Origin of the sequence: Xanthomonas rydalmerensis (genome assembly GCF_033170385.1) — a bacterium.
Taxonomy (GTDB): domain Bacteria; phylum Pseudomonadota; class Gammaproteobacteria; order Xanthomonadales; family Xanthomonadaceae; genus Xanthomonas_A; species Xanthomonas_A rydalmerensis.
The window spans coordinates 2,704,930-2,762,259 of record NZ_CP126170.1; the positions used below are offsets into that span (position 1 = coordinate 2,704,930).

At 70.1% G+C, this 57,330-nt stretch carries 47 protein-coding genes and 2 tRNA genes (2 of these 49 cut by a window edge); 18 read left to right on the forward strand and 31 right to left on the reverse strand.

Annotated features, from left to right (window positions below; genetic code table 11):
- The 9 genes in view from hisIE to QN245_RS11345 are tightly spaced (at most 28 nt apart) and all read right to left on the reverse strand, a layout consistent with a single transcriptional unit that may run on beyond the window.
- Positions 1-317, reverse strand: the 5' portion of a protein-coding gene (hisIE, locus tag QN245_RS11305) for a bifunctional phosphoribosyl-AMP cyclohydrolase/phosphoribosyl-ATP diphosphatase HisIE (protein ID WP_184647157.1). 307 nt of this gene lie to the left of the window's left edge; the window shows 317 of its 624 coding nt (coding positions 1-317); it begins with the start codon at positions 315-317; its stop codon lies off the left edge, out of view.
- A complete protein-coding gene (gene hisF, locus QN245_RS11310; RefSeq protein WP_184448029.1) occupies positions 307-1,083 on the reverse strand; it encodes an imidazole glycerol phosphate synthase subunit HisF in 777 nt (258 codons plus the stop codon). The genes hisIE and hisF overlap by 11 nt, the downstream gene beginning before the upstream one ends.
- On the reverse strand, positions 1,077-1,811 hold the full coding sequence (gene hisA / locus QN245_RS11315) for a 1-(5-phosphoribosyl)-5-[(5-phosphoribosylamino)methylideneamino]imidazole-4-carboxamide isomerase (protein ID WP_317843206.1): 735 nt from the start codon (positions 1,809-1,811) through the stop codon (positions 1,077-1,079). The genes hisF and hisA overlap by 7 nt, the downstream gene beginning before the upstream one ends.
- The gene (gene hisH, locus QN245_RS11320) at positions 1,808-2,410 is read right to left on the reverse strand and encodes an imidazole glycerol phosphate synthase subunit HisH (protein WP_160969015.1); all 603 of its coding nucleotides are present in this window, start codon (positions 2,408-2,410) and stop codon (positions 1,808-1,810) included. Before hisH ends, hisA begins: the two co-directional genes overlap by 4 nt.
- Before the next feature lie 28 nt (positions 2,411-2,438).
- Complete coding sequence (hisB, locus tag QN245_RS11325; protein ID WP_184647159.1) at positions 2,439-3,512, reverse strand: bifunctional histidinol-phosphatase/imidazoleglycerol-phosphate dehydratase HisB; 1,074 nt, start codon at positions 3,510-3,512, stop codon at positions 2,439-2,441.
- Entirely contained in the window at positions 3,509-4,609 is a 1,101-nt protein-coding gene (gene hisC, locus QN245_RS11330) for a histidinol-phosphate transaminase (protein WP_317843207.1), read from the reverse strand. The genes hisB and hisC overlap by 4 nt, the downstream gene beginning before the upstream one ends.
- Complete coding sequence (hisD, locus tag QN245_RS11335) at positions 4,606-5,901, reverse strand: histidinol dehydrogenase (protein ID WP_160969009.1); 1,296 nt, start codon at positions 5,899-5,901, stop codon at positions 4,606-4,608. The genes hisC and hisD overlap by 4 nt, the downstream gene beginning before the upstream one ends.
- The gene (hisG, locus tag QN245_RS11340) at positions 5,898-6,812 is read right to left on the reverse strand and encodes an ATP phosphoribosyltransferase (RefSeq protein WP_160969007.1); all 915 of its coding nucleotides are present in this window, start codon (positions 6,810-6,812) and stop codon (positions 5,898-5,900) included. Before hisG ends, hisD begins: the two co-directional genes overlap by 4 nt.
- Positions 6,813-6,821: 9 nt before the next feature.
- Positions 6,822-7,148 carry a YerC/YecD family TrpR-related protein gene (locus QN245_RS11345; protein ID WP_017908286.1) on the reverse strand — a complete coding sequence of 109 codons (327 nt, stop codon included), beginning with the start codon at positions 7,146-7,148 and terminating at the stop codon, positions 6,822-6,824.
- Positions 7,149-7,420: 272 nt separating this feature from the next.
- Between QN245_RS11345 and QN245_RS11350 the strand changes: the two genes are divergently transcribed.
- Positions 7,421-8,647, forward strand: coding sequence for a hypothetical protein (locus tag QN245_RS11350; RefSeq protein WP_317843208.1), 1,227 nt, complete (start codon positions 7,421-7,423; stop codon positions 8,645-8,647).
- 106 nt (positions 8,648-8,753) lie between these two features.
- Here the strand turns inward: QN245_RS11350 and hisS are convergent, their stop codons facing one another.
- On the reverse strand, positions 8,754-10,154 hold the full coding sequence (hisS, locus tag QN245_RS11355) for a histidine--tRNA ligase (protein WP_317843209.1): 1,401 nt from the start codon (positions 10,152-10,154) through the stop codon (positions 8,754-8,756).
- A gap of 111 nt (positions 10,155-10,265) precedes the next feature.
- On the opposite strand from hisS, the gene QN245_RS11360 reads away from it, so the two are divergent.
- A complete protein-coding gene (locus tag QN245_RS11360; RefSeq protein ID WP_184647163.1) occupies positions 10,266-11,021 on the forward strand; it encodes a Crp/Fnr family transcriptional regulator in 756 nt (251 codons plus the stop codon).
- Between the two features lie 302 nt (positions 11,022-11,323).
- Complete coding sequence (locus QN245_RS11365; protein WP_160969001.1) at positions 11,324-11,638, forward strand: hypothetical protein; 315 nt, start codon at positions 11,324-11,326, stop codon at positions 11,636-11,638.
- 37 nt (positions 11,639-11,675) lie between these two features.
- On the opposite strand, the gene thrC is transcribed toward QN245_RS11365, so the two are convergent.
- Positions 11,676-12,977 (reverse strand): threonine synthase, encoded by a 1,302-nt coding sequence (thrC, locus tag QN245_RS11370; protein WP_317843210.1) that lies wholly within the window; start codon positions 12,975-12,977, stop codon positions 11,676-11,678.
- Between thrC and QN245_RS11375 the strand changes: the two genes are divergently transcribed.
- On the forward strand, positions 12,967-13,575 hold the full coding sequence (locus tag QN245_RS11375; RefSeq protein ID WP_317843211.1) for a hypothetical protein: 609 nt from the start codon (positions 12,967-12,969) through the stop codon (positions 13,573-13,575). The genes thrC and QN245_RS11375 overlap by 11 nt on opposite strands.
- A 297-nt stretch (positions 13,576-13,872) precedes the next feature.
- On the opposite strand, the gene QN245_RS11380 is transcribed toward QN245_RS11375, so the two are convergent.
- The 3 genes from QN245_RS11380 to QN245_RS11390 form a co-directional block, all read right to left on the reverse strand.
- The gene (locus tag QN245_RS11380) at positions 13,873-14,808 is read right to left on the reverse strand and encodes a homoserine kinase (protein ID WP_317843212.1); all 936 of its coding nucleotides are present in this window, start codon (positions 14,806-14,808) and stop codon (positions 13,873-13,875) included.
- 29 nt (positions 14,809-14,837) lie between these two features.
- Positions 14,838-17,360, reverse strand: coding sequence for a bifunctional aspartate kinase/homoserine dehydrogenase I (thrA, locus tag QN245_RS11385; protein ID WP_425612853.1), 2,523 nt, complete (start codon positions 17,358-17,360; stop codon positions 14,838-14,840).
- A gap of 463 nt (positions 17,361-17,823) precedes the next feature.
- Positions 17,824-18,162, reverse strand: a complete 339-nt coding sequence (locus QN245_RS11390) for a hypothetical protein (protein WP_317843213.1) — start codon at positions 18,160-18,162, stop codon at positions 17,824-17,826.
- Between the two features lie 352 nt (positions 18,163-18,514).
- Between QN245_RS11390 and QN245_RS11395 the strand changes: the two genes are divergently transcribed.
- The 9 genes from QN245_RS11395 to QN245_RS11435 all read left to right on the forward strand — a co-directional run bounded on the left by QN245_RS11395 (position 18,515) and on the right by QN245_RS11435 (position 26,487).
- A tRNA-Arg gene (locus QN245_RS11395) sits at positions 18,515-18,591 on the forward strand.
- Between the two features lie 231 nt (positions 18,592-18,822).
- Entirely contained in the window at positions 18,823-20,355 is a 1,533-nt protein-coding gene (gene amaB / locus QN245_RS11400) for an L-piperidine-6-carboxylate dehydrogenase (RefSeq protein WP_317843214.1), read from the forward strand.
- A 66-nt stretch (positions 20,356-20,421) separates the two neighbouring features.
- Entirely contained in the window at positions 20,422-20,703 is a 282-nt protein-coding gene (locus QN245_RS11405; protein WP_184448040.1) for a DUF4190 domain-containing protein, read from the forward strand.
- Complete coding sequence (locus QN245_RS11410) at positions 20,700-21,473, forward strand: class I SAM-dependent methyltransferase (RefSeq protein ID WP_317843215.1); 774 nt, start codon at positions 20,700-20,702, stop codon at positions 21,471-21,473. Before QN245_RS11405 ends, QN245_RS11410 begins: the two co-directional genes overlap by 4 nt.
- An 8-nt stretch (positions 21,474-21,481) precedes the next feature.
- The gene (locus tag QN245_RS11415) at positions 21,482-22,537 is read left to right on the forward strand and encodes a quinone-dependent dihydroorotate dehydrogenase (protein WP_317843216.1); all 1,056 of its coding nucleotides are present in this window, start codon (positions 21,482-21,484) and stop codon (positions 22,535-22,537) included.
- Positions 22,534-23,577, forward strand: a complete 1,044-nt coding sequence (murB, locus tag QN245_RS11420) for a UDP-N-acetylmuramate dehydrogenase (protein WP_317843217.1) — start codon at positions 22,534-22,536, stop codon at positions 23,575-23,577. The genes QN245_RS11415 and murB overlap by 4 nt, the downstream gene beginning before the upstream one ends.
- A 32-nt stretch (positions 23,578-23,609) precedes the next feature.
- Complete coding sequence (locus QN245_RS11425) at positions 23,610-24,479, forward strand: DMT family transporter (RefSeq protein WP_160969041.1); 870 nt, start codon at positions 23,610-23,612, stop codon at positions 24,477-24,479.
- Positions 24,480-24,562: 83 nt separating this feature from the next.
- Positions 24,563-25,300 carry an aspartate/glutamate racemase family protein gene (locus QN245_RS11430; RefSeq protein WP_425612857.1) on the forward strand — a complete coding sequence of 246 codons (738 nt, stop codon included), beginning with the start codon at positions 24,563-24,565 and terminating at the stop codon, positions 25,298-25,300.
- 2 nt (positions 25,301-25,302) lie between these two features.
- Positions 25,303-26,487 carry a TPM domain-containing protein gene (locus QN245_RS11435; RefSeq protein ID WP_317843218.1) on the forward strand — a complete coding sequence of 395 codons (1,185 nt, stop codon included), beginning with the start codon at positions 25,303-25,305 and terminating at the stop codon, positions 26,485-26,487.
- 26 nt (positions 26,488-26,513) lie between these two features.
- Here the strand turns inward: QN245_RS11435 and QN245_RS11440 are convergent, their stop codons facing one another.
- Together QN245_RS11440 and ispG are read right to left on the reverse strand one after the other, a co-directional pair.
- A complete protein-coding gene (locus QN245_RS11440) occupies positions 26,514-27,239 on the reverse strand; it encodes a phosphatase PAP2 family protein (protein WP_048489048.1) in 726 nt (241 codons plus the stop codon).
- Positions 27,220-28,485, reverse strand: a complete 1,266-nt coding sequence (gene ispG, locus QN245_RS11445) for a flavodoxin-dependent (E)-4-hydroxy-3-methylbut-2-enyl-diphosphate synthase (protein ID WP_017913396.1) — start codon at positions 28,483-28,485, stop codon at positions 27,220-27,222. The genes QN245_RS11440 and ispG overlap by 20 nt, the downstream gene beginning before the upstream one ends.
- Before the next feature lie 125 nt (positions 28,486-28,610).
- On the opposite strand from ispG, the gene QN245_RS11450 reads away from it, so the two are divergent.
- The 3 genes from QN245_RS11450 to QN245_RS11460 all read left to right on the forward strand — a co-directional run bounded on the left by QN245_RS11450 (position 28,611) and on the right by QN245_RS11460 (position 32,260).
- Positions 28,611-29,834, forward strand: a complete 1,224-nt coding sequence (locus QN245_RS11450; RefSeq protein WP_167087634.1) for an ATP-binding protein — start codon at positions 28,611-28,613, stop codon at positions 29,832-29,834.
- Positions 29,831-30,397, forward strand: a complete 567-nt coding sequence (locus QN245_RS11455; protein WP_160968977.1) for a response regulator transcription factor — start codon at positions 29,831-29,833, stop codon at positions 30,395-30,397. Before QN245_RS11450 ends, QN245_RS11455 begins: the two co-directional genes overlap by 4 nt.
- Before the next feature lie 69 nt (positions 30,398-30,466).
- Positions 30,467-32,260 (forward strand): putative bifunctional diguanylate cyclase/phosphodiesterase, encoded by a 1,794-nt coding sequence (locus QN245_RS11460; RefSeq protein WP_317843219.1) that lies wholly within the window; start codon positions 30,467-30,469, stop codon positions 32,258-32,260.
- 28 nt (positions 32,261-32,288) lie between these two features.
- Here the strand turns inward: QN245_RS11460 and QN245_RS11465 are convergent, their stop codons facing one another.
- Entirely contained in the window at positions 32,289-33,851 is a 1,563-nt protein-coding gene (locus QN245_RS11465; RefSeq protein WP_160968975.1) for a sodium/sugar symporter, read from the reverse strand.
- A gap of 112 nt (positions 33,852-33,963) precedes the next feature.
- On the reverse strand, positions 33,964-36,555 hold the full coding sequence (locus QN245_RS11470; protein WP_425612860.1) for a glycoside hydrolase family 3 protein: 2,592 nt from the start codon (positions 36,553-36,555) through the stop codon (positions 33,964-33,966).
- Positions 36,556-36,973: 418 nt separating this feature from the next.
- Between QN245_RS11470 and QN245_RS11475 the strand changes: the two genes are divergently transcribed.
- Positions 36,974-38,938, forward strand: coding sequence for a PhoX family protein (locus tag QN245_RS11475; protein ID WP_317843221.1), 1,965 nt, complete (start codon positions 36,974-36,976; stop codon positions 38,936-38,938).
- Positions 38,939-39,002: 64 nt separating this feature from the next.
- Here QN245_RS11475 and pgi read toward each other — a convergent pair whose 3' ends face one another.
- The 6 genes from pgi to pcnB form a co-directional block, all read right to left on the reverse strand.
- Entirely contained in the window at positions 39,003-40,517 is a 1,515-nt protein-coding gene (pgi, locus tag QN245_RS11480) for a glucose-6-phosphate isomerase (protein WP_317843222.1), read from the reverse strand.
- Entirely contained in the window at positions 40,514-40,894 is a 381-nt protein-coding gene (panD, locus tag QN245_RS11485; RefSeq protein ID WP_160968957.1) for an aspartate 1-decarboxylase, read from the reverse strand. The genes pgi and panD overlap by 4 nt, the downstream gene beginning before the upstream one ends.
- 174 nt (positions 40,895-41,068) lie before the next feature.
- Entirely contained in the window at positions 41,069-41,908 is an 840-nt protein-coding gene (gene panC, locus QN245_RS11490) for a pantoate--beta-alanine ligase (RefSeq protein ID WP_160968955.1), read from the reverse strand.
- Positions 41,905-42,723: a 3-methyl-2-oxobutanoate hydroxymethyltransferase gene (gene panB, locus QN245_RS11495; protein ID WP_317843223.1), complete on the reverse strand. Its 819-nt coding sequence runs from the start codon at positions 42,721-42,723 to the stop codon at positions 41,905-41,907. The genes panC and panB overlap by 4 nt, the downstream gene beginning before the upstream one ends.
- A gap of 31 nt (positions 42,724-42,754) precedes the next feature.
- Positions 42,755-43,264, reverse strand: coding sequence for a 2-amino-4-hydroxy-6-hydroxymethyldihydropteridine diphosphokinase (folK, locus tag QN245_RS11500; protein ID WP_425612863.1), 510 nt, complete (start codon positions 43,262-43,264; stop codon positions 42,755-42,757).
- Positions 43,261-44,679 carry a polynucleotide adenylyltransferase PcnB gene (pcnB, locus tag QN245_RS11505; protein ID WP_317845356.1) on the reverse strand — a complete coding sequence of 473 codons (1,419 nt, stop codon included), beginning with the start codon at positions 44,677-44,679 and terminating at the stop codon, positions 43,261-43,263. Before pcnB ends, folK begins: the two co-directional genes overlap by 4 nt.
- Positions 44,680-44,709: 30 nt before the next feature.
- Here pcnB and QN245_RS11510 point away from each other — a divergent pair.
- Positions 44,710-44,784: transfer RNA gene (locus QN245_RS11510), tRNA-Glu, on the forward strand.
- 262 nt (positions 44,785-45,046) lie between these two features.
- Here the strand turns inward: QN245_RS11510 and folE2 are convergent.
- From folE2 to QN245_RS11545, 7 genes are all read right to left on the reverse strand, one after another.
- Positions 45,047-45,994: a GTP cyclohydrolase FolE2 gene (folE2, locus tag QN245_RS11515; RefSeq protein ID WP_184448050.1), complete on the reverse strand. Its 948-nt coding sequence runs from the start codon at positions 45,992-45,994 to the stop codon at positions 45,047-45,049.
- Positions 45,995-46,408: 414 nt separating this feature from the next.
- Positions 46,409-47,836 (reverse strand): sugar porter family MFS transporter, encoded by a 1,428-nt coding sequence (locus QN245_RS11520; protein WP_317843224.1) that lies wholly within the window; start codon positions 47,834-47,836, stop codon positions 46,409-46,411.
- Between the two features lie 90 nt (positions 47,837-47,926).
- Positions 47,927-49,276 (reverse strand): xylose isomerase, encoded by a 1,350-nt coding sequence (gene xylA, locus QN245_RS11525; protein WP_317843225.1) that lies wholly within the window; start codon positions 49,274-49,276, stop codon positions 47,927-47,929.
- Between the two features lie 34 nt (positions 49,277-49,310).
- Complete coding sequence (xylB, locus tag QN245_RS11530; RefSeq protein ID WP_317843226.1) at positions 49,311-50,804, reverse strand: xylulokinase; 1,494 nt, start codon at positions 50,802-50,804, stop codon at positions 49,311-49,313.
- 739 nt (positions 50,805-51,543) lie between these two features.
- Positions 51,544-54,426, reverse strand: a complete 2,883-nt coding sequence (locus QN245_RS11535; protein WP_317843227.1) for a TIM-barrel domain-containing protein — start codon at positions 54,424-54,426, stop codon at positions 51,544-51,546.
- Positions 54,427-54,479: 53 nt separating this feature from the next.
- A complete protein-coding gene (locus QN245_RS11540) occupies positions 54,480-56,171 on the reverse strand; it encodes a DUF5597 domain-containing protein (protein ID WP_317843228.1) in 1,692 nt (563 codons plus the stop codon).
- A gap of 17 nt (positions 56,172-56,188) precedes the next feature.
- On the reverse strand, positions 56,189-57,330 hold the 3' portion of the coding sequence (locus QN245_RS11545) for a sialate O-acetylesterase (RefSeq protein WP_317843229.1). 796 nt of this gene lie beyond the right edge of the window; only the last 1,142 of its 1,938 coding nucleotides appear in the window; its start codon lies beyond the right edge, outside the window; its stop codon occupies positions 56,189-56,191.

A 57,330-nucleotide genomic window follows, 5' to 3' on the forward strand; every position in this document is an offset into this window, starting at 1 on the left:
CCCAGGTGGCAGGTCGGACCGTGCGGATGCGCCAGGACCAGCAAGGTATCGCCATCGCAATCGGTGTCGATCGCCACTACCTCCAGGACGTGCCCGGAGCTTTCGCCCTTGGTCCACAGCCGCTGCTTGCTGCGGCTGTAGAAGGTGACCTGGCCGCTGCGTCGCGTCTGCGCCAGCGCCTCCTGGTTCATGTAGCCCAGCATCAGCACGCGCAGAGTGGCGGCGTCCTGCACCACCACCGGCAGCAGGCCGTCGCCCTTGCCCCAGTCCAGTGCCGCATCGGCGGCATCCGCGTCGTGGGAGTGTTCATGCGCCATCGCGCACCTCGATCTGTTGTTGGCGCAGGAAGCGCTTGAGTTCGGGAATGGCGATGGCGCCGCTGTGGAACACGCTGGCGGCCAGCGCGCCATCGACGTCGGCGCGCTCGAACACGTCGGCGAAGTGCTGCATCTCGCCGGCGCCGCCGGACGCCACCAGCGGTACCTTGCACAGGGCGCGCACCTCATGCAGTTGGGCGATGTCGTAGCCGCGGCGCACGCCGTCGCTGTCCATGCAGTTGAGCACGATCTCGCCGGCGCCCAGGCGCTGCGCCTCCACCACCCAGTCCAGGGTGCGCATGCGCAGCGCCTGGGTCTTGCTGGGGTCGCCGGTGAAGCGGCGCACGCGCCACTGGCCGTCGTCCTCGCGGATCGAATCGATGCCGACCACCACGCACTGCACGCCGAACGCCTCGGCCAGCTCGGCGATCAGCGCCGGCCGCTCCAGCGCCGGCGAATTGATCGAGATCTTGTCGGCGCCGGCGTGCAGCACCGCGCGCGCGGTGGCGACGTCGCGGATGCCGCCGGCCACGCAGAACGGGATGTCCAGCAGCCGCGCCACCTTCTCGACCCAGGCGTAGTCCACCGAGCGCCCTTCCGGGCTGGCGCCGATGTCGTAGAACACCAGTTCGTCGGCGCCCTGGTCGCGGTAGCGCAGCGCCAGTTCGGCGATGTCGCCCATGTCCACGTGGTCGCGGAACTTGACGCCCTTGACCACGCGCCCCTCGCGCACGTCCAGGCACGGAATGATGCGCCGGCTCAGCATGCCAGCGCCTCGTCCAGGCGCAACCGCCCTTCCAGCAGCGCCTTGCCGAGGACCGCGCCGGCGCAGCCGGCCTCGCGCGCGCCGCGCACGTCGGCGGCGTCGCGGATGCCGCCGGAGGCCTGCACGGCCAGCGCCGGCACGAGTTGCCGCAGGTGCGTGTACAGCGCCAGATTCGGCCCGGACAGCATGCCGTCGCGGGCAATGTCGGTGCACAGCAGATGGATCAGGCCGGCCGCGGCGTACTCGCCGGCCAGCGCATCCAGGCTCAGCGACGAGGTCTCGGTCCAGCCGTGCACCGGCAAGCGCCACACGCCGTGCGCGTCCTGGCGGCTGTCCAGCGCCACGGTGATGCGGTCGGGGCCGAACTCGGCCAGCCACTCCAGCACCGACTCGCGGTCGCGCACCGCCAGCGAACCGATCACCACGCGGCTGGCGCCCGCATCGAGCAGGCGTTGCACATCGGCGCGCGAGCGCACGCCGCCGCCGGTCTGCACCTGCAGCCCGGTCTCGCTGCGGATCCGCTGCAGCAGCGGCGCCAGGGTGTAGCCGCCGGCGCGGGCCGCATCCAGGTCGACCAGGTGCATCCACTGCGCACCGGCATCGGCGAAGGCCTGCGCGCGGCGCAGCGGATCGTCGCCATAGTGGGTCTCGCGGGCGTAGTCGCCCTGCGCCAGCCGCACCACGCGGCCGTCGCGGATGTCCAGCGCGGGATAGACGACGAAGCTCATGGGAAATCGGTCTCGAGGAAGTTGCGCAGGATGCGCGCGCCGGTATCGGCCGAGCGCTCGGGATGGAATTGCGCGCCGCAACGGCGGCCATGCTGCACCACCGCGGTGAACAGGCCGCCATGGTCGCAGGCGGCAACGGTGTCGGCGGTGACCGGCGCGGCATAGCCATGCACGAAATAGGCGCTGGCGCCGTCCGGCACGCCCGCCAGCAGCGACGACGGCTGCAACGGCAGCAGCCGGTTCCAGCCCATGTGTGGCACGCGAATGCCCAGCGCCGGCGGCATGCGCCGGACCACGCCGGTCAGCAGGCCCAGGCAGTCGACATCGCCCTCCTCCGAGCGTTCGAACAGCAACTGCATGCCCAGGCAGATGCCGATCAGTGGCACTTGCAACGCACGGAGTGGCTCGATCAGGCCTTGCTCGCGCAGCCGCGCCATCGCATGCGGCGCGGCGCCGACGCCGGGCAGGATCACCCGGTCCGCACCCTGCAGGCCGGCCGCATCGCGGACCAGACGTGCTTCCACGCCGAGGCGTTCGAGCGCGTAGCGCACCGAGCCCAGGTTGGCGCCGCCGGCATCGATCAGCGCGACATCGGTCATCGCAGGCTCCTTGCAGCAGTCGCGCGCATCACAGCACGCCCTTGGTGGAGGGCAAGGCCGCACCTTCGCGGCGCAACGCCTGGCGCAGGGCGCGCGCCAGCGCCTTGAAGCAGGCTTCGACCTTGTGGTGGTCGTTGTCGCCGCGCACGCTCAGGTGCAGGTTCAGCCCGGCCGCATCGCACAGCGAGCGGAAGAAGTGCGGCACCAGCTCGGTCGGCATGTCGCCGACCCGCTCGCGCTTGAACTCGCCTTCGAACACGAAGTACGGCCGCCCGCTGAAATCCAGCGCGGCGCTGGCCAGGGTCTCGTCCATCGGCAGGGTGAAGCCGTAGCGGCCGATGCCGCGCTTGTCGCCCAGCGCCTGGCGCAGCGCCTGCCCCAGCGCCAGGCCGGTGTCCTCGATGGTGTGGTGTTCGTCGATGTGCAGGTCGCCCTCGGCGCGCACGTCCAGGGCGAAACCGCCGTGCTTGCCGATCTGCTCGAGCATGTGGTCGAAGAACGGCAGGCCGGTGGCGCAGTGCGGATCGCGCGCCAGGTCCAGGTCGATCTCGACCGCGATGCGGGTTTCCTTGGTATCGCGCTGCACCCGTGCGCGGCGCGGCGCATCGGCCAGTTCATGGGCGATGCCGGCCCAGTCCCACTCGCCGCCGAACTGCGCGGTGCGCAACTGGAAACCGCGGATGCGCAGGTTCTCGGCGAACTGGATGTCGGTGGCGCGGTCGCCGACCATGGCCGAGCGCGCCCAGTCGATGCTGCGGTCCTGCAGGTACGGCAGCATCAGGCCGATGCCGGGCTTGCGCGTGGGCGCATTGTCGGCCGGCCAGCTGCGGTCGACCAGCACCTCGCGGAACACGATGCCCTGGCTGGCGAAGATCTGCAGCATCAGGTCGTTGGGGCCGTCGAAGGCGGCCTGCGGATAGGCCTCGCTGCCGAGGCCATCCTGGTTGGTGACGATGACGAACTGGTAGCCGGCATCGCGCAGCTTGAGCATCGCCGGGATCACGCCCTGCACGAAGCGCAGCTTCTCGTAGGCGTCGATCTGGAAATCGGCCGGCTCCTCGATCAAGGTGCCGTCGCGGTCCACGAACAGGATCGGGGTCATGCCGCCGCCCTCCACGCCTGCAAGGCGCCGAGCACGCGCTGGTTCTGCGCCGGCGTGCCCAGAGTGATGCGCAGCGCATCGCCCAGGCCCGGCGCGGCGCGCTGGTCGCGCACCACCACCCCGGCCGCCAGCAGCGCCTGGAACGCGCCCTCGGCGTCGTCGAAGCGCAGCAGCAGGAAATTGCCCTGCGACGGATACACCTGGCGCACACCCGGTAACACCGCCAGCGCCGCCTGCATGCGCGTGCGTTCGGCGCGTACTTCCTGCACCCGTGCGGCGGTCTGCCGCAACGGTTCGGGCTGCAACGCAGCCAGCGCCAGCTGCGTGCACGGCGCCGGAATCGGATACGGCGCCTGGCAGCGCCGCAGCACCGCGATCAGCGCCGGATCGGCGATCACGCAGCCGATCCGCGCCGCCGCCAGCGCGTGCGCCTTGGACAGCGTGCGCAATACCGCCAGATTGGGGTGGCGCGCCAGCAGGCCGGTCGCCGAGGCTTCGTCGGAAAACTCGCCATAGGCTTCGTCCACCACCAGCACCGCCCGCCCGTGCAGGCGCTCGGCGGCACGGGCGATGTCGGCCACGGCGATCGCCGCGCCGCCGGGGTTGCCCGGCGAGCACAGGAACACCAGCTTGGCCATCTGGCTCAATGCGGCGTCCACCACCGCGTCCACGTCGGTGAGCAGACCGTCGGCCGTGTCGCGCAGCGGCACCTCGACCACGCGTGCGTTCTGCAGCCGCGCGCACACCGCGTACATGCCGAACACCGGTGGGGTGATGACGATGGCATCGCGTCCCGGCTCGCACAGGGCGCGCAGCAGCAGGTCGATGGCCTCGTCGCTGCCGCGGCCGAGCAGCAGTCGTTCCGGGGCGCAGGCGTACAGCGCAGCCAGCGCCGCGCGCAGCGCCGGCGGTTGCGGATCCGGATAACGGCGATTGCCGGCGTCGCCATCGGCGGCGTTGGCCCAGGCCGATTCGTTGGCATTGAGCCAGACCTCGCCCTGCAGCGCGCTGCTGCGTGCGGAGGAGTAGCCGGCGAAATCGCGCAGGTCCGGGCGTACCAGCGCCAGCACGGCGCGCGTGTCGGAGGTCGCGCTCATGCCGCCGTCTCCATGCGCAACGCCACCGCGTTGGCATGCGCGTCCAGGCCTTCGGCACGGGCCATCAACACCGCGCAGCCGCCGATCGTGGCGATGCCGTCGGCGCTGGCGCTCTGCACGCTGACGAAATTCTGGAAGCTGGCCACGCTCACGCCGCTGTAGGCGCGCGCGGCGCCGCTGGTCGGCAGCACGTGGTTGGTGCCGCTGCAGTAATCGCCCAGCGCCTCCGGGGTGTAGTCGCCTAGGAACACCGAGCCGGCGGCCTCGACCCGCTGCAGCCAGTCGCGCGGCGCGCGCAGCGCCAGGATCAGGTGTTCCGGCGCATAGCGGTTGCTGATGGCGAACGCGTCGTCCAGCGTGTCGACACGGATCAGCCGCGACGCGGCCAGCGCCTGCCGGGCAATCGCCGCACGCGGCAGCGTCGCCAGCTGCCGCTCCAGTTCGTTCTCGACCGCCTCGATCAATGCGACGCTGTCGGACAGCAACAGCACCTGCGAATCCGGGCCGTGCTCGGCCTGCGACAACAGGTCGGCGGCGACGAAGGCGGCATTGGCGCCAGCGTCGGCGATCACCAGCACCTCGGACGGACCAGCCGGCATGTCGATCGCCGCCGCGCCGGCCTGGGCGACCTGCTGTTTGGCCTCGGTGACGTAGCTGTTGCCGGGGCCGAACAACTTGTCGCAGGACGGCACGGTCTCGGTGCCGAAGCCCATGGCCGCGATCGCCTGGGCGCCGCCGAGCTTGAACACCCGGTCCACCCCGCACAGCGTCGCCGCGACCAGCACCGCCGGATCGGCCGAGCCGTCGGCACGCGGCGGCGTGCACAGCACCACTTCGCGACAGCCGGCCAGCGCCGCCGGCACGCACAGCATCAGCGCGGTGGACGGCAGCGGTGCGCTGCCGGCCGGCACGTACAGACCCACCCGGCCGATCGCCCGCACCACGCGCTCGCAGACCACGCCCGGCGCGGTCTCGACCGCATACGGCTGCGCCATGCCGGCGCGGTGGAAGGTGTCGATCCGCGCCGCCGCCTCAGCCATCGCCGCGCGCAGCGGTGCCGGCACCGCCGCCTCGGCGGCGGCGAACTCGCTGGCGCTGACCTCGAAGGTCTCCAGCACCACGCCATCGAAACGCGCGGTGAGCTCGCGCAGCGCCACGTCACCGCGGCTGCGCACGGCATCCAGCACCTGCGTCACCGCGCTGCGGGTCTGCTCGGCCACGCGCTGCACCGGCCGGGTCAGCGCCAGCGTCTGCTCCTGCGCGTCGAGCGCGCTCCATTCCAATCGATTCATGCCAGCGACCGCTCCACCGTCAACACCATCAACCCCTGCGCGCCTGCGCGCTCCAGTTCCTCCATGCGCTGCCAGGTGATCGCGCCGTGGCACATGGTCTGCAACTGCAGCGGGCCATCGGCGTCGCCAGGCAGTTGCACCAGCGGTTCGGCATCGGGCAGCAGCCGCGCCAGGTCGGCGACGCGCTCGCGCGCGGCGCGGAACATCAGCAGTTTGCTGTCGCGCAGCTTGAGCACGCCGTCGAGCCGGCGCAGCAGCATCGCCGCCAGGCCGGCGCGAGCGTCGGCCGGTTCGCGCACCGGCCCGGCCAGCACCGCCTCGCTCTCCAGCAGCGTCTCCACCGGCTTGAGCTGATTGGCGGCCAGGGTGGCGCCGCTGGAAACCAGATCGCAGATCAGGTCGGCGGTGCCCAGGCGCGGCGCGATCTCCACCGAGCCCGACAGTTCCACCACCTGCGCGGCAATGCCACGCGCGTCCAGCCAGTCGGCCAGCACCGCCGGATAGCTGGTGGCGATGCGCAGCCCCTGCACCTGCTGCGGCCCGCTCCATTCCCAGTTCTCGGGCACCGCCAGCATCAGCCGGCACTGCCCGAAGTTGAGTCCGCGCAGGGCGCGGTAGGCCTCGGGCAGGCCGTTGCGGCGGCGCTCGCCGGCCTGCTCTTCCAGTTCGTTGCGGCCGACGATGCCGAAGTCGCACACGCCATCGGCGATCAGGCCGGGAATGTCGTCATCGCGCACCAGCAGCAGGTCCACCGGCAACGATTCGCCGTAGCAGAACAGCTTGTCGCGGCTCTCGCGCCAGCTCAACCCGCAGGCCGCCAGCACCGCACGGGCCGGCTCGGCCAGGCGGCCACTCTTCTGGATCGCGATACGCAGCCGGTCGCGGGCCGGTGCTGCCAGGGAAGCACTCATCAGGACATCTCAGTGGGAATCGGAGGGGCGCGCCGTCTGCCGGCGCAGCGCCGCGGCATAGCCGCCGGCGCCGTATTCCAGGGTCCGTGCGACACGGCCGATGGTGGTGACGCTGACCTGGGTCAGGTCGTGGATCTCGCGGTACGGCACGCCCTTGAGCAGCAGCGGCACCACCCGCCAGCGGTCCGCCATCGCCTCCAGCTCGGCCGGCGTGCACAGGTCCTGCAGGAACGCCGCCACTTCCTGCGGCTTGCCGAGCTGGGCCAGGGTGCGCGCCAACGCCTTGAACGAGGCATCGCTGTCGCGGTCTTCTGCGGGGACGGGACGTTGTTTCATTGCGCTAATGTAATAGCACGCTATTACAAGGTCAAGTTTTCGCGGGTCGCGCCGGCCTGCCGTTCAGCCGTGACCATCCGCAGCGACTACACCCATCGCGCCGGTGCCGGCATCACCAGCAACGGCGATTTCGGCGTGCCCGCTGGATGCTTGGATGCCCTGCCCAGACGCGCTCAGCCCCTAAGCACTGTGGAAGATGGCGCCTTCCGCATGTGGAAGGACCGACCGGCGGCCGCTAGGATCGGCAACGACCACCGCCCCAGGAGCGCCGCATGCGCTACGCATGTCTTGCCAGTCTTACGCTGTGCCTGGCGACGCAGGCACTGGCGCAGCCGCCGCCTCCGGCACCACCCGCCCAAGTGGCGGCAAGCGGCGACACCGCGGTTGCCATAGCGGGACCGCCGATCCGCTCCAGCGCCCAGCTCGAGACCTACCTGCGCGCCCACGCCGGCCAGCGCACGCCACTGGATGCGCTCACGCCCGGCGCCCGCGAACGCTTCCTCGACGGCCTGGTGTTCGGCCGAAATGGCCTGGGTGGATTCGATACGCAGGACCTACCGCAACTGACCCGCGAACAGGGTCGCGCATTGCTGGCGCTGTTCGGCGTCGAGCGTTACGCCGAAACCTTGCCGCATTGGGCGACGCAGCCGCGCGTCAGCGATCCCGCTGCCCGGATCGGCGACCTGGAGCGCCGTTACAACCGCTACCACCGGAACCTGGACGGCCTGCGCCACAGCGAGCGTGATCCGTGGCCCGCGTTGCGCAGCGCCCTGCCCGAGATCTTCGATCGCGCCGCCATCGCACAGCTGGACGATACCGCGCTGGACCTGCTGTACCGGGCCGTCGTCGCCACCTACGCGCTGCGTCCCACCGCGGCAGGGCTGGACGCGCAACTGCAGGTGCTGGCGCAGTTGCGGCGCCGCGGCCAGGCCAGTGCGACGCAGGTGGATGCCGCCGGCAACGCGCTGCTGCTGGCGCATCGCGCGGAGGACGCGCGACGTGTGCTGGCCGATGGCGGCAGCGCCGACTGGCCGCGCTGGCTGCGCTTCGACGACCGCCTGGGCGCGGCGGCGCAGGGCCCGACGCTGTGGTCGCTGGACGCCGATGGCCGCACCCTGCGCCGGCAGCGGATCGATCTGCGGCCAACCCGGATCCTGGTCAGCGCCGGCTGCCATTTCGCGGCCGACGCCGCACGCGCCATCGCCGCCGATCCCGAGCTGGGGCCGGTGTTCCGCGACCACGCGCTGTGGCTGTCACTACCGCCCGGCAGCGAGGACATGGACGCGTTGCGCGCCTGGAACCGCGCGCAGCCGCAGACGCCGCTGCACCCGCTCTACGACGTCGAGGAATGGCGGCTGCTGCCGCGCGAATGGCGCATGCCGACGTTCTTCCTGGTGCGCGACGGCAAGGTCGTCGCGCAATTGCAGGGGTGGCCGGCGGAGGATGGCGCGCAGCGCAGAGCACTGAAGGCGATGCTGCAGGATGCGGGCCTGCTGTAGGAGCGGCTTCAGCCGCGACAGGCGTTCCCGGTGATGCGTCGCGGCTGAAGCCGCTCCTACGAAATCCTTTACGGCGCGGCGGCCGTCTCCGGCCGCCGCGACCGGCTCAGGCCATGACCTTGGCCTGCTCCAGTTCCACCAACAGCGTACTGGCCAGTTCGTCGCGGGCGATCTCGAACTGCTGCTCGCGCAGCAGGTCCTTGACCGCGACCACACCGCGCGCCAGCTCGTCGTCGCCGGCCAGCACCACGAAGCGGATGCCGGCACGGGCCGCGTACTGGAACTGCTTGCCGATCTTCTTCGGCTCCATCTGCACTTCGGTGTTGATGCCGCCGACGCGCAGCCGCCGCGCGATGTCCAGCGCGTCGTCCAGCTTGGTCTCGTCCATCAGCGCCACCATCGCCTGCACGCTGCTGGAGGCGATGCCATCGATCAGGCCCGCCTCGCGCAGTTGCCAGAACAGCCGGGTCAGGCCGATGGAGATCCCCACGCCGGGCAGCTTGGACTTGCTGTAGTGGCTGGCCAGGTCCTCGTAGCGGCCGCCCGAGCAGATCGAGCCGATCTGCGGGTAGTCGGTCAGCAGCGTCTCGTAGACGGTGCCGGTGTAGTAGTCCAGGCCGCGGGCGATGGAGAAATTCAGGCAGTACGCGGTTTCCGGCACGCCAAGCGCCTTGACCAGGGCCAGCACCTCGCGCAGCTCGGCCACGCCCTCGCGCAGGATCGTGCTGGACGCCGCATCGGCCTCCAGTGCCTGCAGCCGTGCCAGCGCATCGTCATGTCCGCTGGAGCGCACCGCGACGAAGTCGAGGATGCGCTGCACCTGCTCGGCGGGAATGCCGAAGCCCTCGCCGGTCAGCGTCTCGCGCACGTAGTCGGCGCCGCGCTTGTCCAGCTTGTCGACCTCGCGCAGCACCGCGAGCTGGCGCTCTCCCTCAGCCACGCCCAGGCTCTCGAAGAAGCCGCGCATCAGCTTGCGGTTGTTCAACTGCACGGCGAAATCGCCGATGCCCAGTTCGGCGAACACCGCGTGGATCACCGCCAGCACCTCGGCGTCGTAGCGGATGCTCAGCGCGTCCTTGCCGATCACGTCGATGTCGCACTGGTAGAACTCGCGGAAGCGGCCGCGCTGAGCGCGTTCGCCGCGGTACACGCGCTGCATCTGGTAGCGACGGAACGGGAAGCTCAACTCGTGCTCGTGCTCGGCCACGTAGCGGGCCAGCGGCACGGTCAGGTCGAAGCGCAACGCCAGCTCAGGCAGCCCGCCCTCGCCGCCCTCGGCCGCGGCATTGGCCAGCGCACCGGTGGACTGCACGAAGTACACCTGGCGCTCGGTCTCGCCGCCGGACTTGGTCAGCAGCACGTCGGACAGTTCGAACACCGGCGTCTCCACCGGCAGGAACCCGAACCGCTCGTAATTGCGGCGGATGACGTCCAGCATGCGCTGAAACGCGATCTGCTCGCGTGGCAGCAATTCCATGATGCCGGGCGGCGTACGGGGCTTGATCACGTGCGGAACTCCTGCGATTCGGGGGCGAGCGGGACAGCAATTCTAGCCGCACCGGCCACGCCCGGCCGCATCGGCGTATCATTCCCTGGTGACGACGCCGCTGCCACGCCCATGAACCGGCCTCCTTCCGGATTCGCCCTGCCCTACGCCGAACCGGCCGCCGCGCGTGCGCCGCACGGCAACGAATGCCTGCATTGCGCGGTCCGCCACCTGGCGATCTGCTCGGCGCTGGCCTGCGACGAGGTGCAGGCGCTGGAACGGGTCACCACGTCGCTGACCTATCCCACCGGCACTACCATCGCGCGCACCGGCGAGGCGCGGCAGGCCGTCTATACCGTCACCGCCGGCGCGCTGCGCCTGGTCCGCACCCTCGCCGACGGGCGCCGCCAGGTCGCCGGTTTCGTCCTACCGGGCGACTACGTCGGCCTGAGCGAATCGGCCAGGCACCGCCACGACATCGAAGCGATCGCCGACAGCCGGGTATGCCGGGTGTCGGTGGCGCAGATGCAGCAGTTGCGTACCCAGTTCCCGCACCTGGAGCGCAAGCTGCTGCAGCGCGCCTGTCTGGAACTGGACGCGGCGCAGGACGCGGCGCTGTCGCTGGCGCGGCTGCAGCCGGCCGAGAAGCTGGCCGACTTCCTGCTCAAGCTGGCCGCGCGCGCGGCGCGCCAGGGCGATGCCGGCAACAAGGTGGTGCTGCCGATGGGCCGCGGCGACATCGCCGACCATCTCGGCCTGACCATGGAAACGGTCAGCCGTACCTTCACCAAGCTGCGTCAGCAGGGCCTGATCGCGCTGCCGCAACTGCACGTGGTGGAGATCCGCGACTTCGCCGCGCTGCACCGGCTGGCCTCGGACGAAGCCTGAGCCGGATCGCCGCGGCGATTTTTTCGCCACGTCGCGCCAGGCGCTGACGCCACGCGGCGCCCGGCCACTTATCCACAGGATTTCAGGGCAACGTTCCACACTGCGTGTGGACAACCTCATCCGCGCCGGCTGGCCGGTAACGGATGGCCTGTGTGCCGTGGCGGGCAACCCCAGCGCCACGCCACCCCTGAACGCTTCAGATGGTCTTCGCCGCGTCGCGGCCCGCCCGGCATAGACTGCGCGCGCAACACACCTGCGGCGTCGCCGCGGTGCCGGTGGGGGGGACCACTCGGAGGGCCAACATGGCCGTCGCCATCGAGATGCAACACGCCTCGCGCGCCTGCGTGATGCTGGACCGCGAGCGCGAACTGGCGTTCTGGAAGATGCACTTCGTGCACAGCACCTTCCATCAGCCCGGTTACACGTTCCATGACTACGAGCCGGCACTGAAGCTGGCCTACGACGCCTACCTCAAGTACCACGGCCAGCGCGTGGAGGACGTGGTCGCGCAACTGCGCGACGTGTTCTTGCGCGACCACCCGCGCTCGCGCCTGGACTGGCTGCAGGTGCGCGGCATTGTCCTGGCCGCCTGGCAGCGGCTGCAGCCGTCCGACTGAGCCGCCAGGCGCGCGGGCGCCACCGCCCGCGCAATGCTCAACCGGCGAGCAGGCGCGCGCGCAAGGCCGCGTAGTCCGGCGCGATCGGCTCGGCCTGTGCCGGCCGCTGCAGCAGCGCCGCCAATGCCGGCGGCACCGGCACCGGCTTCCCGATCAACGGCTCCACCACGCCTTCGAACTTGGCCGGATGCGCGGTGGCCGCCACCGCCCAGTCGCCCGCGTCGGCTTCCGCACCCTCGGCGCGCAGTTGCTGCAGCACGTGCAGCGCGGTGGCGGTATGCGGGCAATGCACCTCGCCGTAGCGGCGGAAACGCTCGCCGATGGTCTGGCGGATCTGCGCATCGTCCACCGAGTACGCCTGGAATTGGGTGCGCAGGGTGGCGTCGTCGCCCTGGTACAGCCAGCGCAGGCGCTCGACGTTGCTCGGTGCGCCCACGTCCATGGCATTGGCCACGGTCGCCACGCTGGGTTGCGGCGCGTAGTCGGCGCCGGCGAAGAAGTCCGGCAGCACGCGGTTGGCGTTGGTGGCCAGCACGATCCGGCCCAGCGGCACGCCGAGCGCACGCGCCAGGATCGCCGCCAGCGCATTGCCGAGATTGCCGGTGGGCACCACCAGGTTCAGCGGTTGCGCATGCGCGGCGTGGTGCTGCAGCGCTGCGTGCGCGTAGTAGCTCATCTGCGGCAGCAAGCGCCCCAGGCTGATGCTGTTGGCCGAACTCAACGGCGCCTGCGCCTGCAGGTCGGCGTCGTTCAGCGCCTGCTTGACCAGCGCCTGACAGTCATCGAAGGTGCCGGCCACGCGCAGCGCCTGGATGTTGTCGCCGAAGCAGCCGAGTTGGTGCGCCTGGCGCGGCGACACGCGCCCGTCCGGATACAGCACCACCACGCGCAGCCCGGGCTGGCGATGGAACGCCGCCGCGACCGCGGCACCGGTGTCGCCGGAGGTGGCGACGAGGATGGTCAGCGGCGTCGCAGCCCCCCGCCGCAACCGGGTCAGGCAGGCGGCCAGGAAGCGCGCGCCGAAATCCTTGAAGGCGGCGGTCGGGCCATGGAACAGCTCCAATGCATGGTCGCCGGGCGTGGCCAGCGGCTGCAGCGGCGCATCGAAGTCGAAGGCCTCGGCGCAGATGGCCGGCAGTTCCGTGGCCAGGGCGTCGCCGTCGAAGAACGGCGCCAGCAGGTCCGCGGCGGTCTCGGCGAGGCTGGCGCCGGCGCGCAGGTCGCGGGCGGCGGGCATGCGCTCGGGCACGTACAGGCCGCCATCGGGGGCGAGGCCGGCGGCGATGGCCTGGCTGAGTGAGACGGGGGGTGCGGCGTTACGGGTGGAGATGAAGTTCATGGTGGTTCCGGTGGCAGGGGAATTTCGGTCGCACTGTCGTTCTTTGCTGTTGCTGTTGCTGTTGCTGTTGCTGTTGCTGTTGCTTTGGCTGTTGCTTTGGCTGTTGCTCTGGCTTTGGCAGTTGCTGTTCTGCTTCACCCGGGGCCCCCTCGGCGCGGCAGCCACGGCGGGCGAATACCCGAAGGGCGACGCGCAGGATGCGCGTCGTTTTTCGCCGGCACATGGATGTGCCGTCGAAAAATGCCTGCCGTGGCTGCGGACCCGGAGCGCGAAGCGCGGAGGGCGCGCTGCGGGGTGTGCTTTCTTTTGGTTACTTTTCTTTGCACAAGCAAAGAAAAGTGACTCGCCGCCAGGCGAAAGCTTTTGCTGTTGTTGTTGCTTTAAGACCCATGTAGGAGCGGTTTCAGCCGCGACAGGCGCTTCGCCCATCGCCCAGGTCGCGGCTGAAGCCGCTCCTACAAGCTCCGCTCGTCCGCCACACGCAAAAATCAAGCAACAGCAACAGCTTTCGCCCTTGCGGGCGAGTTACTTTTCTTTGCTCGCGCAAAGAAAAGGTAACCAAAAGAAAGCGCGCCCTGCCTCGCGCCCTCCGCGCTAACGCGCTCCGGGTCCGCGTCCATCACGGGGATTCGCGGAAGGGGCATCCTGCCCCTGCCGCGAACGGCGCACGTCCCTGTGCGCCGCCCTTCGGGTTTTTCCCCGCAATGGCCGCCGCTTCGGAAGGGAACCCGGTACGGCAACAGCAACAACAAGAGCAAGAGCAATAACCAGAGCAACAGCAACGGCTACTGCGACAGCAAAAGCAAAAGCAAAAGCAAAATCGGCAACAGCAACAATATCGGCAGCGGCAGTAGCGGCAGCAACAAAGGCGTCAACGCGCCGCGCCAACGCTCGGCTACAGCAACGTCGCGCCCGGACACTGCAGCGGCGACACCCAATGCTGGCTGCCGAAGCCGGCATCCGCGAAAGCAGCCTGGACCGCCGGCGCCGCGGCCTCGGCCTCGGCGCGGGTGGCGAACCAGGCGAAGACGCTCGGGCCGGCACCGGAAATGCCCGCGCCCATCGCCCCAGCCGCCAGCGCCGCCGCCTTGGCCGCGTCGAAACCGACGATCAACGGCGCGCGCCGTGGCTCGATCAGCACATCGCGCAAGCCGGCGCGTACCAGCGCCTCGTCGCCGGCATGACAACCCGCCAGCACCAAGGCCAGGTTCGCGCTCTGCGCCACGAACTCGCCGAGCCGGTACTCCCCGGCCAACGCCGCGCGCGCATGGCGCGTCTCCAGCGTCGCGTCCGGATGCACCAGCAAGCTGTGCCAGCCAGTCGGCACCGGTACCGGCACCAGCCGCTCCAGGGTCGACAGCACCAGCCCGCCGAGCAACATCGGACCGAGGTTGTCGCCATGGCGGCTGCCGCTGGCCACGGCCTCGCCGTCCAGCGCGTAGCGATACAGTTCGTCGCGCAACAGCGGCGCCTCGAGCAAGGCATTGGCCGCCACCAGTGCGGCCACGCACGACGCCGCCGAGCCGCCCATGCCGGAGCTGAGCGGAATGCCCTTGTCGATTTCCAGTTCGAAGCCGAACGGCAGCGCCAAGGCCTCGCGCAGCGACATCAGGGCGGCCCCGGCGGTGTTGCGTGCGGCCTCCAGCGGCAAGGCGACCGTGGTACCGCGGATCGCAGTGATGCGGACCTCGGGCGCATCGATGCGGCGCACCGTCACCGTGTCGCCGACGCCTTCCACCGCGTAGCCGAGCAAATCGAAGCCCACCGCCACGTTGGCCACCGAGGCCGGCGCGAACGCGCGCGCCTGCGCCGGCAGCGCGGCCGTACCCATGGCGCTTGTCGGCAGCGTCTGCATCCGGCTCACAGGCGCGCGCCCTCGCCCGCCGCCACCCGCAGCAGGTCGGCGAACACGCCGGCGGCGGTCACTTCCGGGCCGGCGCCCGGCCCCTGCACCACCAGCGGATTGGCGCAGTAGCGACGGGTGGTGAACTGCACCACGTTGTCGGTCAGGCGCAGGTTGGCGAAGGCATGGTCGGCCGGCAGCTCCACCAGGCCCACGCTGGGCGCATGGCCCGGCGCCAGCCGCGCCACGTAGCGCAGCACGCAGCCGCGCGCCTTGGCCGCCTGCAGGCGCTGGGCGAAGGCGTCGTCGACCTCGTGCAGGCGCGCCATGAAATCGTTCACGCTGGCTTGCCGCAGCGCTTCCGGCACCAGGCTTTCCACCGCCACGTCCTCCAGGCTCAGTTCGTGCCCGGCCTCGCGCGCCAGGATCACCAGTTTGCGCGCCACGTCGGTGCCGGACAGGTCGTCGCGCGGATCGGGTTCGGTGTAGCCCATGCCGCGCGCCTCGGCCACCAGTTGCGCGAACGGCACGCTGCCGTCGTATTTGTTGAACAGCCAGGCCAGGGTGCCGGAGAAGATGCCTTCGATGGCGGTGACGGCATCGCCGGTATCGACCAGGTCGCGCAAGGTGGTGATCACCGGCAGCCCGGCACCGACCGTGGCCTCGTAGCGGAAGCGCGCGCCGCTGGCGGCGGCCGCGGCGCGGATGGCGTGGAAGCGCGGCAGCGGACCGGCGCCGGCCTGTTTGTTCGGGGTCACCACGTGGATGCCGGCCGCCAGCCAGCCGGCGTAGCGGTCGGCGACGTCGGCACTGCCGCTGCAGTCGATGATCACCGCATGCGGCAGATGCGCCGACAGCAGGTGTGCGGTGAACGCGTCCAGATCCGTCGGCTGCTGACCGGCGGCCAACGCCTGCCGCCAGTCGCCGGCGAAGGCACGCGGCTCCAGCCGCATGGTGCTGCGCGAGGCGATGGCGCGCAGGCGCAGGTCGAGGTTGGCCTTGGCCAGCAGTTGCGGCTGCGCGGCGCGCAATTGGTCCAGCAGCGCCGCGCCGACGTTGCCCGGCCCGATCACGCCGACCGAGAAGGTCTGCGGCGACAGCCAGAAGCCGGCATGCGCGGCGCGCAGCGCCTTGGTCGCGTGCGCGCTGTCGATGGCCACCGAGATGTTGCGCTCGGACGAGCCCTGCGCGATCGCCAGGATGTTGACCTGGGCGCGGCCCAGCGACTCGAACAGGCGCGCGGCCACGCCGGGCTGCCCGGCCATGCCGTCGCCGACCGCGGCCAGCACGCTGATGCCGGTGGTCAGCTGCACGCGCTGCACCTGGCCCACCACCAGTTCGTGGGCGAAGGCCGAGAGCACCGCGTCGCGGGCGCGCTCGGACTCGTTCTGCCGCACCACGCAGCAGATGGAATGTTCGGACGAGCCTTGCGAGATCATCACCACCGACACGCGCGCGTTGCGCAGCGCGGCGAACACGCGCTCGGCAGTGCCGGGCACGCCGATCAGGCCGGTGCCTTCGAGATTGAGCACGGCCAGGTCCGGGCTCAGGGTCAGCCCCTTGATCGGGCCGCTGGTGGCACTGCTGGCGGTGATGCGGGTGCCCGGATGCTCGGGCTGGAAGGTATTGCGGATGATGATCGGCAGGCCGCGCTCGATCGCCGGCGACATCGTCTGCGGGTGCACCACCTTGGCGCCGAAATAGGCCAGTTCGCAGGCTTCGTCGTAGCTGAGCGTCTCCAGCTGCACCGCTTCGGGCACCACCCGCGGGTCGGCCGAGAGCACGCCGTCGACGTCGGTCCAGATGTGCAGTTCGGCGGCGTCGAACAGCGCGGCGAAGATCGCGCCGGAATAATCGCTGCCGTTGCGGCCGAGGGTGGTGATGCGGCCGGCGCGGTCGCGGGCGACGAAGCCGGTGACCACGATGCGCTGCTGCGGGTGCTGCGCGCGCCACTGCGCCAACCGCTGCGCGCTGGCGGCCCAGTCCACATCCACGCCAAGTTCGCCGCGATCGACCACCAGCACCTCGCGCGCGTCGAGCACAGCGCAGTCCTCGCCCAGCGCCCGCAGATGGTCGCCCAGCAATTGCGCCGAATACACCTCGCCTAGCCCTTGCACGCGGTCCAGCACTTCCCGCGGCAACTCGCCGATCACCGCCAGCGCAGCGAGGATCTCGGCCAGGTGCTCGAAGCGCGCGTCCAGCCATTCCACCGTGGCGCCGGCATGCTCGCCGAGCAAGGCCACCGCCGCGGCGCGATGACGGGCGCGGGTCTCGTGCCAGCGCTCGCGCCAGTCGCCGTGGCCGTGCGCGGCCAGCTCGGCCAGGCCGATCAAGGCATCGGTGACGCCCTTCATCGCCGAGACCACGGTGACCTGGAGGCGTTCCGGGCGCGCCAGCAGCAGTTGCGCCACATGGCGATAGCGTTCGGCATCGGCCACCGAGGTGCCGCCGAACTTGTGCACGACGGTGGCGGCGGCGAGCGCGGGATCTACGGGGGAATCAGGCGAAGCGGCGACAGCGGGAGCGACGGCGGGCGACATGGGAGACCTCGGAGTGGAGGCCCCGCTCGCATCAGGCCGAGGAAGTCCCCCGCATCCTGATCCGGGTGCGGGGCCGTGGTGTTCGACAATCAGGCGAAGACGACGGACCGCACCGGGCGAATGGTGAGGGTGGTAATACCGGTGGTAATGCCCGCGGCAACGGCGGCCGCGTGCCGAAGCGAACGCGGAAGCGAGATGGCGGTGAGGGCGAGAACCTGAGGCATGAACGCAAGAGGACATCATGCGTCGGGGTGCTGTCAAGCGCCGTGTGTGCACCTGCAGCATCGACCTGCTGGTCGAACGAGACGGTTGCAAAAGTGACTATCGCCAAACGCTGACAAACCCGGCGTTGCGCCGGCTTGCGATACTTGCCCCTGCGCGAAAAAACGCCGCGCGCGACGTGGACCAAACGACTCCGCGACCAAGCGCGCGACGCCCCTGGCGCCGCGCGCTTGCGCAAGCCTTACTGCTGCTTCTGGTCCGCCGGCGGCGTCTGCGTCGGCTGCTGCGGATCCGGATTGGCCGGGTCCTGCGGGGTGGTCGGCGAGGTCGGCGACGTGCCCTGCGACGCGTCCTGGCCCTGCATGGTGCCCTGCCCGGTGTCGGTCCCGGTCGCGGTGCCGCTGGCGTCGCCGCTGGTGCTGCCTGCCGGCGGGGTGCTGCCGCCTGCCGGGCTGCCGTCGGCCGCTGCTGGCGGATTGGCCGCGTTGGGGTCGGTGGCCGGGTGGTCGCCATCGCGCTTGCACGCCGCCAGGGCGGCCAGCATCGAACCGACCAGGACCATCTTCATTGCTGTCTTCATGAGTCACTCCTGCTTCGCATAGGTGGGGAAATCGCCGCGTGCTCGCCGGAACCTCCGGCGGTCACGCCATGGCGACCAGGACCGCCGATGCGCGGCGGCGATCGTCTCGCTGCGATAGCGCGAACGGGACGCTTGTAGCAGACGCGGCGGATGCGATTCCGTCATCGTCGTTCGTCGCCGCTGCAGACAGCGCGGAATCGCAGCGCGACTGGCCGCGCAGCCGCAGTGGCCGACGTACCCAGCCTACCCAGGGCGATGCTCAGGCCGCGTCGGCACAAGGTGTAGACGACGTTATTGCAAAGCGGGGCGACAACGCGCGATTCAGCGTCGTAGAATCCCCCGGCAGGCCAATGGCCCCGTAGCTCAGCTGGATAGAGCGGTCCCCTCCTAAGGGACAGGTCGTGCGTTCGAATCGCGCCGGGGTCACCATTTCGTTCATGCCGGCTGTGACCGCCATGGCGCAATCGGCCTTGTCCTCGCTTGCCGATGCAAGCCCCGCAGCCGCCGCGCGGCGCGATACCTGTGCATTTATGCGCTCGCCAGCCGCTCCAGGCCGGCGACGGCGGCCGGCTGCGTCCGGTCTGCTAAAATTGCCGGCTGCGCGTCCCGCGTCCCCCGCCTGCGGTCGCCTTCCCTGTCGCAACGAACCCAGGAGATTCCATGTCCGCTGACCTGCTCAAGGCGCTCGGCCTCGCCGCCACCAACTCCGGCACCTATCTCGGCAACGGCGAGTGGTCCAGCGCCACCGGCGCCGGCATGCTGCAGCCGCTCAATCCGTCGAACAACGACGTCATCGCCGACGTCCAGGCCACCACCGAGCAGGACTACGAAACGGTGATCGCCCGCGCCCAGGCCGCGTTCAAGGTCTGGCGCACCACCCCGGCGCCGCGCCGCGGCGAGGCGGTGCGGTTGTGCGGCGAAGCGCTGCGCAAGCACAAGGACGCGCTGGGTTCGCTGGTCGCGCTGGAAATGGGCAAGAGCAAGCCGGAAGGCGACGGCGAAGTGCAGGAGATGATCGACATCGCCGATTTCGCGGTCGGCCAGAGCCGCATGCTGTACGGCTACACCCTGCATTCGGAGCGCCCCGGCCACCGCATGTACGAGCAGTACCAGCCGCTGGGCCTGGTCGGCATCATCAGCGCGTTCAACTTCCCGGTCGCGGTGTGGAGCTGGAATGCGTTCCTGGCGGCGATCTGCGGCGACATCTGCATCTGGAAACCGTCCAACAAGACTCCGCTGACCGCGATCGCGTCGATGAAGATCTGCAACGACGCGCTGCGCGACACCGGCTTCCCGGACATCTTCTTCCTGATCAACGACGCCGGCGTGGCCCTGTCCGAGCGCCTGGTCGAGGACACCCGCATCCCGCTGATCAGCTTCACCGGCTCCACCCAGGTCGGCCGTGTCGTCGCCGAGAAGTGCGCGCGCCGCCTGGGCCGCTGCCTGCTGGAGCTGGGCGGCAACAACGCGATCATCCTCGACGAGAGCGCCGACCTGAAGCTGGCGGTGCCCGGCATCGTGTTCGGCGCGGTCGGCACCGCCGGCCAGCGCTGCACCACCACGCGCCGGCTGATCGTGCACGAATCGATCTACGACACCGTGCTGGCGACGCTGGTCAAGGCCTACAAGCAGGTCGAAGGCAAGATCGGCGATCCCACCGACCCGGCCAACCTGATGGGCCCGCTGAACAGCCGCGGCGCGGTCGAGCAGTTCCTGGAGTCGATCGCCAAGGCCAAGGCCGCCGGCGGCACCGTGGAGACCGGTGGCACCGCGCTGGACCGTCCGGGCAACTTCGTGCTGCCGGCCATCGTCACCGGCCTGAAGAACAGCGACGAGGTCGTCCAGCACGAGACCTTCGCGCCGATCCTGTACGTGATGAAGTACAGCACCCTGGACGAGGCCATCGACATGCAGAACGGCGTGCCGCAGGGCCTGTCCTCGTCGATCTTCACCCAGAACCTGAAGGCGGCGGAGAAGTTCCTGTCCGCGGCCGGCAGCGACTGCGGTATCGCCAACGTCAACATCGGCACCTCCGGCGCCGAGATCGGCGGCGCCTTCGGCGGCGAGAAGGACACCGGCGGCGGCCGCGAGTCCGGCTCGGATGCGTGGAAGGTGTACATGCGCCGGCAGACCAACACGATCAACTACTCCGACTCGCTGCCGCTGGCGCAGGGCATCAAGTTCGATCTGTGACGCGGTGAGCGCGGCGGTCGCACCCTGCGGCCGCCGCCCCCTTTCCTTCTGCAAGGAGCGACAGCGATGAGTCAGGTGCGCGAAACCAATTCCCTGGCGGTGGTCAGCCTGGTCGCCGGGATCCTCGGCTGGACCCTGATGCCGGTGCTGGGCAGCCTTGGCGCGATCATCACCGGGCACCTGGCCCGCGCGGAGATCCGCCGCCAGCCGCAGCGCTTCCAGGGCGATGGCCTGGCGGTCGGCGGACTGATCCTGGGCTGGACCGCGGTGGTGCTGGCGGTCCTGGCGGTCCTGGCCTTCGTGCTGTTCTTCGGGGGGCTGGCGTGGTTCGCCAGCACCCAGTCGTGAGCCGGGACGCCGCCGCGCCACGCGAGCGCTTCAGCGACCGCGTCGCCGACTACGTGCGCTACCGCCCCAGCTATCCGCCGGCCCTGCTCGACTGGGTGCACGGCGAACTGGGCGTGGCGCGCGACGCGCTGGTCGCCGACATCGGCGCCGGCACCGGGATCTCCACGCGCCTGTTCCTGCAGGCCGGGCACCCGACCCTGGCGGTGGAGCCGAACGCAGCGATGCGCGAGGCCGCGGTGGCCCTGCTGCAGGACCTGCCGGGCTTCCGCGCCATCGACGGCAGCGCCGAAGCCACCACCCTGACCGACGCCAGCGTCGATGTGATCAGCGCCGCCCAGGCCTTCCACTGGTTCGACCTGGCGGCGGTGCGCCGCGAATGGGCACGGGTGCTGCGTCCCGGTGGCCTGGCGCTGGTGTACTGGAATTCGCGCCTGCTCGACGCCACGCCGTTCCTGGAGGGCTACGAGCAGTTGCTGCTGGAATACGGCACCGACTACAGCGCGGTGGCCGAGCGCTACCACGACGATGCCACCATGCAGCGCTGGTTCGGCGACGGCCTGCGCGGCACCGCGCAGTTCCCCAACGAGCAGCGCATGGATTTCGAGGCGCTGCGCGGACGCCTGCTGTCGTCCTCCTACGCGCCGCTGCCCGGCCACCCGCGCCACGCGCCGATGCTCGAAGCGCTGCGCGCGCTGTTCGACCGGCACCAGCGCGACGGCGTCGTCGCGTTCCATTACCGCACCCGCGCCTTCGCCGGGACGCTGAACTGAGCCACGCCATGTATTCCCTCGCCCGACCGTTCCTGTTCGCCTTCGACGCCGAGCGTGCGCATGCCCTGGGCCTGCGTGCGATCGAGCTGGCCTACCGCACCGGCACCAATCCGCTGCTGGCGCGCACGATCGCGCCGATGCCCACGCGCGCCTTCGGCCTGGATTTCCCCAACCCGGTCGGGCTGGCCGCGGGCCTGGACAAGAACGGTGAGCACATCGATGCGCTGCTGGCGCTGGGTTTCGGCTTCGTCGAGATCGGCACCGTCACCCCGCGCGCGCAGGCCGGCAACCCGCAGCCGCGCATGTTCCGCCTGCCGCGGCAGCAGGCGGTGATCAACCGCATGGGCTTCAACAACCTGGGCGTGGATGCGCTGGTGCGCAACGTCGAGCGCGCGCGGCGCCGGCGCGGCCTGCTCGGGATCAATATCGGCAAGAACAAGGACACCCCGAACGAGGACGCCGCGTCCGACTATCTGCACTGCCTGGAGAAGGTCTACGCGCTGGCCGACTACGTCGTCGTCAACATCTCCTCGCCCAACACCGCCGGCCTGCGCGAATTGCAGGAAGAACAGGCGCTGCGGCAGCTGATCGCGCGCCTGCGCGAGGCGCAGGAAGCGCTGGCGGCGCGCCACGGCAAGCGCGTGCCGATGCTGGTCAAGGTGGCGCCGGACCTGAGCGACAGCGACATCGACGCGGCGGCGCGGGTGCTGTCGGACCTGCAGGTGGACGGGGTGATCGCCACCAACACCACCGTCGCCCGTCCCGGCCTGGAACACGAACCGCTGGCGGGCGAAAGCGGCGGCCTGTCCGGCGCGCCGCTGCTGGGCCAGTCCACCCTGGTGCTGCGCCGCTTGCGCGCGCGGCTGCCCGAGAGCGTCCCGCTGATCGGCGTCGGCGGCATCCTCTCCGGTGCCGACGCGGTGGCGAAGATGGCCGCCGGCGCGGCGCTGGTGCAGTGCTACAGCGGGCTGGTGTTCCGCGGGCCGGAACTGATCGGCGAGTGCGTGGAAGCGATGCGTCGGCGCCGTGAAGCGCCCAGCCGCGGCGCCGTGGCCGCGCCATGAGCACGACGGCCTGGTCGCTCACCGCGCAGGCGCCGCTGCAGGCGCTCAACACCTTCCACGTCGCCGCACAGGCGCCGTGGCTGCTGCAGATCTTCGCGCCCGAGGCGCTGCCCGAGGCGCTGCTGGCGCCGGAGCTGGCCGGCGCCGCGCTGCTGCCGCTGGGCAGTGGCAGCAACATGCTGTTCGCCGGCGATGCGCCCGGGGTGGTGCTGTGCTTCGCCAACCGCAGCATCGACACCCTCGAACACCGTGCCGACTACGCCATCGTCCGCGCCGGTGCCGGGGTGGGCTGGCACGAACTGGTGATGTGGTCGCTGGCGCAAGGGTTGTCCGGCCTGGAGAACCTGGCGCTGATCCCGGGCACGGTCGGCGCCGCGCCGATCCAGAACATCGGCGCCTACGGCGTGCAGATGGGCGAGTTCGTGCACGTGGTCGAGGCCTACGACCGCGCCGATGCGCGCTTCGTGCGGCTGGATGCGGCCGCCTGCGAGTTCGGTTACCGCGACAGCCTGTTCAAGCGCCAGCCCGACCGTTATCTGATCGCCGCGGTGGAGTTCAACCTGCCGCGGCTTCACGCGCTGCGCCTGGACTACGCCGGCATCGGCGAGGAGCTGCAGGCCATGGGCATCGCCACGCCCGGCGCGCCCGACGTGGCCCAGGCGGTGATCAACATCCGCCGACGCAAGCTGCCTGATCCGGACGTGCTCGGCAACGCCGGCAGCTTCTTCAAGAACCCGCTGCTGCCACTGGAACAGGCACTGGCGCTGCAGCACGAACACCCGGCATTGCCGGTGTTTCCCGGCGACGACGACAGCCAGCGCAAGCTGTCGGCGGCGTGGCTGATCGAGGCCTGCGGCTGGAAGGGCTATCGCGAGGGCGACGCCGGCGTGTCCGCCACGCACGCGCTGGTGCTGGTCAACCACGGCCAGGCCAGCGGTGCCGAGCTGCTGGAGCTGGCACGGCGCATTACCGCCTCGGTGGGCGAGCGCTTCGGCGTGGTCCTGGAGCCGGAGCCGCGCATCGTCGGCGCGCAGTGGTAGCCGCGCCCACGCCGCTGCGCGCGGCGCTGCTGATGCTGGCCAGCACCATGGCCTTCGGGCTGATGGTGGTGGCGATCCGGTTGGCCTCGGCGCAGCTGTCCACGCTGCAGATCGCCTTCTTCCGCAACCTGTTCGGCCTGCTGTTCCTGCTGCCGATGCTGCTGCGGCCGGGCCGGCCGTGGCCGCGCACCGCGCAACTGCCGCGCTACCTGCTGCGCACCGCGATCGGCCTGGTGTCGATGCTGGCCGGGTTCTGGGCGATCGGCCACCTGCCGCTGTCGCAGGCCATGGCCCTGTCCTATTCCACCCCGCTGTTCGCGACCCTGGCCGCCGCGCTGTGGCTGGGCGAGACGGTGCGCATGCGGCGCTGGCTGGCGGTGCTGTGCGGCTTCGTCGGGGTGCTGCTGATCGTGCGCCCCGGCGCTGCCGCGTTCAGCCCCGGCACCCTGGTCGCGGTGCTGGCGGCGGTGATGAGCGCCCTGGTCGCGATCCAGATCAAGCAACTGGCACGCGTGGACGCCGCCAACACGGTGGTGTTCTACACCTACGTGTTCTGGGTGCCGATGTCGCTGCTGCCGGCGCTGTTCGTGTGGCGCTGGCCGCACGGCATCGAATGGCTGTGGCTGCTGGCCACCGGCCTGTTCGGCACCCTGGGGCAGTTGCTGTGGACGCATGCGCTGCGCCTGGGCGAAGTCTCCGCGCTGACCCCGATCAGCTTCACCCAGCTGCCGCTGGTGGCGCTGTTCGGCTGGTGGCTGTTCGACGAAACCCCGGACGGCGGCACCGTGCTGGGCGCGCTGGTGATCCTCGGCGCCAACGCCTACATCGCCCACCGCGAGGCGGTGCTGGCACGGCGTGCGGCGCGCGTCGGCACCGGCACGCCACCGACGCTGGACGCCTGAATGCCGCGCATGAGGCCGCGACGCGCCCGGGCTTCGCGGCCATCGCCGACCCAGGCGCAGCGCGCGGTCGCCGCACGCGGCCAATGCCGCTACCATCCTCGCGCACTCGACACGGCGGCAAGCGGCGCACGATGAAGACCATCGGCATGATCGGCGGCATGAGCTGGGAATCCACCCTGCCCTACTACCGGCACATCAACGAGACGGTGCGCGCACAACTGGGCGGACTGCATTCGGCCAAGCTCCTGTTGCACAGCGTGGACTTCCACGAGATCGCGCAGTACCAGCGCGACGGCGACTGGGATGCGGCCGGTACCGCACTGGCGGCGTCGGCGCGCGCACTGCAGGCCGGCGGTGCCGATTTCCTGGTGCTGTGCACCAACACCATGCATTGCGTGGCCGACGCGATCGCCGCCGCGGTCCCGTTGCCGCTGCTGCATATCGCCGATGCCACCGCCGATGCGTTGCAGGCCGCCGGCATCGTCCGCGTCGGCCTGCTCGGCACGCGCTTCACCATGGAACAGGCGTTCTACCGCGAACGGCTGCAACGGCGCGGCTTCGAGGTACTGATCCCGGATGCGCCGGCGCGCGAGGACGTGCACCGCATCATCTACGAGGAACTGTGCCAGGGCGTGGTCCAGGCGCCGTCGCGGCTGCGCTACCGCGAAGTGATCGCGGCGCTGCAGGCGCAAGGCGCGGAGGCAGTGATCCTGGGCTGCACCGAGATCGGATTGCTGGTCGGCCCGGCCGACGCGGCGCTGCCGCTGTTCGACACGACCGCGCTGCACGCGCGTGCCGCTGCCCTGTACAGCCTGGCCTAGCGATGCGCAGCCAGGCCGCACCTGCCGCCGCCATCGTCCCGCGCCACGACGTCAGCGCTCCGCGCGGCTGGGCGCCGTTCCGGCTGAGCGCCCTGCTGGTCCTGGCCCTGCTGCTGTGGCCGGCGCTCGGCAGCTGCGCCGTCGCCCTTCCGCCCTACACGCCGAATGTGGTCGATCCCGCCGGTACGCTCAGCGCGGAGGACACCCAGCGGATCAACGCGGCGCTGCAGCGCCTGCGCGAGCGCCAGCACCTCTGGGGCGCGGTCTACATCGTGCCGTCGCTGCAGGACGAACCGATCGAGCGCCTGGCCGAACGCGCCTTCCGCACCTGGCGGCTCGGCCGGCAAGGCAGCGACAACGGCCTGCTGCTGGTGCTGGCGATGCAGGACCGGCGTTCGCGCTTCGAAGTCGGCTACGGCCTGGAAGGCGTGCTGCCCGACGTGGTCGCGCGGCACGCACTGGACGACTACCTGGCGCCGCGCCTGCGCCACGGCGACACCGCTGATGCGATCGTGGCCGCGTTCGACTTCATGGGCCGCGCCGCTGCGCAGGATCCGGAGGCCATCGCCGAACTGGCGCAACCGGCCGACGACGGCATGCACTGGCGGCGCGGCGCCATCGCCTGGGCCGGCCTGCTGGTGCTGGTGTGGCTGCTGCTGCCGCTGCGCCAGGCCTGGACCGGCTATCTGCGCAGGCGCCTGCTGCGGCGGCACCCGCGCCTGTCGGCCAAGCCCGAGGAACTGGTCCAGGACAGCGCACGTGGCGGTTTCTTGGCATGGTTCATCCGCCTGTTCCTCAGCGCCAACCCCGGCATCTTCGTGGTGCTGCTGTCGGCCAAGTCGATGACGATGACGGTGATCTTCCTGGCGCTGGAACTGCTGATCCTGGTGCTGACCCTGGCCATCGCCGCGCAGCGCTACCGCTCGCCGCAGCGCTACAGCCGCTTCGTGCAGGCGCAGGCGCGAAAGCGCAATGCGCTGATCCGCAAGGGCCATATCGCCGAGACCGCCCCCGGGGTATTCGCCTACACCGCCAGCTACCACGCCGCCCAGGCGGCCAAGGAACGCGCCGCGGCGGAGTCCGCAGGATCGTCATCGTCCTCGTCCTCCTCGTCTTCGTCCTCCAGCAGCGATTCGTCCTCCGGCGGCGGCAGCTCCAGCGGCGGCGGCGCGAGTTCTAGCTGGTAGAGCGCGGCGACGTCCCCGCGCTGGCGTCAGCGCGCGTCGGTGGCGGCCAGCGCGCGCCGCGCCCGCCAACGCGGCCGGCGTTCGCCGCGGAACAGCAGCAGGTACAGCCCCACCACCCAGACCAGGGCCGCGCTCCAGCCGCCGAGGATGTCCGAGGGGTAATGCACGCCCAGGTACACCCGCGACACACCGACCAATAGGGTGAAACTGCCGGCCAGCCACAGCACCGGCCAGCGCCAGCGGGTACGCCAGCTCAGCGCGATCAGCACCGCTGCCAGGGTCATCGAGCCCATCGCGTGGCCGCTGGGAAAACTGAAGGTGTGGTGCTCCGGCGCGATCGACTCCCACAGGCTGGGCCGGTCGCGCTGGAAGAACTGCTTGGCGCCCATGTTCAGCAGCGCCGAGCCGATGAAGGACAACGCGGCGAACAGCGCCTCGCGCCAGCGGCGCAGGCCCAGCAGCACCAACACGATCAGCGTGTCCAGCGGGATCACGCCGTACTGGTAACCGGCCTCGGTGACCACGGTGAAGAAGCGGTCCCAGCCGGGGCTGGTCAGGCCGCGCATGCTCCACAGCAGCGGCTCGTCGAAATAGAGGTCTTCGAGTGCGTGCACGTCCTCGGCCAGCATCACGAACACGCCCAACGGCAGCAGCACCCCCGCGAACAGCAGCACCACGCGCCAGGCGTTCAACCGCAGCCAGCGGCGCAGGCCGGCCGCCTCGGCGGCGGACTCACCCGGTGCGGCGGACATAGGTACGTTCGACGTAGTCGTCGATCAGCGCGACGAACTCGTGGGCGATGTTCTCGCCGCGCAGGGTCACCTTCTTCTCGCCGTCGATGAACACCGGCGCGGCCGGTGCCTCGCCGGTGCCCGGCAGCGAGATGCCGATGTTGGCGTGGCGCGACTCGCCCGGCCCGTTGACCACGCAGCCCATCACCGCCAGAGTCATGCTCTCGGCGCCGGGATGGGTCACCTTCCACTCCGGCATCTTCGCGCGGACGTGGTTCTGCACCACCTTGGCCAGTTCCTGGAAGAACTCGGAGGTGGTGCGGCCGCAGCCCGGGCAGGCTGTGACCAGCGGAGTGAAGGCGCGCTGGCCAGTGGTCTGCAGCAGTTCCTGGGCGACGATCACTTCCTGCGTGCGCGACTGCCCCGGCTCCGGGGTCAGCGAGATGCGGATGGTGTCGCCGATGCCTTCCTGCAGCAGCACCGCCAGCGCCGCGCTGGAGGCGACGATGCCCTTGCTGCCGATGCCGGCCTCGGTGAGGCCCAGGTGCAGGGCGAAGTCCGAGCGCTGCGCCAGGTCGCGGTACACCGCGATCAGCTCCTGCACGCCGCTGACCTTGCAGCTGAGCACGATGCGGTCGCGGCCCAGGCCCAGTTCCACCGCACGCTCGGCCGAGTCCAGCGCCGAACGGATCAGCGCCTCGCGCAGCACCCGGCCGGCGTCCCACGGCACTTCGCGCCGCGAGTTCTCGTCCATCAGTTGCGCGGCCAGCGCCTGGTCCAGCGAACCCCAGTTCGCGCCGATGCGCACCGGTTTGTCGTACTTCAGCGCGAACTCGATCAGCTGCGCGAACTGGGTGTCCTTCTTCTTGCCGAAGCCGACGTTGCCGGGATTGATCCGGTACTTGGCCAGCGCCTCGGCGCAGGCCGGCTCGGCGGCCAGCAACTGATGGCCGTTGTAGTGGAAGTCGCCGATCAGCGGCACCTCGATGCCCATCATCCGCAGCTTGTCGACGATGCGCGGGATCGCCGCGGCCGACTCGGGATTGTTGACGGTCAGGCGCACCAGTTCCGAGCCGGCGCGCCACAGTTCGGCCACCTGCTTGACCGAGGAGGCGACGTCGGCAGTGTCGGTGTTGGTCATCGACTGCACCACCACCGGCTTGCCGCCGCCCATGGTGACGCCGCCGATGCGGACCGGCTGGGTGAGACGGCGCGCCCAGGGCGCGGCATCGGCGGGGGGCGTGGGGCGGCTGACGGCGTCGTACATGCGCCCATTTTAGCCTGCGCGGCACGTCCTGCCGCACGCGCCGGCACCGGCGATTCAGCGAGACCGGTGACGCTGCGACGGTTTGTCGCAGGCAGGCCCCCGGTCCAGCGCATACGATGCGCAGCATGGATTCCACCGACGCCTCCTTCCTGCGCACCCTGTGCAGCCTGCGCTGGCTGGCCACCGCCGGCCAGGCCGCGACGATCCTGGTGGCGACCTGGCCGCTGCAGCTGCCGCTGCCGCAGGCGCCGCTGTGGGCCGGCGTGGCGGTGCTGGCGCTGTTCAACCTGTACGCGCAACTGCGCCTGCGCCATGCCGACTCGGCCGCGCCGGCCACCGCCTTCGGCCACATCCTGGTCGACGTGACCGTGCTGACCTGGATGGTCGGCTGGAGCGGCGGCATCGGCAATGCCTTCGGCTCGCTGTTCCTGGTGCTGATCGCGCTGGCGGTGCTGGCCCTGCCGCTGCGCTGGGCGCTGGCGGTGGCGCTGGCCTGCGTGGCCGGCTATGCGGTCAGCGCGCTGTTCGGCCTGCCTCTGCCGCACGGCCCCTATCAGGCGCTGGACCTGCAGCGCTGGGGCATGGCCGCCAACTTCCTGCTGTCCACGGTGGTGGTGCTGGTGTTCTCCACCCGCCTGGCGATGGCCATGCGCGAACGCGAGCGCGAGCTGGCACTGCTGCGCGAGCGCTTCACCCGCAACGAGGGCATCGTCGCCCTGGCCACCCATGCTGCGTCGGTGGCGCACGAGCTGAACACGCCGCTGGCGACGATGACCCTGCTCACCGACGACATCGCCGAACAGAGCCAGCAGCCGGAACTGCGTGAAGACCTGGACACGCTGCGCGAACTGCTGGTGCAGTGCCGCGAACGGGTGCTGGCGCTGGCCGCCCCCGCGCAGCGCGCCGGCGGCCAGACCGTATCGCTGACGCAGGTGCTGCATCAGTGGCAGTTGGTACGGCCCACCGTGCGCCTGCGCCGCAACGACGACGCGCCGCTGCAACTGCGCATGGAAAGCGCCATCGGCCACCTGCTGCAGGTGCTGCTGAACAACGCCGCCGACGCCGGCGAACGCGCCGGCCACCCGCAGGTGGACCTGACCGTGCGCGTCACCGGCAGCGAACTGGTCGGCGAGGTCCGCGACTACGGCGGCGGCTTCGACGCCAACCAGGTCGGCCTGCCGGCCACCCTGTTCCGCAGCGGCAAGCCCGAGAGCATGGGTGTGGGCCTGGCGCTGTCGCACGCGACCATCGAACGCCTGGGCGGCGAGCTGTGGACCGAGCCGGCACCGGACCACGGCGCCCGGGTCGGCTTCCGCCTGCCGCTGCTCGCCCTGGAGACCTCCGCATGAACACCGACACCCCGCTGGGCCTGCTGGTCGACGACGATCCGCTGTACCTGCGCACCCTGCAGCGCACCCTCGCCCGCCGCGGCCTGGAGACGCGCACCGCCGACAGCGCCGCCGCCGCGCTGGCGCTGGCCGCCGAGGCGCCGCCGGACTACGCGCTGATCGACCTGAAGCTCGGCGACGAATCCGGCCTGGCGCTGATCCAGCCGCTGCGCGCGATCCGGGGCGACATGCGCATCCTGCTGGTCACCGGCTACGCCAGCATCGCCACCGCGGTGGAGGCGATCAAGCTCGGCGCCGACGACTACCTGCCCAAGCCGGCCACCGTGCCGATGATCCTGCGCGCGATCGGCCTGGAGGCCGAGGAAGAGGAAGACGAGGACGGCAGCGACGTGCCGGACGCGATGACCCCGCTCAGCCGCCTGCAGTGGGAACACATCCAGCAGGCCATGCACGAGACCGGCGGCAACGTCTCCGCCGCTGCGCGGCTACTCGGCATGCACCGCCGCTCGCTGCAGCGCAAGCTGGCCAAGCGGCCCAGCCCACAGCGCGACCCGCCACGCTGAACCGGGCGGCAGCGTAGACACCGGCCCGGCCGGCGCTCAAGTCCCCTGGTGCCGGGCCGCTAATTCGGTATGTTGAAATCACCCCCACCCGCCTTGCTGGACGAGCCGCAACGGCTCAGCGCCCTGCGCCAGCTGTGCCTGCTGGACACGCCCGCCGACCATGTCTTCGATCTGGTCACGCAGCTGGCGTCCCGCTACCTGCGGGTGCCGATCGCACTGGTCTCGCTGATCGACGAACAGCGCCAGTGGTTCAAGTCCCGGGTCGGCCTGGAGGCTGCGCAGACGCCACGCAGCCAAGCGTTCTGCGCGCATGCGATCCACAGCCCGGAACTGATGTTCGTGCCCGATGCGCGCCAGGATCCGCGCTTCCGCGACAATCCGCTGGTCACCGGCCCGCCGTTCATCCGCTTCTACGCCGGTGCGCCGCTGCTGATGGCCGACGGCGCCAGCCTCGGCACGCTGTGCGTGATCGACAGCGAGCCGCGCCACGAGTTCGACGAGGTCGCGCGCCGCACCCTGCAGGACCTGCGCGACCTGCTGATGGTCCGCATCGACACGCTGCGCAACAGCGGCTTCGTCGATGCGTTGACCGGCCTGCCCAATCGCAGCCGCTTCAACGACGACCTGACCATGTGGCTGTCGCTGCAGACCGCCGACCAGCACGACACGGCGGTGGCGATCGACGTGTGCGGCATCGACTATTTCCGCGACATGGTCAAGGCGCTGGGCTGGGAGTACGCCGAGGGCTACCTGCTGGCCGCGCGCGATCGCCTGCGCCAGGCGCTGGGTAGCCTGCCGCTGTACCGCATCGACACCACCACCTTCGTGTTCATCATGGAAGGCAGCGACACGGCGCATCTTGAGTACTGGTGCGAACACGTCTGCGACGCCTTCGCCGCGGCGATCGACCACCAGGGCATTCCGCATGCGGCCAGCCCTTCGCTGGGCGCAGTGCGCCTGGACGGGGCGCTCAGCGCCAACCACACGGTGCGCTCGCTGACCACCGCGGTGGACATGGCGCGCCAGCGCGGGCAGCGCTGGAGCCTGTACGAGCGCAGCCACGACGCCAGCCAGCGCAATGCCTTCCGGATCCTGGCCGCCTTGCCCGAGGCGCTGGAGGCACGGAACCAGCTGAGCCTGTATTACCAGCCGCGGGTGAGCCTGCGTAGTGGCGCATGCGTGGGCGTGGAAGCGCTGCTGCGCTGGCAGCATCCGTTGCTGGGCACGGTGGCGCCGAACGACTTCATTCCCTTGGCGGAAAAGACCGCGCTGATGAGCCGGATCACCGCCTGGGTGCTGCGCACCGGCATCGCCCAGGCGGCGCTGTGGCAACAGCGTGGCTATACCTTCAGTGTGTCGCTGAACGTGTCGGCGGTGGACCTGGAACAGGCCGACTTCATCGCCCGGCTGCAGGCGCTGCTGCAGCAGCATGCGCTGGCGCCCGGCGCGCTGGAGATCGAGTTCACCGAGAGCGCGATGATCCGCGACCCGCAACGGGTGGCCGAGCAATTGCAGCAGATCAGCGCGCTCGGGGTGAAGATCGCCATCGACGACTTCGGCACCGGCTACAGCAACCTTGGCTATCTCAAGAACATCCCGGCCAGCGCGCTGAAGATCGACCAGTCGTTCATCCGCGCCCTGCCCGGCAGCCGCAGCGACGGCATGCTGGTGCCGTCGATGATCCATCTCGGCCACGACTTCGGCCAGCAGGTGGTGGCCGAGGGCATCGAGAGCGAAACCGTGTACCGGATGCTGCGCGACTGGGGCTGCGACGAAGGCCAGGGCTACTGGATCGCGCGGCCGATGCCGGCCGACGCGCTCGACGCCTGGCTGGCCGAGCCGTGGCAGGGCGGCGACGCCTGAGCGCGCCGCGCCACGGCCCGCCCGTGGCTCACCAGAACACCGCGTACAACGCCACTAGGATCGCGATCACCGCCGCGGCGCCGAGCTTGAAGCCCAGCGTGGTGCCGTAGCGCACGTCGTCGGTACGGATCAGGTCGCGCGCCGGCGCCTGCGGGGTCAGCAGCGACACCAGCACCGCCGCCACCAGCGACAGCACGAACACCAGGCCGATGCGGTCCATGAACGGCAGTTCCGGCCACAGCTTCTTCAGCGCGAACGACAGCAGCACCGAGCCGATCGCCGCGGTCAGCGCGCCGGCCTCGTTGGCGCGCTTCCAGAACAGGCCGAGCATGAAGATCACCACCACGCCCGGGGTGAAGAAGCCGGTGAATTCCTGGATGAACTGGAAGCCCTGGTCGAAATTGCCCAGCAGCGGCCGCGCGGTGAGGATGCCGATCAGCACCGAGGCCACCGCGGCCACGCGGCCGACCCGCACCAGCTGCGGCTGGTCGGCCTGCGGGCGGAACTTGGCGTAGAAGTCCAGGGTGAAGATGGTCGCCACCGAATTGATCTTGGACGCCAGCGAAGCCACGATCGCCGCCACCAGCGCGGCGAACACCAGGCCGAGGATGCCGCTGGGCAGCAGTTGCATCATCGTCGGATAGGCCTGGTCGGGCTTGGCCAGGTCCGGCGCCAGCACCACCGCGGCGATGCCCGGCACCACCACCACCACCGGCATCAGCAGCTTCAGGAACGCGGCGAACACCATGCCCTTCTGCGCCTCGCCGATGTTCTTGGCCGCCAGCGCGCGCTGGATGATGTACTGGTTGAAGCCCCAGTAGCTGATGTTCATCACCCACAAGCCGCCGATCAGCACGCTCAGGCCCGGCAGATCCTTGTAGAACGGGTTGTCCTTGGACAGGATCATGTGGAAATGCTCGGGGTGCGCGTTCCACAGGTGCCGGAAGCCGGCGAGCACGCCGGCACCGTCGCCGATCCGCGACAGGGTCAGGCCGGCGACCAGCAGGCCGCCGAGCACCAGCAGGGTGACCTGCACGATGTCGGTCAGCGCCACCGCCTTCAAGCCGCCGTACAACTGGTAGACCAGCGCGAACACGCCGATCAGCGCCAGCGCCAGCGTCTGGTCCATGCCGGTGACCTGGCTCACCGCGATCGAGCCGAGCCACAGGATCGAGGTCAGGTTGACGAACACGTACAGCAGCAGCCAGAACACCGCCATCAGCGTGCGGATCCACTTGCCGTAGCGCTGCTCCAGGAACTGCGGCATGGTGTAGATGCCGTTGCGCAGGAAGATCGGCAGGAAGAACTTGCCGACGATCAGCAACGTCAGCGCCGCCATCCATTCGTAGGAGGCGATCGCCAGGCCGATCGCGTAGCCGGAGCCGGCCATGCCGATGATCTGCTCGGCGGAGATGTTCGCCGCGATCAACGAGGCGCCGATCGCCCACCACGGCAGGGTCTTGCTGGCCAGGAAGTAGTCCTCGGCACTCTTGCGGTGCCCGGCCTTCTCCCGCGAGACCCATTGCGCGAGCATGAAGATGCCCGCCAGATACACCACCACGATCGCCACATCCAACGTCGCCAGACCCACTGCCTTCTCCTGCGGGCCGCAGCCCGGTTCGCATCGTTGTCCATGACGCCGCCCACCCGGGCGGCGCCGTTCGTATTTGCCATGGCGGCGCGGTGGCCGCCTGCACCGCCACTCAGCGCAGCGGGCAGTCGACCACGCGCTGCGCGTCGTTGCTGCTGCCCAGCGCGATCCGCGACAGCGAGAGATCCAGCGCGCCGTCGCTCTCGATCAGCGGCAGGCGCTCGAGCCGGGTCACGTCGGCGCCGGCCACCGCGAAGCACTTCAGCGGCACGCCGAGGGTGCGCCACTCGCCCTTGGGCAACGCGGCCAGCGCCTTGCCGAGGTCCAGGCGCGCGCCGCAGTCATGGCCGCAGGCCACGCCGATGCGGGTGGCGGCGCTGGGGGCCGCATCCACCTTCAGGGTCAGGATCAATTGCAGGTCGCCGTTGCTCTCGCGCGAGACGTCCAGCGGCTTGGGCAACACCAGCGCCAGCCCCGACTTGCCGGTACCGGACCAGACCAAGCGGCGCGCATCCTCCTGCGCCTTGTAGTCGATCGCGGTGACCTTGAGCGACCCGTCGGACAGCGCCGCCGGAAAGGTCGTCGCCGGCAGGTTGGCCTGGGCGCCGCCGAACAGGATCAGGTTGATGCCCGTCGCCGGCTTGCCGCGATCCAGGTACACCCCGCCCACCGCCTGCGCGCCGGAGACGCCCGACACCTCGGACAGGCGGTTCAGATCGCCCTTGTCCTCGTAGGTGAGGCCGTAGCCGAAGGCGAACTGCGGGTTGTAGTTCTTCTGCCCGACGTTGTTGGCGAACTGCATCGCGGTGCGCGGCCAGGAGAAGCTCAGCTTGCCGTGGAAATCGTATTGCACGCTGCCGTCGGGCTTGCGCAGCAGCACATCGGCGATGCCGGCGCCTTCCGAGCCTGGCAACCAGGCCGCGACGAAGGCATCGGCGGCGTTGATCTCGCGGTTCACCCACAGCGGCCGCCCGCTCAGGAACACCGCCACCACCGGAATGCCCTGCGCCTTCAGCGACTTGATCAACTCCAGGTCGCTGTCGTCGCCGGGCTTGTACAGCAGCGTGGCGATGTCCCCCTGGAACTCGGCGTAGGGATTCTCGCCGAACACCACCACCGCCGCGTCCGGCTTGGTCGTGAACTTGCCGTCCACCGCCAGTTCGGCGCTGCCGCCGGCGGCAGTGACCTGTTGCTGCAAGCCTTCCCAGATGGTGGTGCCGTTGGGATAGTCGGCGCGCTTGGTACCGGTGCCCTGCCAGTTCAGGGTCCAGCCGCCGGCCTGCTTGCCCATGTCGTTGGCGCCATCGCCGGCGACCAGCAGCTTGATCTGCGGTTTCAGCGGCAACACCTGCTGCTGGTTCTTCAGCAGCACCAGCGATTCGCGCACCGCCTGCCGCGCCACCGCACGGTGCTCGGGCGCGCCGAGCAATGCGAACTTGCCGCCGAGCGGGCGCTGCGACGGTTTGCCGGCCTCGAACAGGCCCAGGCGCAGCTTCACCCGCAGGATGCGCCGCACCGCATCGTCCAGCCGCGCCATCGGGATCTCGCCCGACTTCACCGCCTTCAGCGCGTTCTCATAGACGCCCTTCCAACTGTCCGGCGCCATCAGCATGTCCACGCCGGCGTTGAACGCGGCCGGGCAGTCGTCGTTGCGGCAACCGGGCACCTGGCCGTGGCCGTTCCAGTCGCCGACCACGAAGCCGCCGAAATGCATCTGCCCCTTCAGCACGTCGGTCAGCATGGCCTTGTGGCCGTGCATCTTGACCCCGTTGAAGCTGTTGAACGAGGCCATCACCGACTGCGCGCCGGCCGCGATCGCCGGCGGATAGCCGGCGCCGTGGATGTCGCGCAGCTGCTGTTCGCTGATCCGGGTGTCGCCCTGGTCCTTGCCGTCGGTGGTGCCGCCGTCGCCGAGGAAGTGCTTGACCGAGGAAATCACGTGCGTGCCGTCGAGGAAACCGGGCGTGCCGGGCACGCCCTGCAGGCCCTCGACCATCTTGCCGGCGTAGCTGGCCACCACCTCGGGCGACTCGGAATAGCCCTCGTAGGTGCGGCCCCAGCGGTCGTCCTGCGGCACCGCCACGGTCGGGGCGAAGGTCCACTCCATGCCGGTGGTGCGGGTCTCGGCGGCGGTGATCTCGCCGATCTTGCGCATCAATTCCGGGTCGCGCGTCGCGCCCAGGCCGATGTTGTGCGGGAACAGCGTGGCGCCGACGATGTTGCTCTGCCCGTGCACCGCGTCGATGCCGAAGATGATCGGAATCGCCGGGCCGGCACCATCTTTCTGCATGGACGCCGCGTAGTAGGCATCGGCCAGCGCCAGCCATTGCGCCGGGCTGGCGTCGTACTTGCCGCCGGGATCGGAATTACCGCCGGCCAGCACCGAGCCGATGTGATAGCGGCGCACGTCGTCCGGGGTCATGCTGCCGATGTCGCCCTGCACGGTCTGCCCGACCTTCTGCTCCACCGACATCTGCGCCATCAGCTTGGTGATGCGCGCCTCCAGCGCCGGATCCTCCTTCAGCGGCCAGGCCGGCGACGGCCACAGTTCCGGGTGGATCGGCGGCGGCACAGGGGCCGGGACCGCCGTGGCGGGAACCGAGCGGCCCGGAACCGCCGCGACCAGGGCCAGCAGGCCAAGCGCAGCGGCCACGGCCAGCGCAGTGCGAAGCGGCGCGGTCGCGCCAACAGGCTGTGTATGCAAGAGACTCCCTCCCAGGAACGGCGAACGCATGCCATGTCGCGGCCGGACCGCACACGCCGAGTGCGGCCGGCGCCTACGCTTCCCGAATCGCCCCAAGCCTGTCAACCGCGCCGCGAGGTATGCCCCGATGCCGCCGGGATATCGGTTGACGCTATAGCGATGGAATACCGGCTTCGCTTGTGCGGGGCCGCATCCGGGTCATTGACCGCGCTCCCCGGTGCCATCCGCCGCGACGGCGTTTGCTGCATCGCAATATCGAGTGGAGCGCGCACTGCGCAAGGCGCAGCCGTGTTCGACGCGTCTGCCGACGGCGCGTGCGTTCGCAGGTTTCAAACAAATGTCACCAAGCGCACCTAGGTTGGACCGCGCCGGCACAGAGGGGAGTGACCGGTATCCCGCCTTTCTGGAGAGTCCCCCGATGTCGCATCTCCCCGATTCCGGTCGCCGCCGAGCGTTGCGCCTGCTGGCCGGCACCTCCCTGCTGCCGCTGGGCAGTCTTTCCGCCGCCGCGTTGGCGAGCGATCCTGCGGCCGCGCGTCTGCCGCCCCTGCCCGCGCCGCGGCCAGGCCGCCCGCCACGGCCGCGCGTGCGCGCGGTCAGCTTCGACGGCATGGCGGCTCCGTCGCTGGCCGAGCCGGCGGCGATGGCCACCACCAGCGTGCGCTCGCATGTCGAGGTGATCCTGCACGACGGCAGTCGCCAACGCTTCGCCCTGGCCTACCGGCCGTTCTTCATGACCGGCGACCAGGTCCCCGACGGTAAGGGCGGCACCGTGCTGGCCGGCGGCTACTACGACATCCACAACCGGCCGATCCTGGATCGCTCGATCCCCGGCAGCGAACGCCCGTTCTTCTCGGACTGTCCCGATGGCTCGTCGCTGCTGACCCTGCCGCATGCGCAGGTGCCCGGCGTGCGCGGCAACACGGTGTTCGCGGTGGTGCAGTTCGAATACACCACGCGCGATCTCGCCGGCAACGGCACCTATCGCCAGCTGCCGGCGCCGATCGCGGTGCTGACCCTGGACCAGGACCCGCGCACCGGCCACCTGCGCCTGGTCAAGTACCACAACGTCGACACCTCGGCGGTCCACGGCCTGTGGACCACCTGTGGCGCCAGCCTTTCGCCCTGGAACACGCACCTGTCCAGCGAAGAATACGAACCCGATGCCGCCAGCATCGCCGGCAACACCCAATTCCAGCGCTTCAGCGAACACCTCTACGGCGATCCCACGCGCGCCAACCCGTATCACTACGGGCACCTGCCCGAAGTGACCGTGCACGCCGACGGCAGCGGCAGCATCCGCAAGCACTACTGTCTGGGCCGCATCTCGCACGAATTGGTGCAGGTGATGCCGGACCGGCGCACCGTGCTGATGGGCGACGATGCCAGCAACGGCGGCCTGTTCCTGTTCGTTGCCGACCGCGACTGCGACCTGTCCAGCGGCACCCTGTACGTGGCGAAGTGGCGACAGCGCTCGGCCAGCGGCCCCGGCGCGGCCACGCTGGACTGGATCCGCCTGGGCAGCGCCTGCAGCGACGAGATCGAAGCGATGGCCGACGTGCTGCGCATCGACGACATCATGGACGTGGCCACGCGCGATCCGGGCGACCCCAGCTACACCCGCATTCCCTACAGCGGCGGCTTCAACTGGGTGCGGCTGCGCCCGGGCATGGAACAGGCCGCCGCCTTCCTGGAAACCCACCGCTACGCCGCGCTGGTCGGCGGCAGCCTGGGTTTCACCAAGATGGAAGGCACCACGGTCGACACCCGCGACCGCATCGTCTACTCGGCGATGTCCTACATCCAGGGCAGCATGCTCGACGGTTCCGGCGACATCCGCGTGGAAGGCCCGACCGCCGGCGCGATCTATGCGCTGCCGCTGCGCGGCGGCCAGCGCGACCATCTCGGCCAGCCGATCCGCAGCGAGTGGGTGCCGGTGTCCATGAGTGCCCCGCCCGCGCTGGTCGGTCGCGATCTGCCCGCAGCCGATGCACTGGGCAATCTGGCCGACCCGGAGCGCATCGCCAATCCGGACAACATCAAGTTCTCGGAACGCTTGCGCACACTGTTCATCGGCGAGGACAGCGCCATGCACGTGAACAACTTCCTGTGGGCCTACAACGTCGACACCGGCAAGCTGTCGCGCCTGCTGTCGGTGCCGGCCGGCGCCGAATCCACCGGCCTGCACGCGGTCGACGAGATCCACGGCTGGACCTACGTGATGAGCAACTTCCAGCATCCCGGCGACTGGGAAAGCCCGCTGCACGACAAGGTCAAGGCGCAGCTGGATCCGTTGATCCGCGCCAACTACAAGGACCGCTACGGCGCGGCGGTGGGCTATCTCACCGGCGACCCGGTCGGGTTGCGCCTGGACGACGCATAGAACGCCGCACGGCGCCCGAAGGATCGCGCGAGCCCTTGGCTCGCGCGATCGGATGCGTTCTCGCTCAGCCCTGCAACCGCGCCAGCACCGCGCGCGTGACCGGATCGGCAACCTCGGTGGACTGGCCCTGCAGCGCCGGCAGCAGCTGGCTGGCCAGTTGCTTGCCCAGTTCGACGCCGAACTGGTCGAAGGCGTTGATGCCCCAGACCACCGACTGCACATACACGCTGTGCTCGTACATGGCGATCAGCGCGCCCAGCGCCTGCGGGGTCAGCGCGTCGAGCAGGATCAGCGTGCTCGGGCGGCCGCCCGGGTAGTCGCGGGCCGGATCGTCGCTGCCCTGCCCGTTCGCCAGCGCCTCGGTCTGCGCCAGCAGGTTGGCCAGCAGCGCCTGGTGGTTGACGGTGTACGGGTCGTCGTTGCGGATGCAGCCGATGAAGTCGGCCGGCACGATGCTGGTGCCCTGGTGCAGCGCCTGGAAGAAACTGTGCTGCACGTCGGTGCCGGCGCCGCCCCACCACACCGGCACGGTATCGGCCTCGACCGGGCTGCCGTCCAGCCGCACGCGCTTGCCCAGGCTTTCCATCACCAACTGCTGCAGGTAGGCCGGCAGCAGCGCCAGGCGCTGGTCGTAGGTCATCACCGCCTGCGTCGCGTAGCCGAGCAGGTTGCGGTTCCACAGCGTGGTCAGGCCGTGCAGCACAGCCACGTTGCGCTCCAGCGGCGCGTTCAGGGCGTGCGCGTCGAACTGCGCGGCGCCATCCAGCAACTGTTCGAAGGCGTCGGCGCCGATCGCCAGCGCGATCGGGAAGCCCACCGCCGACCACAGCGAGTAGCGGCCGCCGACCCAGTCCCACATCGGCAGCACGCGGCCGGCGGCGATGTCGAAGGCCTTGGCGGCGCGTTCGGGATTGGCGCTGACCGCGTACAGGCGCTCGCTGCCGCCCAGCCAGTCGCGCAGGATCTGGCCGTTGAGCAGGGTTTCCTGGGTGCCGAAGGTCTTGGAGATCAGCACGCCGGCGGTGCGCGCCGGGTCCAGCGTGGCCAGGGTGCGCTGCATCGCCGCGCCGTCCACGTTGGAGACGAAGTGCACGCGGAAGCGCGCGCCGGTGGCCGGACGCAGCGCATCGGCGACCAGGCGCGGGCCCAGATCGGAGCCGCCGATGCCGACGCTGACGATGTCGGTGACCTCGGTCTGCGCCAATGCATCGATCAGCCCGCGCATGCGCTGCTGCACCTCGCGCGCGCTGGCGTGGGCCTGGCTGGCCACCGGCGCGCCGGTGAGGTCGCCGCGCAGCGCGGTGTGCAACGCGGCGCGGCCCTCGGTGACATTGACCGTCTCGCCGCGGAACAGGCGCTGGAAGGCACCGGCCAGGTCGTGCTCGGCGGCCAGCGCCAGCAACGCGTCGAGCGCGGCGCGGTCGTACTTCTGCCGCGCGAAATTGAAGTACAGCGGTCCGACCTGCAGCGCCAACGTCTCGGCACGGCCGGGTTCGGCCGCCAGCAGGTCGGGAAGGCGCGCCCCGCGCAGGCGCTGGGCGTGGGAATGCAGTGCGTCGAAACCGGTGGACTGTGTCATGCGGCCTGCTTTGGGATGCTGTGGTTGGTGTGGGTGATCTTGTTCTTGCCGTCCACGTAGACCAGGGTCGGCTGGAAGCGCGCGGCTTCCTCTTCGCTCATGCCGGCGAAGGCGGCGATGATGATCAGGTCGCCGACCTGCACGTGGCGCGCGGCGCCGCCGTTGAGCGAAATGATGCCGCTGCCCTCGTCGGCGCGGATCGCGTAGGTGCTGAACCGCGCACCATTGGTCACGTCCCAGATGTGCACCTGCTCGAACTCGCGGATGCCGGTCGCGTCCAGCAGCAGCCCGTCGATGGCGATCGAGCCCTCGTAGTTCAGCTCGGAATGGGTGACGGTGGCGCGGTGGATCTTGGTCTTCAACAGGCTCAGTTGCATGGCACGGGACTGCGGTCAGGAAAGACGCGCAGTTTAGCAGCCGAGGGGTTAGCTGGCGGTGGTGAGGCGCGGCCTCAAACCATCGTAGGAGCGGCTTCAGCCGCGACCGCCCCCGCGGGAAAGCCTGTCGCGGCTGAAGCCGCTCCTGCGACAACGACCCTAGGCCTGCCTTGCTCAGAATTCCAGGTTGTCGATCAGCCGGGTGCGGCCCAGGCGCGCGGCGATCAGCGCCACGCGCGGACCGCGGCCGTCCTGCGGCTCGCTCAGGTCGGGCGCGCGCAGCACGCTGTAGTCGACCTCGAAGCCGGCCGCCTGCAGCTGCGCGGTCGCCGCCGCCTCCACCTCCGCGCGCGGGCGCCCGGCCAGGTGGGCCTCGCGCATCGCCAGCAGGGTGCGGTGGATGTGCGTGGCACGCGGCCGCTCCTCGGCCGACAGGTACTGGTTGCGCGAACTCATCGCCAGGCCGTCGGCCTCACGCACGATGCCACCGCCGAGGATCTCGATCGGGAACGCCAGGTCGGCGACCATCTGCCGGATCACCGCCAGCTGCTGGTAGTCCTTCTTGCCGAACGCGGCCAGGTCCGGCTGCACCTGGTTGAACAGGCGCGCGACCACGGTGCACACGCCATCGAAATGGCCGGGCCGGCAGGCGCCTTCCAGCACCTCGCTGACGCCCGGGGTGTGCATGCGCAACGCCAGCTCCACGCCCAGCGGATACATGCTCTCCACCGTCGGCAGCCACAGCACGTCGCAGCCGGCGCCTTCCAGGCCGCTGGTGTCGGCCTCGGGCGTGCGCGGATAGCGGGTGAAATCCTCGTTCGGACCGAACTGGGTCGGGTTGACGAACACGCTGGACACCACGCGGTCGGCGTATTGCCGCGCCAGCATCACCAGCGAGAAATGTCCGGCATGCAGGTTGCCCATGGTCGGCACGAAGGCCACGCGCAGGCCCTGCCGCTTCCAGCCGGAAACGGTGGCGCGCAGCCGGGCCAGGTCGGTGATGGTCTCGATCATTTGGCGTAGGCGTGTTCGGCGTCGGGGAAGGTACCGGCGCGCACCGCGTCGGCGTAGGCGCTCACCGCCCCGGCGATGGAACCGCCTTCGGCCAGGAAATCCTTGACGAAGCGCGGACGGCGGTGGCCGCTGTCCAGACCGAGGAAATCGTGCATCACCAGCACCTGGCCGTCGCAATCGGGGCCGGCGCCGATGCCGATGGTGGGGATCCCGATCTCGGCGGTGATCCGCGCGGCCAGCGGCGACGGCACGCATTCCAGCACCAGCAGCGCGGCGCCGGCCGCGGCGACCGCCTTGGCGTCGGCGAGCAGCTTGGCCGCGGCCGCCTCTTCGCGCCCCTGGATCTTGTAGCCGCCGAAAGTCAGCACCGACTGCGGGGTCAGGCCCAGGTGCGAGCACACCGGGATGTCGCGTTCGCTGAGGAAACGGATCACGTCCAGCTTGTGCCCGGCGCCCTCCAGCTTGACCATCTCCGCACCGGCCTGCAGCAGCCGGGTCGACGCATCCAGCGCGCGCTCGGGCGTGGCATCGGACTGGAACGGCAGGTCGGCCACCAGCAGCGCGCGTTGCAGCACCCGCGCCACCGCGGCGGTGTGGTAGACGATGTCGTCCACGGTCACCGGCAGGGTCGAGTCGTGGCCCTGCACCACCATGCCCAGCGAATCGCCGATCAGGATCAGGTCCACGCCATTGGCGTCGAACGCACGCGCGAAGCCGGCGTCGTAGGCGGTCAGCATCACCAGCTTCTGCTGGCGGCGCTTGGCCTCGGCCAGGGCGGGAACGGTCCAGGGCTTGCTGTCGGCGTGGCTGCTCATAAGCTCATGTGCTGCGGTAATGAGCCGAGCATTATCTACCGATTGGCACGATCCCGCCGGTTTCGATGCGGTCGCGGACGTCACGCACCGTTCCATGCCCCGGAACGATTGCCTCGGCGGCGATCTCGGCCAGCGGCAGCAGCACGAAGGCACGCTCGTGCAGGAACGGATGCGGCACCTGCAGCCCGGGCAGGTCGATCACCGCCTCGGCGTACAGCAGCAGGTCCAGGTCCAGGGTGCGCGGGCCCCAGCGTTCGCCGGGCAGGCGCTGGCGGCCGTGGCGGCTTTCCAGGTCCAGCAGCGACTGCAGCAAGGCCGGCGCCGGCAGCGTGGTGGCCACCAGCGCCGCGGCGTTGATGAAGTCCGGCTGGTCCTCGCGGCCCCAGGCCGGGCTGCGGTACAGCTGCGAGGCGCGCAGCAGGCGGGTCTGCGGCAAGGTATCGAGCGCGGCCAGGGCCGCGCGCAGGGTCGCCGCGGCATCGCCGAGGTTGCCGCCCAGGCCGATGCAGGCCTGGACCGGCGTCTCCACAACGGCGCTCACTCGAGGGGCGCGGTGGCGTCCGGACGGCGACGCCGGCGCCGGCGGCGCTTGGGGGTCTCTTCGCTGTCGGCAGGCGGCGCGAACGCCAGCTCGTCACCGGCGTAGTCCACGTCCGGATCGAAGCCGCGCGGCGGCGGCGCATAGCCGGGCTGCTGCTGCAGTTCGCGCCAGTAGGCGATGTCGGCCGCATGCTCGTCGGAGGCCGACTGGCGCACGATCAGGAAGTCGAACGCGGCGCGGAAGCGCGGATGCGACAGCGTGCGCACCACCCGCTTCTTCTGGCGCGAGGTGAAGCGCGACTGCAGCAGCCAGATCTCCTGCATCGGCAGCGAGAAGCGCCGCGGCAGCGCCACGGTGCTCAGCTGGTGCAGGGTCACCCGGTCGGCGGCGCGGCGCTGCGCCTCCTCCATCTGCATGCCCTGCTTCTGCAGGGTCATCAGCGCGCGGCAGTAGGCCGGCCACAGCAACAGGGCGAACAGGAACGCCGGCGACACCGGCTCGTCGTTGGCGACGCGGGCATCGGTGTTGCGCAGGCCTTCGATCAGCATCCGCCGCAGCGCGCCGCTGCGGTTGGAACGCAGCGCCGCCGCACTCTCCGGGAACAGCGCGGCGAGCAGGCCGTGCCGCTCCAGGCCCTCGAAGCTGGCCACGCCGTGGCCGGACAGGAACAGCTTGAGCACTTCCTCGAACAGCCGTGCCGGCGCGGCCTCGGCCAGCAGCCCGGCCAGGCGCGGGATCGGCTCGGCGGTGCCGGCCTCGATCTCGAAGTCGAGCTTGGCCGCCAGGCGCACCGCGCGCAGCATGCGCACCGGGTCCTCGCGGTAGCGCTGCTCGGGATCGCCGATCAGCTTCATCAGCCGCGCCTGCACGTCCTCGAAGCCGCCGGTGTAGTCGCGCACCGAGAAGTCCTCGATCGCGTAGTACAGGGCGTTGCAGGTGAAGTCGCGGCGTACCGCGTCGTCCTCGATGCTGCCGTAGACGTTGTCGCGGACCAGGCGGCCGTTATCCACCTCGCGGTCGCCGCTGCCGTCGTCGACGTTGGCGCGGAACGTGGCGACCTCGATGATCTCGCGGCCGTAGACCACGTGCGCCAGGCGGAAGCGGCGGCCGATCAGGCGGCAGTTGCGGAACAACTGCTTGACCTGCTCGGGGGTCGCGTCGGTGGCGACGTCAAAGTCCTTGGGCTGCACCTGGACCAGCAGGTCGCGGACTGCGCCGCCGACCAGGTACGCGCCGAAGCCGGCCTCGCGCAGCCGGTACAGCACGCGCAGGGCGTTGGGGCTGATGTCCTTGCGCGAGATGGGGTGCTGATCGCGCGGGATCGCGCGCAGGGTGAATGACGATGGAACTGGCGGATTGATGATGGCGCTTCCGTATCGGGTTGCGGGATTGCCGAAGGGCGGCGAGACCCATATACTAGCGCGCTGCAATCGACGCGACCAAACGCTCCCTTCGTCTAGTGGTTAGGACGTGGCCCTCTCAAGGCTAAAACAGGGGTTCGAGTCCCCTAGGGAGCGCCATCCTCGCCTCGCCTGCAGCGCGACACAGCAAAAACCCCGCCCTGGCGGGGTTTTTTGCGTTTCGGGGACCGGCGGTGGCCGGCAACGCCGCATCCTGGGAGGCCGGACGCCAAGCGCCATCGCCCCAGGCGGCTGCGCACGTCGGTCAGCGTTTCGAAGAACCCGAGGCCCTCGCGCTGACTCAAGCGCTGGGCGCGATCGGGTCGACGCAGATCCGCATGCAGGCCACGGCCAGGCCGCCGCCCGGCTGGTCCGCGCCGAATCAGTGCGCAGGCTGCCCGGCTGCGATGGCGACCGGCGGCGACGCAGTCTCCGCCACCGCATCGTGCGCATGCAGGCTCTCCAGATGCCGCACCTGCACCTGCACCTCGGCATAGCGCGCGCCCAGCGCCTGCTGCAGGCGCCGCGCGGCGTCCTCCACGTACATCAGGTTCTCGCCGTTGCGGCGTGCGAACGCCTGTTCGTCGGCGCGGCGCACCGCCGCCTGCACCGGCGTGGCCAGGGCCTGCTCGGCTAGCGCGATCAGGGCCTCGGCATCGAAGCGCACCGCGCGCGCCGACACGCCCACCCGCACCGAGGCCACGCTGCGCTGGCTGTGCGGAGTGGCATGACTGCCGTGCCGGAGCAGCCAGTCCGCGACCGCTTCGCGCGACAGCGAGGCCTGGTCCAGGTGCTGCTGCACGAAGGCCTCGCTGAGCAGTTGCCGTGCCAGCGCCGCCGAACAGGGGCAGGTCGAGGAATACAGCAGCTCCACGCCCAGTCCCAGGCGAACCACGCCGCCGCGCAGTTCGGCGTCGATCCGCAGCGGATACGCCCTCCACCCCGCCAGCCCCGGGCTGCGCAGCGCCGGACGGCGCCGCAGCAGTTCCAGGCGCAGCGACACCCGTGCCGCGGTGGAGGCGCAGTCGGCATGGCTGTGCACCATCGCCCGCAGCAACTGCGACAGCCGCGACGGCGACAGCGGCTGCTCCGCGGCTTCGTCGAGCAGGCGGTACAGCCGCGACATATGGATGCCCTTGACCTGGGCCGACGGCAGGTCGACGGCGAGCGCGGCCTGCGCCGGCACTGCCGTCGCATTTCCGCCCTCGCCCGTCTCCAGGCAGATCGGCAGCGCGATGCCGTCCATGCCGACCCAATTCAGGGGAGCGGCGATCTCCGAAGGTTCGTCGGCGGCGACATCGGGCAACGGCAAGGGTGTCTGCAGATTCATCGGATCGACTGGAGCGGCAAGGGGCGAGGGAAAGGTAAGGAAGCCAAGCTTACAATTGTTATAAAATAACATACCCAGCCCGCACCGAGAGGAGCGCTCATGGCCCACCTCAGCCGTTAGCGGTGCAGGCCCTTTCGTCGGGCCGGTGTGGGCTGCCGTGTCCGGCTGGGTCGCGTAGACCTGCTCGCGCGACTTGCCCGTACCCTCATCCGCCCTGCGGAGCACCTTCCCCCGAGAAGGGGGCCATGGTCCCGAGGGGAGAAGGCAGAAACCAAAGCCCCTCTCCCACCGGGAGAGGGGTTGGGGTGAGGGTACGGAGCGCGCGGCGCCCTCGCCGCTTCGGCAATGCCTTCAGCCACTACCTGCAGACGCACTGAGCCGGCAGCGGCGCCCGCAACGCGCCGCGGCCTCGCCTCAGCCCTGCATCTGCTCCAGTTCCTTGCCCTTGGTCTCGTACACGTAGCGCAGCACGAAGAACACCGACAGGAACGCGGCCACGGTGTAGATGCCGTAGGCGCCGGCCAGGCCGATGCTGCCGAGCAGGACCGGGAAGGTCACGGTGATGGCGAAGTTGGACATCCACTGCGCCGCGCCGGCCACCGCCAGGCCGGAGCCGCGGATCTGGTTGGGGAACATCTCGCCCAGCATCACCCACATCACCGGGCCCCAGGACATGTTGAAGAAGACCACGTAGACGTTGGCGGCGATCAGCGCCAGCCGGCCCATGCCCGGCGACAGCGCCAGCTTGCCCGCCGCATCCAGCGAGGCGCTGGCGAAGGCGATGGTGACCAGCGCCAGCGACACCGCCATCCCGGCCGAGCCGATCCACAGCAGCGGCTTGCGCCCGATCCGGTCGATCAGCACCACCGTGACCAGGCAGGCGCCGATGCTCAGTGCGCCGGACAGCACGTTGATCAACAGCGCATCGCTCTCGGAGAAGCCCACCGCCTGCCACAGCACCGCGCCGTAGTAGAACACCACGTTGATGCCGACCAGTTGCTGGAACGTGGCCAGGCCGATGCCGATCCACACGATCGGGCGGACCTTGCCGGTGACCTTGCTGACCAGGTCCGACAGGCGCGGCTTGTGCTGATCGGCCGACAGCGACCCGGAGATCTCGATCAGCTTGGTCTGCGCGGCGGCAGCACCGTACAGACGGGTCAGCACCGCCAGCGCCTGCTCGCGGCGGCCCTTCACCACCAGGAAGCGCGGGCTTTCCGGAATCGCCAGCAACAGCAGCAGGAACGTCGCCGACGGCAGCGCCTGCATCCAGAACATCCAGCGCCAGGCCGGCTGGCCCAGCCACAGTGCCTCGGTGGACGCGCCGGCGGCCTTGGCCAACAGGTAATTGCTGAGGAAGGCGCAGAACAGGCCGCCGATGATGGCGATCTGCTGCACCGTGGCCAGGCGCCCGCGGTAGCGCGCCGAGGCGACCTCGGCGATGTAGGCCGGCGACATCACACTGGCCGCGCCCACCGCGAAACCGCCCATCATCCGCGCCAGCACGAACACCGCCGAGTTGTGCGCCGCGCCGGCGCCCAGCGCCGACACCAGGAACAGCGCCGCCGACACGATCAGCACCGTACGTCGGCCCCAGCGGTCGGCCAGCGAGCCGGCCAGGAACGCGCCGACCGCACAGCCCAGCAACATCGAGGCGACCTCGAAGCCGGTGCCGGCGGAACTGGACTGGAAGGCCGCCTTGAGGCCGTCGACGGTGCCGTTGATGACGCCGCTGTCGAAGCCGAACAGGAAGCCGCCGATGGTGGCGACGCAGCTGATCAGGATGATGAGACGGGTGTTCTCGCCGGCGTCGGCGTGGCGATCGATCGGAACACTGGACATGGATTCACCTGGTGGCGTGCAAGAGGAAGACGGCCGGCGCGCGGAAGCAGCATGCGCGACGGCGGCACCGGGCCGCCGCCGCGCACCGGTTCAGCGCAGCAGGTACTGGTTGATCAGGTTTTCGTAGGCTTCCTGGCGACCGCTGCGCTGGGTCGGCTCGCCGGCCTGCGCGGCCTGCGCGGCGTGCGCGGCCAGCTCCGCCAGCGTGCTCTTGCCGGCGGCGAAGGCCGCGCCGGCGCCACTGTCGAAGCTGGCGTAGCGCTCGCGGCGCCACTGTTCCAGCGGCGAGGCGGTCAGCAGCGCATGGGCGACTTCCAGGCCGCGCGCGAACGCGTCCATGCCGCCGATGTGGGCGATGAACAGGTCCTGCGGATCGGACGACTCGCGGCGCACCTTGGCGTCGAAGTTGAGCCCGCCCGGGGCCAGCCCGCCCTGCCGCAGCACCACCAGCATCGCCCCTACCGTGTCGTACAGGTCGACCGGGAACTGGTCGGTGTCCCAACCGTTCTGCGGATTGCCGCGGTTGGCGTCGATGCTGCCGAGCAGGCCGGCGTCGCTGGCCACCTGCAGGTCGTGCTCGAAGCTGTGCCCGGACAGCGTGGCGTGGTTGGCCTCGATGTTGAGCTTGAAGTCCTTGTCCAGGCCGTACTGGCGCAGGAAGCCGACCACGGTGGCGCTGTCGAAGTCGTACTGGTGCTTCATCGGCTCCATCGGCTTGGGCTCGATCAGGAAATTGCCCTTGAAGCCGATGCTGCGCCCGTAGTCGCGTGCCAGGGTCAGGAACCGCGCCAGGTGCTCCTGCTCGCGCCGCATCTGCGTGTTGTGCAGGCAGGCGTAGCCTTCGCGGCCGCCCCAGAAGACGTAGTTCTCGCCGCCCAGCTCCACGGTCGCCTCCAGCGCGGCCTTGACCTGCACCGCCGCACGCGCGACCACGTCGAAGTCCGGGTTGGTCGCCGCACCGTTCATATAGCGCGGGTGCGAGAACAGGTTGGCGGTGCCCCACAGCAGCTTGACCCCGGTCTCGGCCTGGCGCTGCCTGGCGATACCGACCATGTGCTTGAGGTTTTTTTCATACTGGCCCACGTCCTCGGCGTCCGGCGCCAGGTCGACGTCGTGGAAGCAGTAGTACGGCACACCGAGCTTGGTGAAGAACTCGAATGCCGCATCGGCCTTGGCCTCGGCCCGGCCCAGCGCATCGCTGCCGGCATCCCAGGGATAGGCGCGCGTGCCCGGGCCGAACGGATCGGCGCCGTTGCCGCAGAAGCTGTGCCAGTAGGCCACGGCGAAGCGCAGGTGCTCGGCCATTGTCTTGTCGCCGATCTTCTTGTCGGCGTCGTAGACCTTGAACGCCAGCGGGTTGTCCGAAGCCTTGCCTTCGAACGGGATGCGGCCGATGCCCGGGAAGTACGCCTTGGCGCCGGTGTAGACGGAAGTGCTCATCACGAAGTCCTGGTGCGTTGCGGGGGAAGGGAAATCACGCGGCGTACAGCGGGCCGATGGCCTGCAGATGCCGCTGGAAGGTCTGGTAGTGCGCTTGATACTGCGCGCCGCGCTGCGCATCCGGCTGCGCGGAACGCGAGGCGTCGTCCTGCTGGTGCTGCAGCACCACCTCGGCCAGGCTGGCGCGGTCGCCCTGCGCCCAGCCGTCGGCCCACAGCGCCTGCAGCGCGGCGCCGAACGCCGCGCCCTCCGCCTGCGCCGGCACGTGCACCGGCAGCCCGAACAGGTCGGCGATGAGCTGGCGCCAGCCGGCGCTGTTGCTGCCGCCGCCGGTCAGAGAGATCGCATCGAAGTGCAGCCCGGCATCGACGAAGGCGTCGAAGCCATTGCGCAGGCTGTAGCTGGCGCCCTCCATCGCCGCGCGATAGAAATGCGCCGGCGTGCTGTTGTGCAGATCCATGCCGGTCAGGCAACCGCGCGCGGCCGGCAGGTTCGGGGTGCGTTCGCCGTTGAAGAACGGCAGCAGCACCAGTCCGTCGGCACCGGGCTCGGTGGCGGCGAGCAAGGCCTCGCCCTGCCCGGTCTTGATGCCGAACAGGCGCGCGATGGTCTCGGTGGCGACGGTGCAGTTCATGGTGCAGATCAGCGGCAGCCAGCCGCCGCTGGAGGAGCAGAACGCGGCCCAGCGCGCGTCGGGGTCCACCACCGGGCGCTCGGCATAGGCGAACAGCGTGCCCGAGGTGCCCAGGCTCATGCTCAGGCGTCCGGGCACCACATTGCCGGTGCCGATCGCCGCCATCATGTTGTCGCCGCCGCCGGTGGCCACCCGCACCTCGCGCGGCAGGCCCAGCGTCTGCGCCGCGGCGGCAGACAGGACGAAACTGGTCTCGGTCGGCACCAGCGGCGGCAGCGCCGCGGCCAGGTCGCGCTGCGGATCGATGGCCTGCAGGAGTGGCTCCGACCACTGCCGCGTGCGCACGTCCAGCCAGCCGCTGCCGGAGGCGTCGCCGACCTCGGCATAGCGCTCGCCGGTGAGCCAGAAATTGATGTAGTCGTGCGGCAGCAGTACCGAGGTCATCGCCGCGTAGGCGTCGGGGCGATGCTTGCGCGTCCACGGCAGCTTGGAGGCGGTGTAGCCGGCCAGGATCGGGTTGCCGGCCAGTTCCACGCAGCGCTGCGCGCCGCCGACCGCGTCCATGATCTCCTCGCACTCGCGCTGGGTGCTGGTGTCGCACCACAGCTTCACCGGCGCGGTGACCTGGCCCTGCGCATCCAGCGGCACGAAGCCGTGCTGCTGTCCGGACACCCCGATGGCCCGCACCTGCGCCCGCTGTTCCGCGCTCAGCGCGGCGAAGCAGGCGACGATGCCGTCGATCCACCACTGCGCCTGCTGCTCGCGGGTGCCGTCGTCGCGGCTGATCAGTTCCAGCGCGTGGCCGTGCGTGGCCACCACCTGCCTGCTGTCGGCATCGTAGGCGAGCAGCTTGACGCTCTGCGTCCCCACGTCCAGGCCGATGTACAGACTCATTGCCGCACCCGCCAGGTCTTGCGCACCGCCAATTCCATCGTCGCTCCAGAAGAAAGGTCGGCGCACGCGGATGGCGCGCCAGGGGCAGAGTGTAGTGCGCGAGGCGCCTGTGGTTCCGTCGCGCATGATGCCGGCCACCATCGCGTCAGGCCAGCGCGATGCGTGCTGCACTGCAAGATCGCGGCGGATGGGGTTGGGATGCAGTCAGGTCTAGGAGACGACGGGACGCGTCTCCCTTCTTCCACCGGGAGAAGGTGCCCCGCAGGGGCGGATGAGGGTACGGGCGTAGCCAGCGTCAGGTAACGACTTGCGCTGGTTGTTGGCACCAGGGCTTCGCTCCGTACCCTCACCCCAACCCCTCTCCCGAGGGGAGAGGGGCTAAAGCGTGCCGCGGCTAGTGCTTTGCCGTCGTCGCGATCATATCTGCGTGTGCGAACACGCCTCCCTTCTCCCACCGGGAGAAGGTGCCCCGCAGGGGCGGATGAGGGTACGGGCGTAGCCAGCGTCAGGTAACGACTTGCGCTGGTTGTTGGCACCAGGGCTTCGCTCCGTACCCTCACCCCAACCCCTCTCCCGAGGGGAGAGGGGCTAGAACGCGCCGCGGCTATTTCCTTGCCATCGCCAGGACGACGCCCTTGCGTTGGAGCATGCGCTTCGCTGCATCGCGATCCACGCCGTACGCCACGACTGCCGGCATGCGGCAATCGGCCTTGGCAATCCCTCGTGTGTCGCCCCAGGCTCATCCGGCCTGCGCCGCGGTGGCATGGCCGGTGCCGCTGCGCGACACTTCCAGGGGCTGGCCGCTGTACTCCACGCTCGCGTCGGCCTTGGGTTCGAGCGCACCGGCATCCGCGCGCGGACCATCGACGAAGCGCACATGGATGCTGCGCCGTGCCTGCATGCCCGGCCAGCGGCCCTCGCGCGCGCCGATACGCAGCACGCCGCTGGCCTGGTCCCACTGCAGCGGGATGCGACTGAACTCGCCCTTCTCGTAGCCATAGCCGGTGCCATCGTCCTCGTACAGCGAGAAGCGGCCGTCGGCGCCGGTGTAGACCACCACGGTCAGCGGCGCATCCGGGATCTGGTCGACGTACTGCTGCACGGAGGTCATCGGCACGATGGCGCCGGCGCGCACGAACAGCGGCATGCGCTGCAGCGGCGCGGCGGCGTCGATGGTCTGGCCGCCGGCGTGGCGCGTGCCGCTATTGAAGTCGATCCAGTCGGTGCCCGCCGGCAGGTAGACCTTGCGCGAGGTTGCGCCGAAGCGCGTCACCGGCGCCACCAGGAACGCCGGTCCGAACAGGTACTCGTCGTCGATGTCGGCAACCTTGGGGTCGTGCGGGAAGTCCATCGGCAGGCCGCGCATCATCACCCCGTCGTGGTGGTAGGTGTCGCCGGCGAGCGTGTAGATGTAGGGCAGCAGCGCGTAGCGCAGGCGGCTGTAGTAGGCCATGCTGGCGTAGTACGGCGTGCCTTCCGGCGCGATGTTCCAGATCTCGCGGTACGGGAACTGGCCGTGCGAGCGGAACAGCGGCACGAAGGCGCCGAACTGGAACCAGCGCGTGTTGAGCTCGCGCCACTCGGGCAGATGCGCCGGATCCTGGCGTTCGTAGCGCTTCTCCACGGCGAAGCCGCCGATGTCGAAGGTCCAGTTCGGCAGGCCCGACATCGACACGTTGACGCCGGCGGAGATCTGCTCGCGCATGTCCTCCCAGCGCGAGGCGATGTCGCCGCTCCACACCGCCACGGCGTTGCGCTGGATGCCGGCGTAGCCCTTGCGCGACAGGATGAACACGCGCTTGCCATCGGCGGCGCGATCGCCGGCGTAGACGCCGTGGGTGTGCGGCAACGGATAGGAATTGAAGAACTCGGTGGACGGCCCCAGCGCGGTCGGCGTGGTGCGCGCCTTGCGCTCGGCGATATCCAGGTTCGAGTGCACGTCGGGTTCGTCGGCGTCCAGCCACCAGGCGTCGATGCCCTTGCGGTTGAGCTTTTCGTCGATCTGCCGCCAGTAGATCGCCTGTGCGTCGGCCGCGTACGGGTCGTAGAAGGCGTTGGTGTAGCCCTTGCCGATCCAGTCCAGTTCGCCCACGGCGACGTTGCGCCGGTAGATGTGCCCGGCCGCGTCCAGTTCCTTGTAGTGGTCCGTGCTCGGGTAGAACTTCGGCCAGACCGAGATCATCAGCTGCGCATGGCTGGCGTGCACCGTTTTGACCATGCCGTCCGGATCGGGGAAACGGCTGCGGTCGAAGTCGTGCGAGCCCCAGGCGTTCTCCGGCCAGTACGACCAGTCGAGCACGATGTTGTCGATCGGCAGCTGGCGCCGGCGGTACTCGGCCAGCGCACCGAGCAATTCGTCCTGGGTCTTGTAGCGCTCGCGGCTCTGCCAGAAGCCGTAGGCCCACTTCGGCAGCAACACCGCCTTGCCGGTCAGTTGCCGGTAGCCGGCGATGACCTGGTCGGCGTTGGCGCCAGCGACGACGTAGTAGTCGATCATCTGCCCCGCTTCGGACCACAGCGACAGGTCGCCGGCCTCGGCCGCCGGGAGCGGGTCGCGATGCAGCAGCGCGATGTAGCTGGGGTCGATCAGGTCCCACTCGACCTTCAGGGTATGCCGCTGGCCGGGCTGCAGCTGCAACGCGAACTCGTGGTGCCAGGGGTTCCAATTCTGCCGCCAGCGGTCGACGAGCAGCTTGCCGTCGACCCATAGCCGGGCGTATTCGCTGGCATACAGCGAGAAAGTGTGCGTACCGCCGCGCTCGGCCTCGATCTGGCCTTCCCAGCGCACCTGGACGCGGCGCTTGTCGCCGGGCTTGGCCGCGGCGGGAAACCTCGCCAGGTCCTTGATGTACTGGTAGTCGATATCGGGCTCGCGGCGCTCCAGCACCGGCGTGCCGTCGATCGCGTAGTGCGCGGTGAGCGCGCCGGGCTTGCCTTGCGCGTCGTACAGGCGCAGCGACGCTGGCAGCGGCTGCAGCCCGCGCGGATCGCCGAAGCGGGTGATCGCATTGTTGTCCCAGAGGATGCCGTAGTTGCGGCTGGAGACCAGGAACGGCACCGCCATGTCGAGATTGCTCTGCAGCAGCTCAATGTCGTGGCCCTTCTGGTTCATCCAGCCCTGCTGGTGCTGTCCGAACCCGTAGAAGGCCTCGTCGCGCGGCGAGACGAAGCGCTGGCGCACGCTCAGGTAGTCGCGCCCTTCGACCTGCAGCGGCGCGAAGCTGCGCCCGCCCGCCACTTCCGCCAGCAAGGGCGCGCCCTGCGCATCGGCGAAGCCGACATGGCCGTCGACGGTGGATACCTGCGCGCTCAGCCTGGCGGTCTTGAGTTGCACCGTCTCGCCGTGTTGCTCCAGCGTAAAGCCGGTGTCGCCCTGCACCGGCACCCGCATCAGGCTGGGCGTGCGCTGGAACGCGCCGGTCGGATCGGCGCTGACCCGGACGATGCCGCGGTCGATCACCTGCAGGCGCACCGGCGCCGCGCCCTTGGCGCTGGGATGCACGGTGACGCCGTCGGCCTCGCGGGTCACCTGCTGCGCAGCGGCGGACGCGGTGACAAGCGATAGCGACAGCAGCAACAGGCATGGCAACGATGGCGGCAGGTGACGGTTCGCGTTGTGCATGTTCACTCCCTTGGATGGTCACGCAGCACGGCGCCACGGGCGCCGCCGCGTCGTCAGTAGGTCGCCAGCGTGACGCGCAGCAACTGCGGCACGTCGGAGAAGTTGAGCCCGTAATCGGTCTGGTCGCCGTTCCAGTTGCGCCGGAACTGCCACTGCTCACCGTCGTACACGCCCTCCTCGACCCGGTCGTAGAGCATGTTCGCGGTCGCCGCGCTGGCCGGATGCAGGGTCACCCGCGCGTGTTGGGCGGTGATCAGGAAGGTGTCAGGCCCGAGTTCGGCGATCAGCGCCGCGCCGATCGGCGTGGGATTGCCGGGCGGCGTGCCCTGGAACCAGAACTGCGGCACGCCGTAGGTGATGGTGGCACTCCAGCGCGCGTTGAGCGGCAGTTCCTGCACCGCCTGGCCCGGCGCCTCGGCGGTTCCGTGCAACTTGCCCACGGCCGCAGCCTTGGCGAAGACGCGCATGCCCATGCCCACCGCACGGTAGCCCAGCGCGAACGGCGCCAGCGCCTGCGCATCCACGCGTTTGGCACCGAGCGGATAGTTGGAGTAGCCGCTGTAGTCGATGCCGAAGGTCGACCAGCCGATGCCGTCGTGGCCCAGCGCCGGATACAGATAACGCGCGTACTCCTGGCGGTTGCCGGTCTCGGCGACGAACAGCGCATTGTCCACCCGCGCATAGCGCTGCAGCACCGTGGTGTACAGCGGGTACTCCGGCATGTAGATGTCCGGCGCCAGCAGATCGATGTGCGGCGCCGCCGCCTTCCACACGTCCAGCACGTTGTCGGTGGGACCCCCGCTGGCGTATTGCCCGGGCTGGCCGGGATTGAATGGGCCGCGCAATGCCGCGTTGACGTAGATCGGCAAGGGATATGCGGCCTTGCCGGCCTCGGCGACGCGGTCGATGAAGCGGGCGATGTGCCAGGCGTGGAAGATCTCGTCGGCATCGGCACCGAACACCTGCGCCCAGCTGCCCGGCGGCTTGCCGAGCCGCTGCAGCAGGTCCGGCGGCACCGGGCCGTCGAACACGCGCTGCGCCATCGGCGAGAAGTCGCGCGCGCTACCGTAGGTGCCCGGCTCGTTCTCCGCCTGCACCATGATCACCGTGCGCTGCGGATCGACCTGACGCAGGTGCCGCATGAAAGCGACGAAGGCCTTGCGGTCGGCCTCCAGCGTGGCCGCCGCCAGCGGCGACAGCGAGCCAAGACGACGCCCGTCGCGCGTGACCACGCGCGGAAAACGCGCATCGTCGGTCTTGACCCAGTGCGGCGCGTAGTTAGGGCCGTTGTTCTTCCAGGTGCCGAACCACAGCAGCACCAGGCGCACCCGCTGCGTGCGCGCCTGCGCCAGCAGCGTGTCGACGAAGGAGAAATCGAAACGGCCCTCTTCCGGCTCCACCTGTTCCCAGGCGATCGGCACCTGCACGGTGTTCGGCCCCAGCGCGCGGATCGCCGGCCACACCTGCGCCAGCGCCGCAGGATAGTTGCTGGAGTTGTTGACCTGCGCGCCGAGGATCAGGAATGGCGCGCCGTCGACCAGCAGCGCATGACGGCCGTCGCTGCTGACCAGGCGCGGGATCGGTACCTGTGCCGGCGCCGATGGCGCAGTGGTGGCGGCCGCAGCGCGCGCATGGGCCGGCGGTGCATCCGGCGCGGCCTGGCAGGCGGCCAGCAGCAACGACAGCAGGCACTGCAGCCCCCATCCGCAGCGCGTGGCGCGCAGCCGCGATCCGGTGCCTCCCACGTGGCGCGTGCCCTGCCTCACCAGCTGTCGGTGCGGAACGGGCCCACCGGCAACTGCTCGCGGTTGACCAGGTTGGCGTCCTCGGGGTTCTCGCTCCAGGCGTAGCGCAGCGCCTGCGGCTGCGGCACCTCGTCGCTGTGGACCACGACCTGGTCGCCCTCGATGCGCGCCTGCGCCGGATGGAAGCGGCGATCGGCACCGGCCAGGGCGAAGCCGCGCACCACGTTGCCGCCGCCGCGCACCGCCAGCGCACTGCCCATCAGGTCGAACATCACCCGCGCCTGGCCATCGGCGAACGTGGCGCGCGCGAACACCGGCGCGCTGTAGATCAGCGTTTCGCCGTAGGCCACATGCCGCGCCACCAGCGCCAGGCGATGTCCCACGTCCTGCTTGTTGGTGGGATGGATGTTGTCCGGCATGCCGATGTCGATGGTCACCGCCTGTCCGGTCGCCGGCAGCGCCAGCGTCCTGGTCTGCGATTCGCGCAGTTGCGCCCACGGGCTCAGGTCGCCCTGGTCGTTGCCGGCCTTCCAGTTGGCCAGTTGCACCCACAGGAACGGCAGTTGCGGCTGTGCGCGTTCCTGCCGCCAGCGCCCGATCAGCGACGCGAACTGCTCGCGGTAGCGCAGCGCGCCGTACGGGTAGGCGTTGCTCTCGCCCTGGTACCAGATCACGCCCTTGACCGGAAACGGCTGCAAGGGATGGATCATCGCGTTATACAGCAACGTCGGGACCTGGTTCTTGTCGTCGTTGGCGGCCAACGTCACCTTGCCCGGCCGGAACTGCCAGTCGCCGGCGAGCGAGCGCGGCTGGGCGCCGTCGGGCTGCACGAAGAACGCCGCCGCATCGCCGGGAATGCCGCCGAAGCCGCCGGTGTCCAGGATCCGGATGGCGATGTGGTTGACGCCAGCGCGCAGCGCCGTCGGCGGCACGCGGTAACGGCGTGGCTCGGTGTAGCGCCCTTCGGTGTGGCCGACCTCGACGCCGTTGACGTAGGTGGTGTCGGCATCGTCGGCCGGCCCAATCCCCACGACCGCGCCGGTCTTGGCCTCGGCCGCGCTCAGGGTAAAGGTGGTGCGATACCAGGCGACGCCGTCCATGCCGACGTAGCCGTGCTGCTCCCACAGCCCCGGCAGCGGCTGACGGTCCCAGTCGCGAT

Coding starts and splice junctions, on each gene's coding strand:
- hisF (WP_184448029.1), bottom strand. CDS start 1,083: ATGCTGAGCCGGCGCATCATTCCGTGCCTGGACGTGCGCGAGGGGCGC.
- hisA (WP_317843206.1), bottom strand. CDS start 1,811: ATGAGCTTCGTCGTCTATCCCGCGCTGGACATCCGCGACGGCCGCGTG.
- hisH (WP_160969015.1), bottom strand. CDS start 2,410: ATGACCGATGTCGCGCTGATCGATGCCGGCGGCGCCAACCTGGGCTCG.
- hisB (WP_184647159.1), bottom strand. CDS start 3,512: ATGACCCCGATCCTGTTCGTGGACCGCGACGGCACCTTGATCGAGGAG.
- hisC (WP_317843207.1), bottom strand. CDS start 4,609: ATGAGCGCGACCTCCGACACGCGCGCCGTGCTGGCGCTGGTACGCCCG.
- hisD (WP_160969009.1), bottom strand. CDS start 5,901: ATGAATCGATTGGAATGGAGCGCGCTCGACGCGCAGGAGCAGACGCTG.
- hisG (WP_160969007.1), bottom strand. CDS start 6,812: ATGAGTGCTTCCCTGGCAGCACCGGCCCGCGACCGGCTGCGTATCGCG.
- QN245_RS11345 (WP_017908286.1), bottom strand. CDS start 7,148: ATGAAACAACGTCCCGTCCCCGCAGAAGACCGCGACAGCGATGCCTCG.
- QN245_RS11350 (WP_317843208.1), top strand. CDS start 7,421: ATGCGCTACGCATGTCTTGCCAGTCTTACGCTGTGCCTGGCGACGCAG.
- QN245_RS11360 (WP_184647163.1), top strand. CDS start 10,266: ATGAACCGGCCTCCTTCCGGATTCGCCCTGCCCTACGCCGAACCGGCC.
- QN245_RS11365 (WP_160969001.1), top strand. CDS start 11,324: ATGGCCGTCGCCATCGAGATGCAACACGCCTCGCGCGCCTGCGTGATG.
- QN245_RS11375 (WP_317843211.1), top strand. CDS start 12,967: ATGAAGTTCATGGTGGTTCCGGTGGCAGGGGAATTTCGGTCGCACTGT.
- thrC (WP_317843210.1), bottom strand. CDS start 12,977: ATGAACTTCATCTCCACCCGTAACGCCGCACCCCCCGTCTCACTCAGC.
- QN245_RS11380 (WP_317843212.1), bottom strand. CDS start 14,808: ATGGGTACGGCCGCGCTGCCGGCGCAGGCGCGCGCGTTCGCGCCGGCC.
- thrA (WP_425612853.1), bottom strand. CDS start 17,360: ATGTCGCCCGCCGTCGCTCCCGCTGTCGCCGCTTCGCCTGATTCCCCC.
- QN245_RS11390 (WP_317843213.1), bottom strand. CDS start 18,162: ATGAAGACAGCAATGAAGATGGTCCTGGTCGGTTCGATGCTGGCCGCC.
- amaB (WP_317843214.1), top strand. CDS start 18,823: ATGTCCGCTGACCTGCTCAAGGCGCTCGGCCTCGCCGCCACCAACTCC.
- QN245_RS11405 (WP_184448040.1), top strand. CDS start 20,422: ATGAGTCAGGTGCGCGAAACCAATTCCCTGGCGGTGGTCAGCCTGGTC.
- QN245_RS11415 (WP_317843216.1), top strand. CDS start 21,482: ATGTATTCCCTCGCCCGACCGTTCCTGTTCGCCTTCGACGCCGAGCGT.
- murB (WP_317843217.1), top strand. CDS start 22,534: ATGAGCACGACGGCCTGGTCGCTCACCGCGCAGGCGCCGCTGCAGGCG.
- QN245_RS11425 (WP_160969041.1), top strand. CDS start 23,610: ATGCTGGCCAGCACCATGGCCTTCGGGCTGATGGTGGTGGCGATCCGG.
- QN245_RS11430 (WP_425612857.1), top strand. CDS start 24,563: ATGCCGCTACCATCCTCGCGCACTCGACACGGCGGCAAGCGGCGCACG.
- QN245_RS11435 (WP_317843218.1), top strand. CDS start 25,303: ATGCGCAGCCAGGCCGCACCTGCCGCCGCCATCGTCCCGCGCCACGAC.
- QN245_RS11440 (WP_048489048.1), bottom strand. CDS start 27,239: ATGTCCGCCGCACCGGGTGAGTCCGCCGCCGAGGCGGCCGGCCTGCGC.
- ispG (WP_017913396.1), bottom strand. CDS start 28,485: ATGTACGACGCCGTCAGCCGCCCCACGCCCCCCGCCGATGCCGCGCCC.
- QN245_RS11450 (WP_167087634.1), top strand. CDS start 28,611: ATGGATTCCACCGACGCCTCCTTCCTGCGCACCCTGTGCAGCCTGCGC.
- QN245_RS11455 (WP_160968977.1), top strand. CDS start 29,831: ATGAACACCGACACCCCGCTGGGCCTGCTGGTCGACGACGATCCGCTG.
- QN245_RS11460 (WP_317843219.1), top strand. CDS start 30,467: ATGTTGAAATCACCCCCACCCGCCTTGCTGGACGAGCCGCAACGGCTC.
- QN245_RS11475 (WP_317843221.1), top strand. CDS start 36,974: ATGTCGCATCTCCCCGATTCCGGTCGCCGCCGAGCGTTGCGCCTGCTG.
- pgi (WP_317843222.1), bottom strand. CDS start 40,517: ATGACACAGTCCACCGGTTTCGACGCACTGCATTCCCACGCCCAGCGC.
- panD (WP_160968957.1), bottom strand. CDS start 40,894: ATGCAACTGAGCCTGTTGAAGACCAAGATCCACCGCGCCACCGTCACC.
- panC (WP_160968955.1), bottom strand. CDS start 41,908: ATGATCGAGACCATCACCGACCTGGCCCGGCTGCGCGCCACCGTTTCC.
- panB (WP_317843223.1), bottom strand. CDS start 42,723: ATGAGCAGCCACGCCGACAGCAAGCCCTGGACCGTTCCCGCCCTGGCC.
- folE2 (WP_184448050.1), bottom strand. CDS start 45,994: ATGAATCTGCAGACACCCTTGCCGTTGCCCGATGTCGCCGCCGACGAA.
- QN245_RS11520 (WP_317843224.1), bottom strand. CDS start 47,836: ATGTCCAGTGTTCCGATCGATCGCCACGCCGACGCCGGCGAGAACACC.
- xylA (WP_317843225.1), bottom strand. CDS start 49,276: ATGAGCACTTCCGTCTACACCGGCGCCAAGGCGTACTTCCCGGGCATC.
- xylB (WP_317843226.1), bottom strand. CDS start 50,804: ATGAGTCTGTACATCGGCCTGGACGTGGGGACGCAGAGCGTCAAGCTG.
- QN245_RS11535 (WP_317843227.1), bottom strand. CDS start 54,426: ATGCACAACGCGAACCGTCACCTGCCGCCATCGTTGCCATGCCTGTTG.